Source organism: Litchfieldia alkalitelluris (assembly GCF_002153425.1).
Classification (GTDB): Bacteria; Bacillota; Bacilli; order Bacillales; family Salisediminibacteriaceae; genus Evansella; species Evansella alkalicola.
On sequence record NZ_KZ119600.1, the window covers coordinates 4,812,335 to 4,870,005 of the forward strand.

The 57,671-nt window shown below is 38.0% G+C and carries 59 protein-coding genes, 1 rRNA gene and 2 other annotated features (2 of these 62 running past the window's edge); of the genes, 58 read left to right on the forward strand and 2 right to left on the reverse strand.

The genetic code is table 11. From position 1 onward, the window contains the following. Positions 1 to 380 (forward strand) — a sequence feature (23S ribosomal RNA rRNA prediction is too short); it begins 404 nt to the left of the window's first position. Between the two features lie 87 nt (positions 381 to 467). From rrf to rsmI, 12 genes are all read left to right on the forward strand, one after another. Continuing rightward, positions 468 to 582: ribosomal RNA gene (gene rrf / locus BW724_RS22695) — 5S ribosomal RNA — on the forward strand. A gap of 522 nt (positions 583 to 1,104) precedes the next feature. Further along, the gene (locus BW724_RS22705) at positions 1,105 to 2,070 is read left to right on the forward strand and encodes a phosphotransferase (RefSeq protein ID WP_088077447.1); all 966 of its coding nucleotides are present in this window, start codon (positions 1,105 to 1,107) and stop codon (positions 2,068 to 2,070) included. A 230-nt stretch (positions 2,071 to 2,300) separates the two neighbouring features. Next, entirely contained in the window at positions 2,301 to 2,528 is a 228-nt protein-coding gene (locus BW724_RS22710) for a sigma factor G inhibitor Gin (protein ID WP_176371538.1), read from the forward strand. A gap of 191 nt (positions 2,529 to 2,719) precedes the next feature. Then, positions 2,720 to 4,177: an aminotransferase class I/II-fold pyridoxal phosphate-dependent enzyme gene (locus BW724_RS22715; RefSeq protein WP_088077451.1), complete on the forward strand. Its 1,458-nt coding sequence runs from the start codon at positions 2,720 to 2,722 to the stop codon at positions 4,175 to 4,177. Between the two features lie 13 nt (positions 4,178 to 4,190). Next, positions 4,191 to 4,820, forward strand: coding sequence for a dTMP kinase (gene tmk / locus BW724_RS22720; protein ID WP_088077454.1), 630 nt, complete (start codon positions 4,191 to 4,193; stop codon positions 4,818 to 4,820). Between the two features lie 139 nt (positions 4,821 to 4,959). Further along, positions 4,960 to 5,289: a cyclic-di-AMP receptor gene (locus BW724_RS22725; RefSeq protein ID WP_088077455.1), complete on the forward strand. Its 330-nt coding sequence runs from the start codon at positions 4,960 to 4,962 to the stop codon at positions 5,287 to 5,289. Positions 5,290 to 5,299: 10 nt separating this feature from the next. Further along, positions 5,300 to 6,289: a DNA polymerase III subunit delta' gene (holB, locus tag BW724_RS22730; protein WP_328588736.1), complete on the forward strand. Its 990-nt coding sequence runs from the start codon at positions 5,300 to 5,302 to the stop codon at positions 6,287 to 6,289. Position 6,290: 1 nt separating this feature from the next. Beyond that, positions 6,291 to 7,118: a PSP1 domain-containing protein gene (locus BW724_RS22735; RefSeq protein ID WP_088077457.1), complete on the forward strand. Its 828-nt coding sequence runs from the start codon at positions 6,291 to 6,293 to the stop codon at positions 7,116 to 7,118. Positions 7,119 to 7,133: 15 nt separating this feature from the next. Continuing rightward, positions 7,134 to 7,481: a DNA replication initiation control protein YabA gene (yabA, locus tag BW724_RS22740; RefSeq protein WP_088077459.1), complete on the forward strand. Its 348-nt coding sequence runs from the start codon at positions 7,134 to 7,136 to the stop codon at positions 7,479 to 7,481. Positions 7,482 to 7,669: 188 nt separating this feature from the next. Next, positions 7,670 to 8,410 (forward strand): tRNA1(Val) (adenine(37)-N6)-methyltransferase, encoded by a 741-nt coding sequence (locus tag BW724_RS22745; protein WP_088077461.1) that lies wholly within the window; start codon positions 7,670 to 7,672, stop codon positions 8,408 to 8,410. Then, complete coding sequence (locus tag BW724_RS22750) at positions 8,397 to 8,666, forward strand: GIY-YIG nuclease family protein (protein WP_088077463.1); 270 nt, start codon at positions 8,397 to 8,399, stop codon at positions 8,664 to 8,666. Before BW724_RS22745 ends, BW724_RS22750 begins: the two co-directional genes overlap by 14 nt. Beyond that, positions 8,666 to 9,544 carry a 16S rRNA (cytidine(1402)-2'-O)-methyltransferase gene (gene rsmI / locus BW724_RS22755; protein WP_088077464.1) on the forward strand — a complete coding sequence of 293 codons (879 nt, stop codon included), beginning with the start codon at positions 8,666 to 8,668 and terminating at the stop codon, positions 9,542 to 9,544. The genes BW724_RS22750 and rsmI overlap by 1 nt, the downstream gene beginning before the upstream one ends. 132 nt (positions 9,545 to 9,676) lie before the next feature. Here the strand turns inward: rsmI and BW724_RS22760 are convergent, their stop codons facing one another. Beyond that, on the reverse strand, positions 9,677 to 9,961 hold the full coding sequence (locus BW724_RS22760; RefSeq protein WP_088077466.1) for an AbrB/MazE/SpoVT family DNA-binding domain-containing protein: 285 nt from the start codon (positions 9,959 to 9,961) through the stop codon (positions 9,677 to 9,679). Between the two features lie 571 nt (positions 9,962 to 10,532). Further along, positions 10,533 to 10,788: a binding site (T-box leader), on the forward strand. Between the two features lie 121 nt (positions 10,789 to 10,909). Between BW724_RS22760 and metG the strand changes: the two genes are divergently transcribed. The 37 genes from metG (at position 10,910) to cysK (ending at position 50,063) form a co-directional block, all read left to right on the forward strand. After that, positions 10,910 to 12,895 (forward strand): methionine--tRNA ligase, encoded by a 1,986-nt coding sequence (metG, locus tag BW724_RS22765; protein WP_088077468.1) that lies wholly within the window; start codon positions 10,910 to 10,912, stop codon positions 12,893 to 12,895. A 75-nt stretch (positions 12,896 to 12,970) separates the two neighbouring features. Further along, entirely contained in the window at positions 12,971 to 13,735 is a 765-nt protein-coding gene (locus BW724_RS22770; RefSeq protein WP_088077470.1) for a TatD family hydrolase, read from the forward strand. Between the two features lie 257 nt (positions 13,736 to 13,992). Beyond that, positions 13,993 to 15,201, forward strand: coding sequence for a G5 and 3D domain-containing protein (locus tag BW724_RS22775; RefSeq protein ID WP_088077472.1), 1,209 nt, complete (start codon positions 13,993 to 13,995; stop codon positions 15,199 to 15,201). A gap of 341 nt (positions 15,202 to 15,542) precedes the next feature. Further along, complete coding sequence (gene rnmV / locus BW724_RS22780; protein WP_088077474.1) at positions 15,543 to 16,112, forward strand: ribonuclease M5; 570 nt, start codon at positions 15,543 to 15,545, stop codon at positions 16,110 to 16,112. Beyond that, on the forward strand, positions 16,105 to 16,980 hold the full coding sequence (gene rsmA / locus BW724_RS22785; protein ID WP_088077477.1) for a 16S rRNA (adenine(1518)-N(6)/adenine(1519)-N(6))-dimethyltransferase RsmA: 876 nt from the start codon (positions 16,105 to 16,107) through the stop codon (positions 16,978 to 16,980). Before rnmV ends, rsmA begins: the two co-directional genes overlap by 8 nt. Before the next feature lie 57 nt (positions 16,981 to 17,037). Beyond that, positions 17,038 to 17,904 (forward strand): sporulation peptidase YabG, encoded by an 867-nt coding sequence (yabG, locus tag BW724_RS22790; protein WP_088077479.1) that lies wholly within the window; start codon positions 17,038 to 17,040, stop codon positions 17,902 to 17,904. Between the two features lie 487 nt (positions 17,905 to 18,391). Continuing rightward, on the forward strand, positions 18,392 to 18,658 hold the full coding sequence (locus BW724_RS22795) for a Veg family protein (RefSeq protein WP_088077481.1): 267 nt from the start codon (positions 18,392 to 18,394) through the stop codon (positions 18,656 to 18,658). Between the two features lie 150 nt (positions 18,659 to 18,808). Then, positions 18,809 to 18,982 carry a small, acid-soluble spore protein, alpha/beta type gene (locus BW724_RS22800; RefSeq protein ID WP_088077483.1) on the forward strand — a complete coding sequence of 58 codons (174 nt, stop codon included), beginning with the start codon at positions 18,809 to 18,811 and terminating at the stop codon, positions 18,980 to 18,982. A 155-nt stretch (positions 18,983 to 19,137) separates the two neighbouring features. Beyond that, entirely contained in the window at positions 19,138 to 19,989 is an 852-nt protein-coding gene (gene ispE, locus BW724_RS22805) for a 4-(cytidine 5'-diphospho)-2-C-methyl-D-erythritol kinase (RefSeq protein WP_088077485.1), read from the forward strand. An 80-nt stretch (positions 19,990 to 20,069) separates the two neighbouring features. Then, complete coding sequence (purR, locus tag BW724_RS22810) at positions 20,070 to 20,900, forward strand: pur operon repressor (RefSeq protein WP_088077487.1); 831 nt, start codon at positions 20,070 to 20,072, stop codon at positions 20,898 to 20,900. Positions 20,901 to 21,056: 156 nt separating this feature from the next. Continuing rightward, complete coding sequence (spoVG, locus tag BW724_RS22815) at positions 21,057 to 21,344, forward strand: septation regulator SpoVG (RefSeq protein WP_088077489.1); 288 nt, start codon at positions 21,057 to 21,059, stop codon at positions 21,342 to 21,344. 189 nt (positions 21,345 to 21,533) lie between these two features. Further along, positions 21,534 to 22,889 (forward strand): bifunctional UDP-N-acetylglucosamine diphosphorylase/glucosamine-1-phosphate N-acetyltransferase GlmU, encoded by a 1,356-nt coding sequence (glmU, locus tag BW724_RS22820; protein ID WP_088077491.1) that lies wholly within the window; start codon positions 21,534 to 21,536, stop codon positions 22,887 to 22,889. 70 nt (positions 22,890 to 22,959) lie between these two features. After that, positions 22,960 to 23,910 carry a ribose-phosphate diphosphokinase gene (locus BW724_RS22825; RefSeq protein ID WP_088077494.1) on the forward strand — a complete coding sequence of 317 codons (951 nt, stop codon included), beginning with the start codon at positions 22,960 to 22,962 and terminating at the stop codon, positions 23,908 to 23,910. Positions 23,911 to 24,029: 119 nt separating this feature from the next. Further along, positions 24,030 to 24,668 carry a 50S ribosomal protein L25/general stress protein Ctc gene (locus tag BW724_RS22830; protein ID WP_088077496.1) on the forward strand — a complete coding sequence of 213 codons (639 nt, stop codon included), beginning with the start codon at positions 24,030 to 24,032 and terminating at the stop codon, positions 24,666 to 24,668. 138 nt (positions 24,669 to 24,806) lie between these two features. Further along, complete coding sequence (gene pth / locus BW724_RS22835; protein ID WP_088078178.1) at positions 24,807 to 25,364, forward strand: aminoacyl-tRNA hydrolase; 558 nt, start codon at positions 24,807 to 24,809, stop codon at positions 25,362 to 25,364. An 81-nt stretch (positions 25,365 to 25,445) separates the two neighbouring features. Continuing rightward, positions 25,446 to 25,676: an anti-sigma-F factor Fin gene (locus tag BW724_RS22840; RefSeq protein WP_088077498.1), complete on the forward strand. Its 231-nt coding sequence runs from the start codon at positions 25,446 to 25,448 to the stop codon at positions 25,674 to 25,676. 187 nt (positions 25,677 to 25,863) lie between these two features. After that, positions 25,864 to 29,415 (forward strand): transcription-repair coupling factor, encoded by a 3,552-nt coding sequence (gene mfd, locus BW724_RS22845; protein WP_088077500.1) that lies wholly within the window; start codon positions 25,864 to 25,866, stop codon positions 29,413 to 29,415. 212 nt (positions 29,416 to 29,627) lie between these two features. Continuing rightward, complete coding sequence (gene spoVT / locus BW724_RS22850) at positions 29,628 to 30,167, forward strand: stage V sporulation protein T (RefSeq protein ID WP_088077502.1); 540 nt, start codon at positions 29,628 to 29,630, stop codon at positions 30,165 to 30,167. A gap of 209 nt (positions 30,168 to 30,376) precedes the next feature. After that, positions 30,377 to 31,213 (forward strand): hypothetical protein, encoded by an 837-nt coding sequence (locus BW724_RS22855; RefSeq protein ID WP_140355066.1) that lies wholly within the window; start codon positions 30,377 to 30,379, stop codon positions 31,211 to 31,213. After that, positions 31,203 to 32,813 (forward strand): putative polysaccharide biosynthesis protein, encoded by a 1,611-nt coding sequence (locus BW724_RS22860; RefSeq protein ID WP_088077506.1) that lies wholly within the window; start codon positions 31,203 to 31,205, stop codon positions 32,811 to 32,813. The genes BW724_RS22855 and BW724_RS22860 overlap by 11 nt, the downstream gene beginning before the upstream one ends. A 49-nt stretch (positions 32,814 to 32,862) precedes the next feature. Further along, entirely contained in the window at positions 32,863 to 34,332 is a 1,470-nt protein-coding gene (gene mazG, locus BW724_RS22865; RefSeq protein ID WP_088077508.1) for a bifunctional methyltransferase/pyrophosphohydrolase YabN, read from the forward strand. Between the two features lie 17 nt (positions 34,333 to 34,349). Further along, positions 34,350 to 34,619: an RNA-binding S4 domain-containing protein gene (locus BW724_RS22870; protein WP_088077510.1), complete on the forward strand. Its 270-nt coding sequence runs from the start codon at positions 34,350 to 34,352 to the stop codon at positions 34,617 to 34,619. Between the two features lie 146 nt (positions 34,620 to 34,765). After that, entirely contained in the window at positions 34,766 to 35,074 is a 309-nt protein-coding gene (yabP, locus tag BW724_RS22875) for a sporulation protein YabP (protein WP_088077513.1), read from the forward strand. Then, entirely contained in the window at positions 35,071 to 35,664 is a 594-nt protein-coding gene (yabQ, locus tag BW724_RS22880; protein ID WP_088077515.1) for a spore cortex biosynthesis protein YabQ, read from the forward strand. The genes yabP and yabQ overlap by 4 nt, the downstream gene beginning before the upstream one ends. A 12-nt stretch (positions 35,665 to 35,676) precedes the next feature. Then, a complete protein-coding gene (locus BW724_RS22885; RefSeq protein WP_088077517.1) occupies positions 35,677 to 36,063 on the forward strand; it encodes an FtsB family cell division protein in 387 nt (128 codons plus the stop codon). Positions 36,064 to 36,138: 75 nt separating this feature from the next. After that, positions 36,139 to 36,555: a S1 domain-containing RNA-binding protein gene (locus BW724_RS22890; protein WP_088077519.1), complete on the forward strand. Its 417-nt coding sequence runs from the start codon at positions 36,139 to 36,141 to the stop codon at positions 36,553 to 36,555. A 622-nt stretch (positions 36,556 to 37,177) separates the two neighbouring features. Further along, positions 37,178 to 39,649, forward strand: a complete 2,472-nt coding sequence (gene spoIIE, locus BW724_RS22895; RefSeq protein ID WP_088077521.1) for a stage II sporulation protein E — start codon at positions 37,178 to 37,180, stop codon at positions 39,647 to 39,649. Positions 39,650 to 40,096: 447 nt separating this feature from the next. After that, on the forward strand, positions 40,097 to 40,828 hold the full coding sequence (locus tag BW724_RS22900) for a vWA domain-containing protein (RefSeq protein WP_088077523.1): 732 nt from the start codon (positions 40,097 to 40,099) through the stop codon (positions 40,826 to 40,828). Continuing rightward, positions 40,800 to 41,804 carry a serine/threonine protein kinase gene (locus tag BW724_RS22905; protein ID WP_328588737.1) on the forward strand — a complete coding sequence of 335 codons (1,005 nt, stop codon included), beginning with the start codon at positions 40,800 to 40,802 and terminating at the stop codon, positions 41,802 to 41,804. Before BW724_RS22900 ends, BW724_RS22905 begins: the two co-directional genes overlap by 29 nt. A gap of 31 nt (positions 41,805 to 41,835) precedes the next feature. Then, positions 41,836 to 42,594 (forward strand): threonine/serine exporter family protein, encoded by a 759-nt coding sequence (locus BW724_RS22910; RefSeq protein ID WP_088077527.1) that lies wholly within the window; start codon positions 41,836 to 41,838, stop codon positions 42,592 to 42,594. 14 nt (positions 42,595 to 42,608) lie between these two features. After that, on the forward strand, positions 42,609 to 43,058 hold the full coding sequence (locus BW724_RS22915) for a threonine/serine exporter family protein (RefSeq protein WP_088077529.1): 450 nt from the start codon (positions 42,609 to 42,611) through the stop codon (positions 43,056 to 43,058). Further along, positions 43,042 to 44,445: a tRNA lysidine(34) synthetase TilS gene (tilS, locus tag BW724_RS22920; protein WP_088077531.1), complete on the forward strand. Its 1,404-nt coding sequence runs from the start codon at positions 43,042 to 43,044 to the stop codon at positions 44,443 to 44,445. Before BW724_RS22915 ends, tilS begins: the two co-directional genes overlap by 17 nt. Positions 44,446 to 44,538: 93 nt before the next feature. Further along, entirely contained in the window at positions 44,539 to 45,078 is a 540-nt protein-coding gene (gene hpt, locus BW724_RS22925; protein WP_088077533.1) for a hypoxanthine phosphoribosyltransferase, read from the forward strand. Between the two features lie 152 nt (positions 45,079 to 45,230). After that, positions 45,231 to 47,261 carry an ATP-dependent zinc metalloprotease FtsH gene (gene ftsH, locus BW724_RS22930; protein ID WP_088077534.1) on the forward strand — a complete coding sequence of 677 codons (2,031 nt, stop codon included), beginning with the start codon at positions 45,231 to 45,233 and terminating at the stop codon, positions 47,259 to 47,261. Positions 47,262 to 47,340: 79 nt separating this feature from the next. Next, positions 47,341 to 48,108, forward strand: coding sequence for a type III pantothenate kinase (locus BW724_RS22935; RefSeq protein ID WP_088077536.1), 768 nt, complete (start codon positions 47,341 to 47,343; stop codon positions 48,106 to 48,108). 14 nt (positions 48,109 to 48,122) lie between these two features. Further along, complete coding sequence (hslO, locus tag BW724_RS22940; RefSeq protein WP_088077538.1) at positions 48,123 to 49,016, forward strand: Hsp33 family molecular chaperone HslO; 894 nt, start codon at positions 48,123 to 48,125, stop codon at positions 49,014 to 49,016. A 117-nt stretch (positions 49,017 to 49,133) separates the two neighbouring features. Beyond that, positions 49,134 to 50,063 carry a cysteine synthase A gene (gene cysK / locus BW724_RS22945; protein WP_176371539.1) on the forward strand — a complete coding sequence of 310 codons (930 nt, stop codon included), beginning with the start codon at positions 49,134 to 49,136 and terminating at the stop codon, positions 50,061 to 50,063. 20 nt (positions 50,064 to 50,083) lie between these two features. On the opposite strand, the gene BW724_RS22950 is transcribed toward cysK, so the two are convergent. Continuing rightward, the gene (locus tag BW724_RS22950; RefSeq protein WP_140355070.1) at positions 50,084 to 50,728 is read right to left on the reverse strand and encodes a hypothetical protein; all 645 of its coding nucleotides are present in this window, start codon (positions 50,726 to 50,728) and stop codon (positions 50,084 to 50,086) included. A gap of 154 nt (positions 50,729 to 50,882) precedes the next feature. On the opposite strand from BW724_RS22950, the gene BW724_RS22955 reads away from it, so the two are divergent. From BW724_RS22955 to lysS, 9 genes are all read left to right on the forward strand, one after another. Beyond that, positions 50,883 to 52,325 carry an anthranilate synthase component I family protein gene (locus BW724_RS22955; protein ID WP_088077544.1) on the forward strand — a complete coding sequence of 481 codons (1,443 nt, stop codon included), beginning with the start codon at positions 50,883 to 50,885 and terminating at the stop codon, positions 52,323 to 52,325. 2 nt (positions 52,326 to 52,327) lie between these two features. Beyond that, the gene (gene pabA, locus BW724_RS22960; RefSeq protein WP_088077546.1) at positions 52,328 to 52,924 is read left to right on the forward strand and encodes an aminodeoxychorismate/anthranilate synthase component II; all 597 of its coding nucleotides are present in this window, start codon (positions 52,328 to 52,330) and stop codon (positions 52,922 to 52,924) included. Then, positions 52,909 to 53,772: an aminodeoxychorismate lyase gene (gene pabC / locus BW724_RS22965; RefSeq protein ID WP_088077547.1), complete on the forward strand. Its 864-nt coding sequence runs from the start codon at positions 52,909 to 52,911 to the stop codon at positions 53,770 to 53,772. Before pabA ends, pabC begins: the two co-directional genes overlap by 16 nt. A 5-nt stretch (positions 53,773 to 53,777) precedes the next feature. Continuing rightward, on the forward strand, positions 53,778 to 54,620 hold the full coding sequence (gene folP / locus BW724_RS22970; protein WP_088078180.1) for a dihydropteroate synthase: 843 nt from the start codon (positions 53,778 to 53,780) through the stop codon (positions 54,618 to 54,620). 18 nt (positions 54,621 to 54,638) lie between these two features. Continuing rightward, positions 54,639 to 55,004, forward strand: coding sequence for a dihydroneopterin aldolase (gene folB / locus BW724_RS22975; RefSeq protein ID WP_088077549.1), 366 nt, complete (start codon positions 54,639 to 54,641; stop codon positions 55,002 to 55,004). Continuing rightward, on the forward strand, positions 55,001 to 55,528 hold the full coding sequence (gene folK / locus BW724_RS22980) for a 2-amino-4-hydroxy-6-hydroxymethyldihydropteridine diphosphokinase (protein ID WP_088077551.1): 528 nt from the start codon (positions 55,001 to 55,003) through the stop codon (positions 55,526 to 55,528). Before folB ends, folK begins: the two co-directional genes overlap by 4 nt. Next, positions 55,480 to 55,686: a helix-turn-helix domain-containing protein gene (locus tag BW724_RS22985; RefSeq protein WP_088077553.1), complete on the forward strand. Its 207-nt coding sequence runs from the start codon at positions 55,480 to 55,482 to the stop codon at positions 55,684 to 55,686. The genes folK and BW724_RS22985 overlap by 49 nt, the downstream gene beginning before the upstream one ends. Before the next feature lie 19 nt (positions 55,687 to 55,705). Beyond that, the gene (gene dusB, locus BW724_RS22990) at positions 55,706 to 56,725 is read left to right on the forward strand and encodes a tRNA dihydrouridine synthase DusB (RefSeq protein WP_088077555.1); all 1,020 of its coding nucleotides are present in this window, start codon (positions 55,706 to 55,708) and stop codon (positions 56,723 to 56,725) included. Positions 56,726 to 57,143: 418 nt separating this feature from the next. Beyond that, positions 57,144 to 57,671, forward strand: partial view of a lysine--tRNA ligase gene (gene lysS / locus BW724_RS22995; protein WP_088077557.1) — the 5' portion only. Its footprint extends 975 nt past the window's final position; 528 of the gene's 1,503 nt are visible here — the first part of the coding sequence; it begins with the start codon at positions 57,144 to 57,146; the stop codon falls past the right edge of the window.

Here is a 57,671-nt window from a genome sequence, read left to right on the forward strand (position 1 = left end):
CCTGGGGCTGAAGTAGGTCCCAAGGGTTGGGCTGTTCGCCCATTAAAGCGGCACGCGAGCTGGGTTCAGAACGTCGTGAGACAGTTCGGTCCCTATCCGTCGCAGGCGTAGGAAATTTGAGAGGAGCTGTCCTTAGTACGAGAGGACCGGGATGGACACACCGCTGGTGTACCAGTTGTTCCGCCAGGAGCATCGCTGGGTAGCTACGTGTGGAAGGGATAAGTGCTGAAAGCATCTAAGCATGAAGCCCCCCTCAAGATGAGATTTCCCATCACGTAAGTGAGTAAGATCCCTCAGAGATGATGAGGTTGATAGGTCTCGTGTGTAAGCATGGCGACATGTGTAGCTGAGAGATACTAATCGATCGAGGGCTTAACCAAACTATTTTTAAAACTTCTGTAAGTCTTATCAATCCAATATGTTATCTAGTTTTGAGAGGACAATTTATTTTGTTTTATCTCAACAAGTCCAGTGACGATAGCGGAGAGGTCACACCCGTTCCCATGCCGAACACGGTAGTTAAGCTCTCCAGCGCCGATGATAGTTGGGGTTTACCCCTGTGAAAGTAGGACGTTGCTGGGCAGATAAAGACATTCTCAATAGAGGGTGTCTTTTTTTGTGTTTTATATTGGTATGATTTTTGCTTTGGCTATTGCTTTTCCCGCAGGAACGAGCGTTTCTTCGTTGACTATGCAGCAAGTTATCTCGACGGATTCATTACAAGGTTTTACTCGTAGAGGAAGAGACACCGTATCTTACGCAAAAATTACTACTCTAAGTAAAATTACAAATAGTCTTTAATAGAGCTAATTAAATGAAGACTGAAACTCATGAAAAATCAAATTTGAGTCTTCATTTTCCCAGAATGAAGACTGAAACTCATGAGAAACCAGAATTGGGTCTTCATTTTCCCAGAATGAAGACTGAACTCCAGAAAAAACTAGATTTGAGTCTTCATTTCCTCAGAACGAAGCCTGCCTCACGCAAGAATAAAGACCTATCATCGTTTTTAATGATCAGCTAATTAATTGTGTAACTGTGTTACTATTAAATGTAGAATAACAAAAGATATTTCACATCATCACTAGGAAGAAGGTGTGTAGTATGGAAAGCTCTCCGAGATTACTAAAGCGTTTTTCTAAGGATTTAAATCATTTTTATGGTATCACTCCTGTTGGTATTTATGAGGCACCAAGGGGTTTCGCAGCAGAAACATTTTTTGTAGATACGGAAGATCATTCATATTTTTTGAAGATCATGCATAACCCAAGACGACAAAATATATTTAAAAATGGTTTAAGGGTAGTAGATGCTTTAGTTAAAAGTGGCATTGATTATATTACTAGGGTCGTTACATTAAGCACAGGTGAATTATTTTTTGAAAAAGATGGTTCCGTCATCGCATTATTTAAACGAATAGATGCAAAGCAAAGCTATGAGTATAATAGGGAAGCCGTATTTAGAAAACTTGCTCATATATATCGTACTTCAATGAATATTCCGGAAAGGGATAGCTTTATGAAGGAAGAGTTTAGTGACCATTTCATTAAGGGGTACGAAGAGAACGTCCAATTTATTCTAAGTCATGAGGTAAAAGGGGAGGAAGCTCAGGAAGTAAAAGACATGTTAATTCCTCATAAAGAGTTTCTAAAATCCTGTCCTGAAACTATTAAAGAGACGATCGCTAAATGCCAGAATGAGCATGCAGATTACTATATTACTCACAGCGATATCATACCCAATATAATGATTGCGGAAAATGGAGATCATTTTATTATAGATTTTGATGAAACTATTTTTGCCCCATTAGAAAGGGATGGTTTTTTGACCATTGCAGCAAAAAATGAAGACAGTAAACTTTGGTTATCTATCATGAGAGAATTTTTCCCAGGGTACGAAGTAAACGAAACCTTTATAAAGTACTATTTGTACGAACGGTTTATGATCGACTTAACTAGCTTTATCCAAGATCTTTTACATAATCCAGATAGAGAATATCGGGTGAAGGTAGTAAATTCAACGAGAGATTATTTGTTAGGATGGCTATTACCTATGATGGTGAAATATTAATTGTTTTTGCATAAAGTGGAGTGTATTGATTAGCAATTATAGAGACATTACTCAGATGGAGGGTGTCTTTTTTTGCTTTGATTAGAAAAATATAATGAAGGTGTAACAATTTTTGAATCATGTGCATAAATTGAATCTACATCAACAATTAAATCTACTTTATTTTTTCAAAGAATCAAAGAATAGAAAAGCACCTTCTCGGCCATACTATGAATGGAGGTGGAGAAACTATGGGTAGCTTAATTTCTTCAAAGAAACAGGATAGTTTACAAGAATGCTTGATTTGTGAACAGGAAAGGGATAATGGGATTCATTTATTAAACTATTTTATTTGTAAAAACTGTGAGAGTGACATTGTTCAATCAGAGACAAAAGATCAAGGGTATAATCTCTATGTTCACAGGTTAAGAAAAGTGAAAAATGCACTTATGCCTACGGGTCAGAATAAAGCTAATTAAATCTAATAGTGAATATTTGTCTTATATAATACATAGGGGACCTACGATTTGTTTCATAAACGTAGGTTTCCTATTTTTTTGCGTAAAATAAAGTGATTCATTAAAACTAATATGTATTTGACCTATTCATTCCCATTAAAGATAAAGACTTGTATAATAAAAGTAGTATTGATGGAAAGAGGTTAATTTATATGGATCAGAGTAAGACACCTCTATACGATAAGGTGATGGAACATCAGAAAAAGTCACCTATATCTTTTCATGTACCTGGTCATAAAAATGGATCTGTATTCAATAAAATGGGCAAAGACATCTTTGAACAGATCTTAAGGATCGATGTAACGGAAATTGAGGGAATGGATGACTTGCATCAACCTGATGGTGTCATACAAGAGGCGCAAGATTTGGCAGCGAATTTGTATGGAGTTAAGGATACATTTTTCTTAGTGGGTGGATCTACTGTTGGTAATTTAGCAGCTATTATGAGTTCGCTAAAAACTGGAGATAAAGTAATTGTCCAAAGGAATTCACATCAATCAGTCTTCCATGGTATTGAGCTTGCTGGAGCAACTCCAGTTTTTATCCATCCTGATGTTGATGTTGAAACAGGGTTGTCTTTAGGTGTTTCAAAGTATGCATTAAAAGAGACTATTGAACGTTTTCCAATGGCAAAAGCAATTATTCTTACAAATCCTACATATGAAGGCTATGGGCAGCCACTAGACGATCATGTGGAGTTGGCTCATCATGCAGGAATGATCGTCATTATTGATGAGGCCCATGGTGCTCATCTTGTTTTGAAAGATAGTCATTGGCCTGTATCTTCCATTCATGCTGGTGCAGATATCATCATCCAGTCTGCACATAAAATGCTTCCTGCAATGACGATGACGGCATTTTTACACATAAACAGTAGTCGAATAAACAAGGGTAGGGTAAAGAACTATCTTCGTATGCTGCAGTCAAGCAGTCCATCCTATCCTCTCATGGTATCATTAGATTTAGGAAGAGCATATTTGGCGAAGATACTAGAGAGCGATTGGAGCAGAATGACAGATCATCTATTGCAGTTTAAAGAGGGATTAAATCGTGGAGATGGCTGGGTTCGATCACCTAATAGGATAAATCAATATGTTCAAGACCCTTTAAAGTTAGTGTTTGTTGCTGATGAATACATAAGTACGGACACTTGGAAGGAAAAGATGGAGTCATTGAACGTTTTTCCAGAGCTGGTTACCCCAAACCATATACTACTAACGCTTCCGTTGACTGTAGATGGACTCGCAACGGCTGATTGGACAAGTTTGATGAAACGTAGCCTTTTGGGTGAAAAAAATGGTTACGTCATAAAAAGGGATAACATAAAAAAATTCACTGTAAACGAAAATGAATCTATTTTTTCCGAAGCGGTGGTTCCACTTTCTCAGTTATTAGAGATGGAAGTTTTTAAAGTTCCATGGACAGAAAGTATAGGATTAGTGGCTGCAGAAACGATTACACCTTATCCACCTGGAATTCCGTTGATCATGAAGGGTGAATATATTAGTGAATATCATATTGTACAATTACATCGTCATATAGAGAATAAAACTAGATTTCAAACTGGAGATTCTTGGTTCAAGGATGGAATCTCTGTAGTAATGAAATGAAGGAGAATGTATTGTGGAAGGTATTTTTATAACGTTTGAAGGTGGAGAAGGTGCAGGTAAAACGACTGTTCTTCAAACCGTAAAGAATAGATTAGAGAAGGAAGGAAAAAAGGTTTTTACCACTCGTGAGCCTGGAGGAAGTGTTATTGCTGAGAAAATAAGGGAAGTAATATTAGACCCATCCCATACAGAGATGGATCCTCGTACGGAAGCATTGCTCTATGCGGCTGCAAGGAGGCAACACCTAGTAGAAAAGGTTATACCATATCTAGAGCAAGGATATATTATTTTGTGTGATCGATTTATCGACAGTAGTTTAGTATATCAAGGTGATGCGAGGGGAATTGGGATTGAGGAAGTACTGGCAATTAATTTATTTGCGACAGAAGGCCTCCTACCACAACTAACCTTATACTTTGATATTGATCCAGAAGAAGGATTAAAGAGAATCCAGGCTAATAGTGATAGAGAGGTTAATCGTTTGGATCAAGAGAAACTTGATTTTCACGTGAATGTAAGGAAAGCATATCAAAGTTTAGCAAAAAAAGAAGCCAATAGAATTAAAACGGTGGATGCTTCCCCTACTATAGAAGACGTAGTAGAGAATGTTTGGGCTCAATTAAAGGAAACCATAGAAAAATAGTAGGCCGGAATTATACAATAACTCTGAAAAATCGTTATAATTTTTTTTACAGTATCCTGCAACGTTTGTTTCTTGTTATAATACACTATATAATAAAGAAACTCCTAGCTACATCCGGGAGATAGAGGAGGGAATCAATATGAAACTAATTATGGCGGTTGTACAAGATAAAGATAGTAATCGATTGTCTGACGCATTAGTTGAAAATGAGTTCCGTGCAACAAAATTAGCAAGTACTGGTGGATTCCTAAAAGCTGGGAATACAACGTTTATGATAGGTACTGAGGATGCAAATGTACAAAAAGTACTTGAAATAATAAAAGAAAACTGTAAATCAAGGGAACAATTGGTTGCACCTATTTCACCTATGGGTGGAAACGCAGACTCATACGTTCCTTATCCTGTCGAAGTACAGGTTGGAGGAGCTACGGTCTTTGTCCTTCCTGTAGAAGAATTCGAAAAGTACTAGGCGGAGATATATGATGAATTGGGAAACCCTTTCGTTAACCCAACCAACTGTAGTTAAAATGCTTACAAATAGTTTAAGAAAAGATCGCCTAGCTCATGCCTATTTATTTGAAGGTGGAAGAGGCAGTGGGAAATTAGAAGTGGCAAAGGTATTAACAAAGTCCTTTTTTTGCGAAAATAAAATGGATGAAGAGCCTTGTCTTTCATGTGGCGATTGTAAACGTATAGATTCTGGGAACCACCCAGATGTTCATATTATTAATACCGATAGTCAATCCATTAAGGTAGATCAAATTAGGCACTTGAAAAAGGAATTTAGCTTCCGTGGAGTGGAATCTAAGAAGAAAGTATACTTAGTGGAAGAAGCAGAGAAAATGACTATTGGTGCTGCAAATAGTATCTTAAAGTTTTTAGAGGAGCCTGAGGGGGAAGCTTTGGCTGTTTTAATGACAACACAGTTTCACCGTATTATTAAAACAATTGTTTCGAGATCCCAAGTTATATCCTTTGCCCCCTTAGCACCTGAACAGCTTGTGGACAAGCTTATTGGTGAAGGGGTTTCAGAAACAGATGCAAAAGCAGTTTCGCAGATTACTTATGATTTGGAAGAAGCTATCCAACTCTGCCAAGATAATTGGATTGCGCAAGCTAGAAATAAAGTGATACAATTAGTAGATGAGATTTCAATGCGTCCAAAGCATGCATTTATTACGGTTCAAGAGGCATGGATGCCTTTTTTCAAAGAAAAACAGGACATGCAATTAGGACTGGATTTATTAATGATATGGTATCGTGATATTCTTAGACTTCAAATTAATGACGATAGTCAAATTGTTTATATAGATCAAATCAATAAACTACAAGAATATTCGTTAAAGCTATCTCAGAAAAAGCTGGGATCCAACCTCCAGGCGGTAATGAATGCAAAACGCAGATTGGATGCCAACACCGCTCCCCAGCTATTAATGGAGCAATTGCTTCTTAGGTTACAGGAGGGATAACGTGCATCGAGTAGTAGGTGTTCGATTTAAAAAAGCCGGGAAAATTTATTATTTTTCACCAGGCGATTTAACTATAAATGTTGATGACTATGTCATCGTAGAAACAGCCCGTGGTATTGAATTCGGGAAAGCTGTTATCGGTATTAAAGAGGTAGGAGAGAACGACGTCGTTCTTCCACTGAAAAATGTTTTAAGGCTAGCCACCGATAAAGATAAGCTTATCGTGCAGGAAAATCGGGAGGAAGCTCAAAAAGCGTTCGAAGTCTGCCAAAGTAAAATTGAAAGCCATGAGCTCGATATGAAACTAGTGGATGTGGAATACACATTTGATAGGAATAAAATTTTATTTTATTTCACAGCAGATGGGAGAATTGACTTTAGGGAGCTAGTTAAGGATTTAGCGTCCATTTTTCGAACGAGAATTGAGCTACGCCAGATAGGTGTACGTGATGAAGCGAAAATGCTAGGGGGCATAGGCCCATGTGGTCGAATGCTTTGCTGTTCTACTTTCTTAGGTGATTTTGAGCCAGTTTCTATTAAAATGGCAAAAGATCAAAATTTATCACTTAATCCCACTAAGATTTCTGGATTATGCGGTCGTCTTATGTGCTGTTTAAAATATGAGAATGATTTGTATGAGTCTGCTAAAAAAGAGCTCCCAGATCTTCATGATGAGCTAAAAACAAGTTATGGCAGAGGAAAAGTAGTAGGATTGAATATGTTAGAAAGACTAATTCAAGTAGAAGTATTTGAATCTAGTCGTGTCATCGAATTCACATTGGATGAGCTCATTGAAGAAGGAGCTATTACCAGCGAAGCCACGAAATAATGAGGTGTGGGTATCGTGAATAAAAATGAGATCTTTACCCGAGTTAGTCAATTGGAGGAACGAATTGGCGGGCTACATCATGAACTTGGGGAGTTAAAAGAGCAACTAGCTCTATTACTTGAAGAAAATCATCATTTGCAAATTGAAAATGCTAATTTGCGCCAAAGAATGGAATCAGAACAGAAATCTAAACCAAATGAGCAGGAGGAAACAGGGGATCGTCTAAAGCCTGATTTTGGTGAAGGATACGATAACTTAGCCCGACTTTATCAAGAAGGCTTTCATATTTGCAATATGCATTATGGTAGCATTCGTAAAGAGGGTGACTGTCTGTTTTGCTTATCCTTTTTAAATAAAAAGTGATGCAACAAAGTCTTTCCGATATTGATCGGAGAGACTTTTTCTCATGATAATTTATAAGACTCTTGGAATTCATGTATGTCTAGCTTTGGCGACTACTTGCGCAAGTTCATCAACAACTGTATTTTCAGTTATAATTAAGAAATAAATTAGGCGTACTAATAGCCATATAAAAAGGAACGAGTTTAAAAATGACAGAGAAAAAGGGAATCGAATATATTCACTACATGCCAGGGAAAAAAAGATATATTTATCAAAGAAACGATATATTTTCATTTTCAATTGATGCAGTTTTATTAGCTAAATTCGCAAAAGCACCAAAAGCAACTGGTAAAATCATTGATCTGTGTACGGGAACTGGGGCAATCCCATTATTACTTTCTACAAGAACTAGTGCACCAATTGATGCAGTTGAGATTCAAAGCTTATTATGCGAGCTGGCTGAAAAAAGCATAAAATACAATGACTTAGAAGGACAAATAAGCCTCATTCATAAAAACATATTAGACTTAGACAAGGAAGTTTCTTGGGGCAGTTATGATCTTGTGACATGTAATCCTCCTTACTTCACTGTTACGTCCGATCAAGGGAAAAATAGAAACGAAAAGATATCTTATGCACGTCATGAAATTGCCTGTACACTAGATGACGTCATTCGTATATGTGCAAGACTTGTTAATCAGACTGGTAAAATTGCAATGGTGCACCGCCCAGAAAGACTAGCAGATATCATTATAACAATGAGAAAATACAAGGTAGAACCAAAAGTTATTCAATATGTACACCCTAGAAAAGATAGGGAAGCTAATATGATATTAATTGAGGCTGTTCGTGGGGGAAAACCTGGTCTAAAAACGTATCCTCCGTTTTTTGTTTATGGAGATGGGCAAGAATATACAAAGGAGTTCAAAGAGTATTATGAAACATGGTAATGGAGAACATTTTGTTTATATAATAAGATGCAACGATGAAACATATTATACAGGCTACACGACAGATATAGAAAAACGCATAAACCAACATGAGGCAGGAAAAGGAGCAAAATATACGCGAGGGAGAAGCCCCCTCTCACTAGTTTATGAAGAGTCTTTCCAAACAAAAGGAGAAGCTCTTAAACGGGAGTATGAAATAAAACAGCTCTCTAGACAGGAAAAAGAGGCTATTATTAGTGAAGGTGGAGAGAAGTAATGTACATACAACAGAGCTACCGGGACGAAATTGAAGGCTGTTTGTACTTAGTACCAACACCAATAGGTAATCTACAGGACATGACTTTTCGTGCAGTAGACGTACTTAAAGAAGCAGATGTTATTGCAGCTGAAGATACGAGACATACAAAAAAATTGTGTCACGTATTTTCAATTAATACTCCCCTAATTAGCTATCATGAGCACAATAAACGGGATAGGGAAGATGAGCTGGTTGAACGTGTAAAAAAGGGAGAAAAAGTTGCTTTAGTTAGTGATGCTGGTATGCCGGCCATATCAGACCCTGGAGCGGACTTAGTAGCAAGGTTTTATAAAGAGGAGTTACCAGTTATCCCGCTTCCAGGTGCTAATGCAGCCTTAACAGCCTTAATATCTTCAGCTTTACCCACAGATAAGTTTACCTTTATAGGTTTTCTAGACAGGAAAAAGAAAGATAGAAATGCAGCCCTAAATGAAATAAAGAATGAAGATAGCACTTTAATTTTTTACGAATCTCCACACAGGTTAAAAGAAACATTGAATGCTATTAGTTCTGAGTTAGGAAATCGACAGATGGCTCTATGTCGTGAACTAACGAAGCAGTTTGAAACGATTATTCGTGGTAGTGTAGAAGAAATTCTCTCTTTTATAGAAGCTGAGGGTGTTAAAGGGGAATGTGTCATTATTGTTGAAGGCATAACGGAAAAGGAAAAAGTAGCTTTAGAAACGGACATGTCATGGTGGAACTCCCTTTCTGTTGTAGAACATGTGAATGTATACATTAATGATGGAAAATCATCGAAGGAAGCTATTGCACAAACGGCTAAAGATAGAGGCTTAAAAAAGCGGGATGTTTACCAAGCGTACCATATTAACTAAATTTGCATAAAAAAAGAAGATGGGCAGTCAATTGACTATACATCTTCTTTTTAATTAAAAGCTAAGATATTATATGTTTTCAAAACCAGCATTTTGGCCGATGTCCAAGGAGCTTGGACTTTTCCAATAATATTAGTCTTGCTTAGATAAGTAGTCTTCTAGCTCTTTAATGATTTCTTTTGCACCCATTGGGCTTAAAATAATCTTACCGCTAGCAATAGATAAGTTATCGTCAGAAACTTCTCCTGTAACCTGACAAGTCATATTAGGCTTATATTTCTTAAGTACAATACGGTCGTCGTCCACATAAATCTCAAGAGCGTCCTTTTCAGCAATATCAAGTGTACGTCGTAGTTCAATTGGAATTACTACCCGTCCTAATTCATCAACCTTCCGAACAATACCAGTAGATTTCATTATAATTTCTCCTCCCATGATTATAAGTACATTCTTCTCTATAATAATTATTCGACAAAATTCTTTCAAACTTAGAATACCAACTTTTCCAAAAGAAGTCAATTAATTTGTATTTAATTTTAATAATTTCATAGAATTTTTGTATCTGTAAAAAAATAGATTTCCCATAATTTTTTTAAATTGTTGATATTACAACATTTTGCGACATAACCACTATTAACTTTGGTAAAACATGTATGAACTGGAATAATAGGTTTCTTAAGAGTTTTTCCATATTATAAGTAACTAATTCGACATTAAATGACATGATTATTGGAGGAGAATAAATATTTTTTACTGATGGTCCGTATTGTTTTACGATATCTTTTCTATCACCTCACACTTTAATGATGTATAGACTATACCCAGGTTACAAAAAATGTAATCTTTATTTTGGAATTTGTTTGAATATATTTACACACATTAGAAGATAATAATAATATCTGACATTTATTTGATACACGTAAAAATCTAGGTGATAATGCCTTGACATGAATCTAGCCATTAGGTATATTCTGAATACAGATGGATATCTTTTCCGATGACGGGATAAGTAAAAAGGAAAGTTCATGACAGAGAGCCAGGGTAGCTGAAAACTGGTATGAATGGCACTTTTGAAAATGGTCCTTTGAGGAGTTACTCTTCGAGCTGTAAAGTAAGGGGAGGACGTATTCCCAGCGTTATATGGGAGAGCCGTTAAGTATTTGATTTAACGAGCTTCTAGAGGCTGCATATGTATTGAGCAGTGAATCTGGGTGGTACCACGTGAGTATACTCTCGTCCCAATTATGGGCGGGAGTTTTTTATTTTTTTAGGCTCTGATAAACGTTTTTTTGCGATGATGGTATTGAGAGTAGACTGTGAAAAACAACACACTACTTGAACATTAATGATAGGAGGAATAAAAAGATGACGAAAGAGAATAAGACATTCTATATCACAACGCCAATCTATTACCCAAGCGACAAGCTTCATATAGGTCATGCGTACACTACTGTTGCAGGTGATGCAATGGCTCGTTACAAGCGATTACGCGGTTACGATGTGATGTATTTAACAGGAACAGATGAGCACGGTCAGAAAATTGAAAGAAAAGCAGAGGAAAAGGGAGTATCCCCTCAGGAGTTCGTTGACAATATCGTTAAGGACATTAGAAAGCTATGGGATAAACTAGATATCTCCTATGATGACTTTATTCGAACAACGGAAGATAGACACAAACAAGTAGTACAGGATATTTTCGAAAAGCTTGTAGAACAAGGTGATATTTACCTTGATAAATATGAAGGGCTATATTGTACACCTTGTGAGTCCTTCTATACGGAGTTACAAGCGAAGGATGGAAATTGTCCTGACTGTTCAAGGCCTGTGGAAAAGGTTCAGGAAGAGTCATACTTTTTTAGAATGAGCAAATATGCAGATCGCCTTCTTGCTTTTTATGAAGAAAATCCTGAGTTTATACAACCTGATTCTAGAAAAAATGAAATGATTAATAATTTCATTAAGCCTGGACTCGAAGATCTTGCTGTATCTAGAACATCGTTTGAGTGGGGAGTAAAAGTAAAAAATGATCCAAAACATGTTGTTTATGTTTGGATAGATGCCTTATCAAACTATATTACGGCACTAGGTTACGGTAGTAACGATGAAGACAAATACAATAAGTATTGGCCAGCAGACGTTCATTTAGTTGGAAAGGAAATTGTAAGATTCCATACGATTTATTGGCCAATCATGTTAATGGCTCTTGATCTGCCATTGCCAAAGAAAGTATTTGGTCATGGTTGGTTGCTCATGAAGGATGGGAAGATGTCTAAATCGAAGGGAAATGTTGTAGATCCAGTGCCTCTTATAGATCGATATGGTTTAGATGCATTAAGATACTACCTTTTAAGAGAAGTACCATTTGGTTCAGATGGTGTATTTACTCCAGAAAGCTTTGTGGAGAGAGTAAACTATGATCTAGCAAACGACCTTGGAAACTTATTAAATCGTACAGTAGCGATGATCAATAAATACTTCGACGGAGAGATTCCTCCTTATGTGAAGGATGCTACTCCATATGATGATTCACTACTGGAATTAGTAGATGCCACTGTTACAAAAGTAGAACGTTCAATGGAGCAGATGGAATTTTCCGTAGCCTTAACGGCCATATGGCAGCTTGTCAGTAGAACGAATAAGTATATCGATGAAACACAACCATGGATTCTAGCAAAAGACGATAGTGCACAGGAACAGTTAGGGTCAGTGATGTATCACTTAGCTGAAGCCCTTCGTCATATAGCAGTATTAATAAAACCTTTCTTAACTGAAACACCTTCAAAAATATTTGAACAGTTAGGAGTCGAAGGGGATGTTATCACATCTTGGGAGTCTCTCCATGCATTTGGAAAGTTGGCTTCAGGGACAAAAGTCGTGAAAAAGGGAGAACCTTTATTCCCGAGATTAGAAGTCGAAGAAGAAGTAAAGCATATTGTTGAGCAAATGGGTGGAACACTTGTCACTCAAAATGATGAAAAGAAAGACGGAGATAAAACTAAACAGGAAGCTGTTGAAGCTCCTGAAGTAGATGAAATTACAATTGATGATTTTTCAAAAGTGGAACTAAGGGTTGCCCAAGTAATAGAAGCTGAAAAAGTTAAGAAGGCAGATAAACTCTTGAAGATCCAGTTAGACTTAGGTTTTGAAAAGCGTCAGGTGATTTCAGGGATTGCAAAGCACTATCAACCTGAAGAATTAGTTGGTAAAAAAGTGATTTGTGTAACTAATTTAAAGCCTGTGAAACTAAGAGGAGAACTATCTCAAGGGATGATATTAGCTGCATCCAATGGCGATGATTTAACTTTAGCCACAATTGGAGAAGCACTTCCAAACGGTTCGAAGGTTAAATAATGATTTAAGTTGCCTTATAAGGAGGGATCCTTGTAAGGCAGCCTTGTTTTTCAGAGATATGGAAGGAGGAGTTACATGTTATTCGATACGCATGTGCATTTAAATGCTGACCAATATGAAGATGATGTAGACGAGGTGATTCAGCGGGCTATTGATACAGGAGTAACGAATATGGTTGTCGTAGGATTTGATAGTAAAACAATCCCCAAAGCAATCGAGTTAGCAGAAAAGTATGAGTTTATTTATGCTGCTGTAGGCTGGCACCCCGTTGATGCAATCGACTTTAAAGAGGAGCATCTATTGTGGCTTAAGGAGTTAACGGAACACCCTAAGGTAGTCGCATTAGGGGAAATGGGTTTAGATTATCACTGGGACAAATCACCAAAGGACGTACAGAAGGAAGTATTCAGAAAGCAGATTCAATTAGCAAAGGAACTAAAGATGCCGATCATTATCCATAACAGAAATGCAGATGAAGATATTGTGGATATTTTAGAAGAAGAAAACGCTAGAGAAGTTGGAGGCATTATGCATTGTTTTGGTGGGGATCTGGAAATAGGGAAGCGGTGCCTTGAAATGAATTTTCATATATCCTTTGGAGGTCCTCTGACTTTTAAAAATGCAAAGCTTCCAAAAGATGTGGCGAAGGAGATTCCACTTGAACGGTTGTTAATTGAAACGGATGCACCTTACCTTGCACCACACCCATATCGTGGAAAAAGAAACGAGCCTGCATATGTAAAATTGGTTGCTGAAAAGCTTGCTGAATTAAAAGGTGTTTCTTATGAGGAAATTTCATACATTACTAATAAAAATGCAAAAGAACTTTTCGGGATTTAGTGACAAAAAATGTGTCTAAATACTGACAAATAGCTGACATTTTTCCCTTAACGAATCAAAAAAGATCTTGTCCAATCAAAGCGCCGAATTCGTTGGTTCTACAATAACTTGTCAATGCATATGATGTTCATGTCGAGGAGGGAGGTTTGCCTTTTTGACATGATCTGATTAAATCCTACTAGGTAAGATTCCTTACGTAAAGTTGACAAGGGGGGGGAATGGGCGTATATTTCGGTTTCTGAGGGAGGGGTTCAGCCATGAATCAATGGATGAAGCAACAAATCTCTAATTTTTCTTGGAGAAAGTTTGCAGTATCCAGCGTCGGCCTTCTAACTTTGATGGGTATTTTGTCTTTTGCAATCTATGAAGTTACGAAAGTATCAGTGACCGTAGAAGTGGAAGACGAGCTTGACACTATTTATACGCATGCATCAACTGTTGGAGAGCTTCTGGAAGAACGTGGTATTGATGTTAGCATTCACGATTACATCGAACCATCCGAGGACACAGCACTCACTGAAGCTATGAATATAGTATATATACCTGCACAACAAGTAATGGTAAATATTGATGATGATGAAAAGCCAATATGGACTATTGCTGGAACTGTACAGGAGCTCATGGAAGAACTAGATATTGTAGTTAATGAGCATGATGTAATCGAACCACCATTAGATACAGCAGTAACAGCAGACATGACAATTAACTATGAAACTGCTTTTCCTGTTACAGTTTTTAGTGATGGAGAAGAAGAGGAAATATGGACGACTTCGACAACGGTCGCTGACTTTTTAGAGAGAGAAAACGTCTCCATTGGTGATCTAGATAAAGTGGAACCAGAATTGGATGATGTGCTTGAACAGGAGACAGAAATTACTGTCGTTCGGGTTGAAAAGGTCACCGATGTTGTGGAAGAATCAGTAGATTATGCTACTGTCACAAGAAATGACTCATCATTAGAGCGTGGCTCTGAGAAAGTGATACAAAGTGGAAGCGAAGGCCGAATTAAAAAGCATTATGAAGTGATTTTTGAAGATGGCGAAGAAGTTTCACGAGAGTTAGTGAAAGAAGAAGTTGTATCTGATAGTGAAGATCGCATTGTTGCTGTTGGAACAAAAGATCCAGCACCAACCGTATCCCGTGGGAGTAGTTCAAGCTCGGGTACTGTCTCAAAGGGAGAATGGATGAACTTCACTGCAACTGCATACACAGCTTATTGTAATGGATGTTCAGGAGTAACATATACAGGAATTGACCTTAGGTCTAATCCTGATGCGAAAGTTATTGCAGTTGATCCTAATGTCATTCCTTTAGGTTCCCGTGTTGAAGTTGAGGGTAGGGGTACCTATTTAGCTGCCGATATTGGTGGCGCTATTCAAGGAAGAAAGATTGATATCTTTATTCCAGACAGGAATCAAGTTAATCGATTTGGCCGTCAGTCAGTAAGAATAAGAATTGTGGAATAAACACAGGGGTAAATCCTCTGTGTTTTCTTTTATTTACATTATGTTTAATGTTGTTAAAATGTGAATATCTAGATAAAAATATATATAATACATATTTAAGTAGTTGGGAATAACGGTTTCATTTTATTAGACGTATGAAAAAATAAAATGTTTCACATTTATTACAAAAAAATTAAATTTTTTATTATATCTACCCAATTGGACCAAAGATGATGAAAATATTACTAACTTGGTAATTGAATGAGCGGAAAGCAAGTAGCCTGCAGGGAATCCAATTACATTTAGTCTATTTTCACGGCAAAATGAATGTATAAAGCTTATGCTTGAAGGGATAGAAAAACATGCGAAAGCACTTAAAAGAAGTAATAGTAGTAGAAGGAAAAAGCGATACAAATGTGTTACAAGGGATTCTTTCTTGCGACACGATTGAAACGAATGGGTCAGCAGTTTCAAAGGAGACGCTAAACAAGATTGAACTCGCCCAATCCCGTCGTGGGGTCATTATATTTACTGACCCTGACTTTCCGGGGGAAAAGATACGAAAAACGATAGATCAAGCTATTCCAGGGTGTAAGCATGCATTCTTAGCGAAATCTGCGGCGATTGACCATCGTAAAAAGAAGGTAGGAGTAGAGCATGCTTCTAGAGAAGACATTCTTGAAGCACTAGAAAATGTTAAGGCTTCTTATGGGATAGTTAGTCAAACTGAGATTACGAGGGAAGATCTCCTAACAGCAGGTCTAATAGCTGGTAATAGGGCAAAGATGAGAAGAGAAAAATTAGGTGAAATATTGAGTATAGGCTATACAAATGGAAAACAATTATTGAAAAGGCTACAACAATTTCAAATATCAAAAGAAGAATTTATTGAAGCACTAAACCAGGTGATTGAGGAGAATGATTATGAGTGAAAAGGATATTGCAACTCCCATTAGAACGAAACAAATTTTAGAGCGTTACGGTTTTTCATTTAAAAAGAGCTTAGGTCAAAACTTTTTAATTGATACTAACATTCTACGACGAATTGTTGATGCAGCAGATATATCAGAAGAAACAGGTGTTATAGAGATTGGACCTGGTATTGGTGCATTAACGGAGCAAATTGCTAAGAAGGCAGGGAAAGTCCTTGCATTTGAAATAGATCAGCGCCTACTTCCTATTTTAAAAGAGACTTTAGCTCCATATGACCATGTTAAAGTAATTCATCAAGATATACTTAAGGCCGACGTGATTAATGAAATCGAAGAATATTTTTCTGAAGGACAAGATTTAGCTGTCATAGCGAACCTTCCATATTATGTAACAACGCCAATCCTAATGAAGTTGTTAGAGGAAAAGCTCCCTTTAAGGACAATTGTTGTCATGATTCAAAAAGAAGTAGCAGACCGAATTGCTGCAAAGCCTAATTCAAAGGATTATGGGTCTTTATCCATTGCTGCTCAATTTTATGCCCATGCTGAGACAGCGTTTACCGTACCAAAAACAGTTTTTGTACCTCAGCCTAATGTTGACTCAGCTATTTTGAAATTAACCCTCAGAGAGAAACCTCCAGTGGATACAGATGATGAGGAATTCTTTTTTGAAATAGTGAGGGCATCATTTACACAAAGAAGAAAAACGATTTTAAATAACTTGTCAAAGTATTTTTCTGAAACGATGTCAAAGGCTGATATGGAAACCTGCTTAACAGAGACTGGGATCGATCCTAGGCGCCGAGGAGAAAGCCTGTCCATGGAGGAGTTTGCTGACTTAAGTAATGCGTTGTATAAGTTAATCTAATAAAAGTAGCAACTAAAACACTTCTTGCATATTTTATCGTGTGAGGAGGCGTGTATCATGACAGGTATAAAAGTGGGTCAGATTGTGGGGAGATCTTCTTACAATTGTGATATCTTATTTCGAGTGAAAAATATAGATGGTAATAATGCTGAACTCTGTGGAGAAGATATGCGGCTTGTAGCAGATGCTCCAGTTGATGATTTAATTATAATTAAAGAGCAGGACAGAAAGAGAATGGAGAAAATCCAGAGGCAAAAAGAAGAGAGCTGTTACCATTTATTTCGTCAAGATCGGAAATTAATCCGTGAAAGGAACGAATACCAAGTAACATCAGGTTACACAAAAAAAAACAGCTATTTTGAAGTTCCTGGTAAGGTACTTCATCTAGATGGGGATTCTCTATATTTGAAAAAATGTACGCAAGTATATGACCGCTTAGGAGTTCCTGTATACGGTGTTCATATGCAAGAGAAAGAAATGCCTCTACAAGTAGCGTCGCTCATTGAAATGGTTAGACCAGATATTATAGTCATCACGGGCCATGACTCATATTCTCGCTCAAAAGGGGAAGAGAGCGACATGAAAGCATACCGAAATTCTGGATACTTCGTCGATACTGTAAAAGAGGCTAGGAAAGTAGTACCTTATATGGATCATCTCGTTATATTTGCAGGTGCATGCCAGTCTAATTTTCAATCGTTATTAAAGGCGGGAGCCAATTTTGCTAGTTCTCCTGAAAGGGTTAATATTCATGCACTAGATCCAGTTTACGTAGTATCAAAGGTGAGCCTAACTCCTTTTATGGAAAGAGTAGGAGCTTGGGATATATTAAAAACTTCGTTAACTGGAAAACAGGGGATTGGTGGAGTAGAGACGAATGGTTCTCTTCGAAGAGGAATGCCACAATATATGAATGAAGAATAAATATAGATGAACCAAAAACAAGAGTATCCAACACTGAACTGGATACTTTTGTTTTTTTATGTGTACAAAAGTAGGTGTTCTAGGCATTTGTTCCTCCACTGCCCTACGCTCGTGTACATAGGCGGTTACGCTTTTAGGTTTAAGTTATATAAGAAAGTGAGTTCTTCGAATTCATGTCTAGCTCCACCGCCTACTCACTACGGGGCACTTCGAAATGACACTAGAAGTCTAAAATGCGTGACTTCTAGTGTCATTCCTCCACTGCCCTACGCTCGTGTACATAGGCGGTTACGCTTTTCGTTTTATTCTGAAAAGTAATTCGAATGAAAACAATCTACATATTTTTATGAAAAATGTACAACCTAAAGAATGTTAAAAAAAATGAGAGAAACTAATTGACACAGAGGGTAGAGAGTTGTTATAATTTTAGTTTTATTTGACTATTTTGCCCGTTTGTGCTACAATTAGGACAAGTGAGGTGTGGTGGATGGCTAAAACATTAATTGAGATTAAACGATCTCTAGACGAGAATGTAGGTAAAAGGATCACCATTCAAGCAAATGGTGGTAGACGTAAGATGATTAGACGTTCTGGTTTATTAGAGGGTACTTATCCTTCCGTTTTTACGATCAAATTGGATCAAGATGAGTATGCAGTGGAAAGAATCTCATACAGCTATACAGATATTTTAACGGAAACAGTTAAGTTAACATTAGACGAAGACGCAATGGTTCAAACTGCAGAAAACGTTTGAAATTAGGACGATTACTCAAAAAAGTATCTATCACATGGCTAGTTGTGGTTTAGATTTTTTTGGGTAATCGTTTCTTTTTTTTACTATCTGTATTCTTTATCCTAAGGGACATACTAATACTGTCGCATGTAATGGAAGGAGATGTTGCTAATGGCAAGGAGACGAGGGATAATGTCAGATCATTTTAAAGAAGAGCTGGCAAGAGAACTTGGCTTCTATGATACTGTTCAAAAAGAAGGTTGGGGCGGTATCCGATCACGGGATGCTGGTAACATGGTAAAACGAGCCATTGAACTGGCAGAGCAGCAAATGTCCAATAAATAATCATGCGGCAGGAAGTACTAGGGTTTAACTAGCCTAGTACTTCCTATTTTTGTATAATTTCATACATATTCACAAAGAAGCCTAGAATCCCAATATAACAAATGGTAAAATAACTGAAGTAGATTTGAACGGCTAAAGAAGCAGGTGGGAAAATAATGCAGAAAATAGTAAAAGCTCCAGCGAAAATCAACTTAACACTGGATGTATTAAAAAAAAGAGAAGATGGCTATCATGAAGTTGAAATGATCATGACAACGATCGATTTAGCAGATCGTATTCAGCTAACAACGTTAGAAGAAAATAAAATTGTCATCGAAGTAAATAAAGGTTTTGTACCTTCCAATGATAAAAACTTAGCTTATCAGGCTGCTAAGCTACTGAAGGACCATATGAACATTAAAAAAGGTGTTTCTATTTTTATCGATAAACAAATTCCTGTATCAGCAGGATTGGCTGGTGGAAGTACAGATGCTGCTGCTGTTTTGCGTGGGTTAAATGACATGTGGAACTTACAATTAAGTATAGATCAACTGGCTGAAATTGGACTTCAAATAGGATCAGATGTTCCATTTTGTGTACATGGTGGTACTGCCATTGCTACAGGTAGAGGTGAAAAGTTAGAGTTTATTCCATCCCCTCCGCCATTCTGGGTTGTGTTAGTAAAGCCACCTAAAGGTGTTTCAACGAAAGACGTCTATGGGAGGTTAAACTTAAATAATCTTGATCACCCTGATACTGACGGAATGGTTCAGGCAATAAAAAATAAAGATTTTCACGGAATTTCAAGTAGGCTTCAGAATGTCATGGAGGACGTTACTTTTAATCTTTACCCAGAAGTAAGTAAGGTTAAGGAGAGAATGTTACAATTTGGAGCTGACGGTGCTGTCATGAGCGGAAGTGGGCCAACTGTTTTTGCTATTACTCAAAATGAATCAAGAGCAGACCGTTTATATAATGGCTTGAAAGGTTTTATGGAGCAAGTCTATGTTGTCCGACTGCTAGGGTAACCTAAATGAACCTTGTTAAATCCGTATATAAATGGTATATTACTTTTAAAATATTCGGATTTAGTCTAGGGAGGGTTAATATGAAATACCGTAGAAGTGGTCGTTTAGTGGATATGACGAATTATTTCCTTTCACATCCACATCAGCAGATTCCATTGACGCATTTTTCAGAAGTGTATAATTCTGCAAAATCATCTATTAGTGAAGACCTTGCTATTATAAAAGAAGTTTTTGAAGACAGAAGTGTAGGAACGATTGAGACGGCTGCAGGGGCATCTGGTGGGGTTACCTTTATCCCTACTGTGGATCAAGAGAACACTGGAAAACTAATAGACAAATTAAGTGAGCGATTAGAAGACCCAGACCGTCTACTCCCAGGCGGATATATTTATATGATGGATGTGATAGGTGATCCGTTGCTTATCCAAGATCTGGGTAGGGTTTTTGCATCAAGGTTTCGATTTGCTGGTGTAGATGCAGTGATGACAATGGCAACGAAAGGTATTCCATTAGCTTATGCCGTAGCAGGTCACTTAAATGTACCTGTTAGCATCGTAAGGCATGAGCATAGAATTACAGAAGGTTCGATTGTTAGTATTAATTATGTGTCAGGGTCGAAAAAACGAATTCAAACCATGTCCCTAGCAAGAAGAAGTCTCAAGCCCAAATCTAATGTATTGATCATTGATGATTTTATGAAAGCAGGGGGAACGATTCGCGGCATGATGGATCTTGTAGCTGAGTTTCAATCTACTGTTGCAGGAGTAGGGGTTTTAACAGAGGCTGTTCATGAAGAAGAAAAGTTAGTAGATAAATATGTTTCGTTAACTAAGTTATCACAAATGAACGAGAAATCCCGAACATTAAAAGTAGAACGGGGAACCTATTTTGAAGCGGAAAACCTAATCTAGAGAATTTGTGGCGATTGTCACATAATGATAAATGTATGACATAATTAAATTATACAGAATTTTTTTGCTTTTTTTCTGGAGAAAAGAAGGATTACCCAAATATTTGTAGAATTGTTGTAATAGTTTTTATTTCATTGAATAAAGGTGGTGGCAGATATGGAAGTAACAGATGTGAGACTTCGCCGTGTTAATACGGAAGGTCGTATGCTTGCAATCGCATCTATTACCATCGATGATGAATTTGTCGTACATGACATTCGGGTAATCGACGGCAACAATGGCATGTTCGTAGCAATGCCTAGCAAGCGTACTCCAGACGGAGAATTCAGGGATATCGCACATCCTATTTCTTCAAAAACCCGGGAAAAAATTCAGACAGCTGTCTTAGCAGAGTACGAGCGTGCAGGCGATGAAGTGGAATTTGAAGAAGCAGGCGCTTCATAATTTTTTAAATCTGACCTAGCCTTTTTAATCTATGGGCTAGGTTTATTTTTGCGTTTAACACTAGGTTGTTAACCTATTATACCCGCATTTTTTCCTTCACCAGTCATATGATATCTATTCCCCATCTTGAAAAGAGCTTCAATATAAGATATATTCGTAATGGAAAATGAGCCGTGGAGGTTATTATATATGAAAAAGCGTTTTGCAATAATTTTAGCCGCAGGTAAGGGAACACGTATGAAATCAGACTTATATAAAGTGTTACATCCAGTGTGCGGTAAACCAATGGTTCAGCATGTTGTGGATCAGTTAAAAGGGTCTGACGTAGAGAAAACAATCACAGTTGTCGGTCATGGGGCTGAAATGGTTAAGGAACAGTTAGGTAAGGGTGTTTCTTACGTTCTACAAGAGGAACAACTAGGTACAGGTCATGCTGTCATGCAGGCTGAAGATCAGTTGCGAGACCTTGAAGGAACAACTGTTGTTTTATGTGGAGATACGCCATTAATTACAGATGCAACGATAAATGCACTCATAAAAGAACATGAAACAATGGAAGCGAAAGTAACAGTTTTAACTGCCGTAGCAGATGACCCTACCGGATATGGCAGAATTATACGTAATAGCCAGGGAGCAGTAGAGAAAATTGTTGAGCATAAAGATGCTTCAGAAGAAGAATTGAAAGTGAACGAAATCAATACTGGGACATATTGCTTTGATAATAAAATGCTTTTTGATGCATTAAAGCAGGTTGGAAATGATAATGTTCAAGGAGAATATTACTTGCCTGATGTCTTAGAAATCTTAAAGCAAAAAGGGGAATTAATTGCTGCTTATCAGACACCTGAGTTTTCAGAAACAATAGGGGTAAATGATAGAGTGGCATTAAGCAAAGCGGAATCATTAATGAAATTAAGGATAAATGAGCAACTTATGAGGGACGGGGTTACATTAATTGACCCTGCTAATACGTATGTTTCTGCAGATACCAAAATTGGTAAAGACACGGTTGTCTATCCAGGTAGTATCATCAATCAGTCCACTATAGGAGAGCGCTGTACAATTGGCCCTAACTCAGAAATAGTTAATAGTAAAGTTGGAGATGAGGTCAATATAAAACAGTCAGTTGTTCATGATAGTGAAGTTGGAAGTAGGGCTGCTATCGGACCTTTCTCTCATATTAGACCTCAAACAGTCTTAGGGACTGATGTTAGGGTCGGCAATTTCGTAGAATTAAAGAAAATGACAATGGGTGTCGGAAGTAAAGCTTCACATTTGAGCTATTTAGGCGATGCAGAAATTGGAGATAATGTGAATGTAGGCTGTGGATCCATTACAGTTAATTATGACGGAAAAAATAAGTTTCTAACAAAAATAGAGGATGGGGCATTTATTGGTTGTAATTCTAATTTAATTGCACCAGTGACTATTGGCAAGGGAGCTTTTGTGGCAGCAGGTTCCACCATCACGGACGATGTTCCAGGTGAGTCACTTGCAATAGCTAGAGAAAGGCAAACAAACAAAGAAGGCTACATGAAAAAATAATTGATAATGGACTGATAAAAAGGGCGTCGCCGCTTTTTTTACTGTGAAATGATGGAGGGGTTTATATACCATGGCTCGATATAAAGATGATAATTTGAAAGTATTTACCTTAAATTCTAATAAGGATTTAGCGCATGAAATAACAGACCATATCGGACTTGAGATGGGAAAAACATCAGTTGACCGTTTTAGTGACGGAGAGGTTCAAATAAATATTGAAGAGAGTATCCGTGGTTGTGACATCTATATCATTCAATCTACTTGCCAGCCGGCTAATGAACATATTATGGAATTACTCATTATGATTGATGCACTAAAAAGAGCATCAGCAAATGCAATAAATGTTGTTATCCCTTATTATGGTTATGCTCGACAAGATCGTAAAGCTCGCTCTAGGGAACCAATTACTGCTAAATTGGTTGCAAACCTACTTGAAACGGCTGGGGCAACGAGAGTTATTACTCTTGACCTACATGCAACTCAAATACAAGGTTTCTTTGATATCCCTGTAGACCAGTTGGTTGGTGTACCGATTTTATCTGATTACTTCAGGGATAAAAATTTAGATGATATCGTCATTGTTTCCCCAGACCATGGTGGCGTAGTACGAGCTAGAAAAATGGCTGACCGTCTTAAAGCTCCAATTGCTATTATTGATAAGCGTCGTCCGAAGCCGAATGTATCTGAGGTAATGAATATTGTCGGAAATATTGAAGGGAAAACAGCTATAATAATTGATGATATTATCGATACAGCAGGAACTGTTACGCTTGCGGCTAATGCAATGATCGAGAATGGTGCAAAAGAGGTTTACGCATGTTGTACACATCCAGTGCTTTCTGGACCTGCTATTGAAAGAATTAAAAACTCGAAAATTAAAGAGTTAGTTGTTACAAATTCAATTCCATTACCAGAAGAAAAGCGTATTGATAAAATTACACAGCTTTCAGTAGGTCCATTATTAGGTAAAGCCATTATTCATGTTCATGAGCAGCGCTCTGTTAGTGAGTTATTTAATTAAATCTTTTAAATCGGCGTTCATGTCATTATAAAATACAGCTTGTTTATAAAGAACATGTTTCAAATTCTTAAAAATTGGGAAAACCATTATAAGAACTAAAAATGATGAGGTGTATAAACATGGCTGCAGTTTTAGAAGCAAGAATACGAGAAGATTTAAGAGGATCAAGACTTAATAAAATCCGTAATGAAGGACGAGTTCCAGGAGTTGTTTACGGAAAGACATTCGGTAATAAACCTGTTTCAGTAGAAGAAGTGGAACTCATAAAAACTTTAAGGAATCATGGTAAAACAGGTGTTTTTAAATTAGCTCTAGATGGACAACAGACAAATGTTATGATTTATGAGATGCAACAGCACCCGTTAAAAAACGAAATAGTGCATGTTGATTTCTGTGCAATCGATATGAAGAGTGAATTAGATGCTGATGTACCTATACAGATTGTTGGTGAAGCTGTTGGAGTTAAAAATGGCGGCGTACTACAGCAAATTGCCCATGAGGTTTCTGTAAAAGCATTACCAGGTAATATTCCTGAGTCATTTGAAGTGGATGTCTCAGATTTGGACGTAAATGATAATCTCCAAATCAAAGATTTAAATACAGGATCGGACTTTACAATTAATAACGACCCTGAAGAGACTATTGTTTCCATTTTACCACCAACAGAACAGGAGAATGAGCCTGAAGTTGGAGACGAGCCTGAAGGAAAAGAACCTGAGGCAGTTGCAGAAGAAAGTGCTGGAGATGAAGAAGAATAATAAGCTTCTATCAGGACAAGAGGTATAGCCGTCCAGGTTATACCTCTTTTATACGTGATACTAGCTGGGGAGATGAGGAAGATTTTTCTTGATAAATTATTTAAGAGAAAAAGCACGTTTGAAAGTGAGGGTCTACCGTTGAAGTTAGTTGTTGGTTTGGGGAATCCAGGGCCTAAATATGATGGTACACGTCATAATATTGGCTTTGAAGTTATTGATAGGTTGGAAGAAAGTTTAAATATACCGCTAGATCAATCTAAATTTAAAGGTGTCTACGGCTTTAAACGGGTAGGGGATGAGAAATTATTTCTATTAAAGCCCCTTACATATATGAATTTATCTGGAGAATCTCTTGTTCCCCTTATGAATTTTTATAAAATAGATAAAGAAGATATATTAGTAATTTATGATGATTTAGATCTACCACCGGGCAAAATACGGCTACGGGAAAAGGGAAGTCATGGAGGCCATAATGGAATAAGGTCTATTATTGCTCAATTAGGAACAGAGGAGTTTAAACGTATTCGTGTAGGTATTGGAAGGCCAGTAAAAGGGCAGGCTGTACCAGATTATGTATTAGGCAAGTTTCATAATGATGAACGGGTAGAAGTTGATGGAGCTGTCGAGAAAGCAGTTGAAGCTGTAGAAACTTGGACGAAATCTTCTTTTAAAAATGTGATGAATCAATATAATTAATGTTACAATGATGCATAGGCCCTCCTGTAAAAGTCCATACTATCTAACGGATAGATTGCATAGTATGGAGGGGGAAGGTAAGTGGCTATACATTACTATTGTAAACATTGTCGTAATAGCGTCGGAAAAATAAGTGATTATGAAGCAGACGATCATCAACTGGGGTTTAATCAACTATCTGAGGAAGAGCGTCAGGAAATGATTGAGTATGACTCCCAGGGTCATCTGCAAGTAAAAGTAATATGTGAGGAATGTGAAAATACACTAAGGGATAACCCAGATTATCATGTTTATGAATCATTCCTTCATTAAGACGTATTTCGACAAGCTTTGGTGCACCGTACCAAAGCATTTTTCTGTTGCTTAGGCAATATAACATATAGTATTAAGAATAATAAATTGTGAAATAAATGAAATAGAATATAGATTAGCTCATTGTGTGCTAAAGGAATACTTATATAAATGATTTATAGATTTTTATATTAGAGGGGAGAACGCCGTGAAAGGATTTATGGATTCCATCATTAAAGGAGATGATGTGACAAGCATCGTCGAAGGTATAGAAGCTAATTTATCTGAACAAATGATATCAGGCTTAGCGGGCTCGGCTAGGTCCCTTTTACTTGCATCTATTTTTGAAAGAACGCAGAGATCCCAGTTAATTGTTACCCATAATTTATTTCAAGCTCAAAAGCTTTATGATGATCTAGCATCATTAATTGGAGAAGATAGCGTTTATTTGTATCCAGTCAATGAGCTAATAGCTTCAGAAATTGCCGTAGCTAGTCCTGAAATGAGGGGACAACGAATTGAAGCAATAAATAAATTAGTTACAGGGGAAAAAGGTATTATCATATCTCCAATGGCTGGTATTAGAAGAATACTTCCACCAGTTAATCTATGGGAAGAAAGTCAACTAGATTTTGAATTAGGCAAGGACATAGACCTTGATAAATGTTTAGGACAATTTGTTACAATGGGCTTCCAACGGGTGGATATGGTGGCTACACCTGGACAATTTAGTCTTCGTGGAGGAATTATTGACATTTACCCCCTAACTGAGGAAATGCCGATTAGGATAGAACTCTTTGATACGGAAGTAGATTCTATCCGTTATTTTGACGTGGAAACACAACGGTCTAAATCTCAAATAAAAAGCATACGCATTGGGCCAGCAAGAGAAGTGCTTTTATTAGGAGAACATTTCGAGCGCGGAGCAGATCAGTTAGAACAAGCTCTTGCAAAAAGCTTAAAGAATATAAAAGATTCCTCCATAAAAGAGAAAATGGCAGAACAAGTTGGTCAAGAAATCACCTGGCTTAGGGAGAAGTCTGCCTTTGATTCCATTTATAAATATATGTCCCTGTTCTATGAAAAACGTAGTACGTTAATAGACTATATGCCAAATGATAGTGTGATTTTTATAGATGAAGTTAGCAGGGTTCAAGAAATGGCCAATAGTTTAGAAAAGGAAGAAGCAGAGTGGCATACATCTATGCTATCTCAAGGGGCTACCGTCTCAAAGCTTGAATTATCAAAGTCCCTAGAGGATCTTTTACAAGAAATGAGTCAACCAAAGCTCTATTTAAGTTTATTTTTAAGGCATGTCCCATTCACCAATCCGAAGAACATTATCAATATACAAAGTAAAACAATGCAAAACTTTCATGGTCAGTTAAACTTACTTAAAAATGAAGTGGATCGTTGGAAGGACGCCCAATATTCCATTACATTTGTCTGTGCAGATCATGACCGAGCAGAAAGAATGAAACAAGTTTTAGCAGATTATGACATTGAAGCGGCTATTGTTAATGAGTCTCAAACACCTGCTAAGGGACAAGCGCAAATTGTAACAGGCCAAATCATGTCAGGCTTTGAATTACCCATGCAACGAATGATTATTATTACAGAAGAAGAAGTTTTTACAAAAAAGTCAAAAAAGCCTAAGCGTCGTCAAAAGCTCTCTAACGCTGAGCGGATAAAGAATTACTCCGAGTTAAAGGTTGGAGACTGGGTTGTACACGTGAATCACGGAATTGGAAAATACTTAGGGATCCAAACGTTAGAGGTTGCTGGCAACCATAAAGACTATATGCATATCACATATGCAGGAAATGATAAGCTCTATGTTCCAGTAGAGCAGATTGACCAAGTTCAAAAGTATGTTGGGTCTGAAGAAAAAGAGCCAAAGCTGTATGCACTAGGTGGGAATGAATGGAAGAAGGTTACGAAAAAGGTGCGTTCATCTGTTCAAGATATTGCAGATGACTTAATTAAATTATACGCAGAACGGGAAGCAAGTGTAGGGCACAGCTTTTCTAAGGATGGTCATGAGCAGCGAGAGTTTGAGTCGTCCTTCCCATATCAGGAGACAGAAGACCAAATACGTGCTATTGAGGAAATTAAGAAAGACATGGAACGAGAGCGGCCAATGGACCGTTTATTATGTGGTGATGTTGGTTATGGAAAAACAGAAGTGGCTCTTCGTGCAGCTTTTAAAGCTGTCATGGATGGGAAGCAAGTTGCTTTCCTTGTACCTACGACAATTCTAGCGCAGCAGCATTATGAAACGATTAGGGAGAGATTTCAAGATTTCGCTGTGAATTCAGGACTTTTAAGTCGTTTCAAAACTAGAAAAGAGCAGAATGCAACTATCGATGGATTAAACAGGGGAACAGTAGATATCGTTGTGGGTACCCATAGACTTTTATCCAAGGATATTAAGTTTAAAGATTTAGGTTTACTTATTGTTGATGAAGAGCAACGTTTTGGTGTAACACATAAAGAGAAAATTAAGAAGCTAAAGGCAAATGTGGACGTTTTAACCTTAACAGCAACACCAATACCGAGAACGTTGCATATGTCCATGTTAGGTGTCAGGGATTTATCCGTAATTGAAACACCACCAGAAAACCGTTTTCCTGTCCAAACCTATGTGGTTGAATATAACGAGGCTTTAGTAAGAGAGGCAATTGAACGTGAGATGGCACGAGGAGGCCAAGTTTTCTTCCTTTACAATCGTGTGGAGGATATTGAGACGATGGCAGATAAAATATCCATGCTAGTGCCAGACGCAAGTGTAAACTTTGCCCACGGGAAGATGACGGAAAATGAGCTAGAAACTGTTATGCTAGACTTTTTGGAAGGTAATACGGACGTACTAGTTACAACGACAATTATAGAAACTGGTGTGGATATCCCGAATGTAAATACATTAATTATTAATAATGCAGATAAAATGGGGTTATCTCAACTCTATCAGCTCAGGGGAAGAGTAGGACGCTCGAATCGCGTTGCCTATGCTTATTTTACGCATCAGCGGGATAAGGTGTTAACGGAGGTAGCTGAGAAACGTCTCCAGTCCATCAAAGAGTTCACAGAACTAGGGTCTGGCTTCAAAATTGCAATGAGGGATCTATCTATACGTGGAGCTGGTAATTTATTAGGGGCAGAGCAGCACGGTTTCATTGCATCAGTCGGGTTTGATCTATACTCTCAAATGCTTAAGGAAGCTATTGACGAAAGAAAAGAAAGAAGTAATAACCCAGAAGAACCAAAGAAGGCTCCAATTCCAGAGGTGGAGTTAGATCTTCAGGTGGATGCCTATATCCCAGAGTCATTTATCCCTGATTCTAAGCAAAAAATTGATATGTATAAACGCTTCAAGGGTATAGAGTCACAAAGAGACATTTTGGATTTGCAAAATGAAATGATTGATCGATTTGGGGACTATCCTGAACAGGTAGATTACTTATTTTCTGTATCAAAAATTAAACACTATGCGCAACAAGAAGGTATTAAGTCTATCTCAGAAAAAAATAATATTTGTAAAATTGTGTTGAGTGAGGAAACAACAAAAGCGATTGATGGTTCTAAATTATTTAGTCTCATTAATAAGTTATCAAATAAACTTAATCTGTCTGCAACAGGTAATCAAATCACCATTCATTTGAAGAGAAAGACATTGGACGACAAAAAATATTTAAATATTTTAGAAGAGGTACTCTCAAAGTTTGACGAAGTTCAAAATGAGGAAATTACGTCTAAATAATTCCATTTTAGGTTCATCTAGCTAGCCACACTTCAAGCCTTTTGGAGATAGAAACATGAAATTTTTCACAGAGACATACAATTTCTTCATCAAATGGTGAATAGTTATCAGCTTTCGTTGGATAATAAAGACAAGATTCAGCTAAATAATACTTGCAAAAAAGCATCAAAGCATCAACGTGACTACAACAAGGAAAGTGAGGCAGCGTAAGTATGAAAGCAACTGGAATTGTTAGACGTATTGATGATTTAGGTCGTGTGGTAATTCCAAAGGAAATTCGCCGCACGTTAAGGATCCGAGAAGGGGATCCACTTGAAATTTTTGTGGACAGAGATGGAGAAGTAATTTTAAAGAAGTACTCACCTATCTCAGAGTTAGGTGATTTTGCAAAAGAGTACGCAGAAGCACTTTATGACAGCTTAAATCACGCTGTCTTAATTGCGGACCGCGATACATATATTGCGGTTTCTGGAGGATCTAAAAAAGAATATCACAATAAAGGTATTGGAGAGCTTGTTGAAACAGCGATGAATGAACGGAAGACAATGATCGAAGGACAAGCAGGTGAATACCAATTAGTTGGCGATGCGAAAGAGCAAGTAAATGGCTATTGTATTGCACCGATTATTGCAAATGGAGACCCAATAGGGGCTGTAACATTAATTGCAAAGGACTCTAATGGCATGGGAGATGTTGAAAAGAAGTTGGCAGAAACTGCAGCAGGCTTCCTAGCACGCCAGATGGAGCAATAGGGCAAGGCAATACTTTCTGGATCTATTAGTTCCGTTAGATGATACTACTGAGAGGCACTGTTAAAAGGTGCCTCTCCTTTTTTGTTGTTAGTTGGTGTTGTTGGTGGTGGGTGCCTCACTGCTAATGATAAAGAGATAGAGATCTTAATGATGGTGGATGTCTATTTGGGGACGGATTGGTAATAGGCTCAAAAAAGTGGGAAATGAAAATGAAGAAATTTGAGCCTAATCAAGGGCTGATCAGGTATGAAAAGGAGAAAAATGAAAATCTCATACCAGATCGAAGGCTGATCAGGTATGAAAAGGAGAAAAATGAAAATCTCATACCAGATCGAAGGCTGATCAGGCATGAAAAGGAGAAAAATGAAAATCTCATACCAGATCGAAGGCTGATCAGGCATGAAAAGGAGAAAAATGAAAATCTCATACCAGATCGAAGGCTGATCAGGCATGAAAAGGAGAAAAATGAAAATCTCATACCAGATCGAAGGCTGATCAGGCATGAAAAGGAGAAAAATGAAAATCTCATACCAGATCGAAGGCTGATCAGGCATGAAAAGGAGAAAAATGAAAATCTCATACCAGATCGAAGGCTGATCAGGCATGAAAAGGAGAAAAATGAAAATCTCATACCAGATCGAAGGCTGATCAGGCATGAAAAGGAGAAAAATGAAAATCTCATACCAGATCGAAGGCTGATCAGGCATGAAAAGGAGAAAAATGAAAATCTCATACCAGATCGAAGGCTGATCAGGCATGAAAAGGAGAAAAATGAAAATCTCATACCAGATCGAAGGCTGATCAGGTATGAAAAGGAGAAAAATGAAAATCTCATACCAGATCGAAGGCTGATCAGGTATGAAAACGGAAAAAACCCAAATCTCATACCAGATCAAGGGCAAGTATCAGTCTCAAAAAATGCAGAATCAAAAGAAGCCTACTCCCGATTGATCGCCAATCAATCACCAATCGTCAATCGCCCTAGAACTTTTGTATGCTATAATATCAAGAATTGGAATATAACGGGAGAGTGTCATGGTGGTTAAAAATAACGAAACTGGCTCATGGTTAAAAGGTGCTTTCTATTTATCCTTTGCCGCACTAATTGTAAAAGTATTAAGTGCTTTATATAAAGTCCCTTATCAAAACATGACAGGGGATCTAGGTTATTATGTATATCAACAAGTTTATCCATTGTATGGCATTGCTTTAGTATTAAGTACATACGGCTATCCTTTAGTGATTGCGAAGATGACGGCAGATTGGCGGAATAGCAAGGATAACATTAACTTAGGAGACAGATTGTCTGTATTATTTATATGGTTATTTATTATTCATGCTGCAGCTGGAGCTGGAATTATCATTTTTTCTGAAACGATTTCCATATGGATGGGGGACGCCAATTTAACTACACCTCTTAGATGGATGGGACTACCTTTCTTTATGATCCCTTTTTTAGCTGTTGGTAGAGGCTATTATCAAGGGTTAGAAAACATGATACCTACAGCTTTTTCGCAAGTTGTTGAACAAGTTGTTCGTGTGATTGCCATTCTTGCAGTAGCTTGGGTGTTGATAAAATATGATCCATACTTAGCAGGAATATCTGCAGGAGCAGGGGCACTACTTGGGGGTATTGCAGGATTCATCACTTTAGTCGCTATAATGAAGAAGGATGTAACACTTACTAAGCTCTTAAAAGAGAGAGTACAGGGAATTTTCCATTTTCATCAGACTTGGAAAAAAGATGTGAAAGAGTTATTCACAGCGGGATTTTTTGTATCTGTAAGTGCCATGTCTTTAATTATTTTTCAATTAATTGATGCTTTTACAATATACCGTACCCTTGAGTTAAATGGCATGAATCAAATGGTCGCTGCTGAACTAAAAGGAGTTTACGACCGAGCATGGCCAATTGTACAAATGGGTGCAGTTGTGACGACTGTATTTTCTTACGCAGTAATTCCATATGTTTCGAAGGCAGTTGCACTAAACCGAAGAGAGCACCTTCAAGCACTAGTTAAGCAGGCTATTAAAATCTGTTTAGTTTTTGGTTCAGCTGCCACGATCGGACTCATTGCAATTATGCCCCATTTAAACCCCATGCTATTTGGAAATGCTGAAGGTACTACTTCTCTACAGATTTTATCAGGAACCGTACTATTTGCGGCTTTATTTATGACAATGGCAGCACTATTACATGCTGTTGGAAATGCAGGTTACGCAGCAGGGATCTTACTTATTGGAATTGCTTTGAAGGTCATTTTAAATATATTATTGATCCCCATTTATAGTATTGAAGGAGCGGCAATAGCTTCGACAACTGCATTTGTTTGTATGTCTTTGGTATTATTTATAATATTAATTAGGAAAAAGCTAATGTTGAAATGGAACCACTCGTTTTTTATAAAAACAATTGTTTCTTTAGCTGTCATGATGATTGTGGTTGTGATGTATCAATGGGGCATGACACAATTGATTGTGAGGGAATGGGGAGAATTAAACCGCTTATTACATACCCTCCTTTCCCTATCGTCTGCAGTACTTGGGGCTTGTTTATTTATCATTACCATTTGGCTTTTCAGATTATTTACAAAAAAGGAGTGGGAGGAACTGCCGAAGGTCTCCAAAATACTCCCATATAGATAAGTGGTTATTTTCACGGCAGGTAAATACAAAAAGAATAGGAAGGGATAAAATGAGACATCCAATTTCTATAGTTGGACTAGGTGCTGGTGATATTAATCAGTTGCCACTAGGATTATATAAAGAGTTAAAAAACGCAAATAAAGTTTTAGTAAGAACAATGGATCACCCAGTCATTCAACAGTTAACAGACGAAGGATTAACTTTTGAAAGTTTTGACCACGTATACGAGTCCCATGATCAGTTTGATGAAGTTTACGAAGAGATTGTACAAACTTTATTGATGGCTGCGGAGGAAGGGCCAGTATTGTATGCTGTTCCTGGTCATCCACTTGTGGCGGAATCGACTGTTCAAAAATTGATACAGGTGGAGAAAAAAGGTGAAGTTGAGTTGAAAATGATAGGTGGACAAAGCTTTCTGGATCCTATGTTTTCGGCTTTGAAGATTGATCCAATAGAAGGATTTCAATTAATGGACGGCACTAGCTTTAAGCGTGATGAGATTCAAATGAGACAACACCTTATTATTGCCCAAGTATACGATAGTTTTATTGCCTCTGAAGTAAAGTTGACACTGATGGAAAAGTATCCTGATGATTATGAAGTAGTCATTGTCACAGCTGCAGGAAGCAATGACGAATCTTTAGTACATGTACCTTTATATGAACTAGATCGAGCTGCCGAATTGAGTAATTTAACGGCAGTGTATGTTCCGCCAGTGAGTGAGGAGTCCCTATTATACAGAGACTTTGATAAGTTGCGTGAAGTAATTATGATACTAAGGGGTCCAAATGGTTGCCCATGGGATAAAGAACAAACACATGAATCGTTAAAAAAGTATTTGTTAGAAGAAACTTATGAAGTTTTGGATGCAATAGATGAAGGAGACGAAGATCATTTAGCTGAAGAACTGGGAGATGTACTCTTACAGGTAATGCTTCATGCTCAAATTGGAGAAGACGAGGGTCTCTTCCAGATAGAAGATATTATAGCTCACATTACGGAAAAAATGATTCGTCGCCATCCTCATGTATTCGGGAATGCAGAAGCGGAAGATGCAGATAAGGTAATCTCTCAGTGGGAAGAGATCAAGCGCAAAGAAAAGAATGGTGAGGTGAAGGAAAGTGAATATTCTATTTTATCCGATATCCCCAATGCCATGCCTAGCTTATTAAGGGCGTTAAAAATACAAAAAAAGGCTGCGAAGGTTGGGTTCGATTGGGATGATGAGGCACCAATGTGGATGAAGCTACAGGAAGAAATTTCAGAGTGGCTTCATGAAATGAAAGAAGGAAATGAAAAGTCTGCGGAGAAAGAATTAGGAGACGTCCTTTTTGTTTTAGTGAACTTAGCTCGATTTCATGGGGTGGACCCAGAAGAAGCATTAAGGCAGACAAACGATAAATTTATCCGCCGTTTTCAATACATTGAAAAAAAGATAGGGGATCAAGGGTTAAGATTAGAAGATCAATCATTACAGACCCTCGATCAACTTTGGGACGAGGCAAAGGAAAATGAGTAATTGGAGGAGAATGAGAGATGCGTATTGATAAATTTCTAAAAGTATCAAGGATAATTAAGCGTAGAACAATGGCAAAGGAAGTTGCAGAACAAGGTAGGGTTCAGATCAATGGGCAAACTGCAAAGGCTGGAGCAAACGTAAAAATTGGAGATGAAATAGCGATTCAATTCGGTCAGAAGCACATCGTTGTTAGAGTGGATAGGTTGGAAGAATCAGCAAGAAAAGAAGATGCAGCAACATTCTATACAGTTATAAAAGAAGAGAGAATACCAGAAGAGAGATTTTAAATAAAAACGATCGTTTTTAAATGATTGTTTAGTTTCAGCGCCCTCCTATTGTAACCATAGGTGCTTTTCCTTTTCTAAATAGCTTGTTCTATTTTTTGTTTTCCCCTCATAGATATTTAGCAAAGCGTTTTGAGGAGGGGAAGCATATGGAACATTCCTATGACTATACAATGGGTGGACAAGGGAGAAAGGCACAGGAACATCATGTTACAATGCGTGGGCGTAAGACACTGGACATTACTGGTGTGAAGCAAGTGGAAAGCTTTGATAATGAAGAGTTTTTACTAGAAACAGTATTGGGATTTTTGTCTATTCGTGGCCATAACCTGCAAATGAAAAACTTGGATGTAGATCAAGGTAATGTATCAATTCAAGGGAGAATTGATGACCTTGTTTACCTAGACCAGCATCACAATGAAAAGTCTAAAGGCTTGTTTGGGAAGTTATTCAAGTGACGTTAGATGTTCAATTTTTATCCATACTAGCCAGTACGGGAATGGGGATTGTACTAGGGGCTGCCTTTGATACATATAGAAGGTTTGTAAAAAGCCCCAAGCGTCTCCGATGGTCATTAATTATCAATGATATCTTGTTTTGGATATTGCAGGCACTGCTATTTTTCTACGTGCTTCTTCAAGTGAATAATGGAGAAGTGCGGTTTTATTTGTTGCTAGCCATATTACTAGGATATTCTATCTATCGGGCTTTATTAGAGAGAATATATCGCCGTGTATTAGAAGTTATGATCCAATTTGTTAGTAACATGATAAATATTTTGATCAGAACGATAAAAGTCCTAGTTTATGAACCTTTAAAATGGTTATTGAAACTAATCGTATCCTTAAGTATGATAGTATTAACCACTATTTGGGGCATTTTACACTTTTTAATTCGAATAATACTATCACCGTTTCGCTGGATCGGTCAAAAATACGTTAAGTCCTATGGAATCCCGTTCCAATCCACAATAAATAAAGTTAAATCATTTGTGGGGAAAGTGAATACAAAATTTAAGAAATTATTTCATTGGTTTAGGCGAAAATAGGAGGGTTTGCAAATGGAGAAAGGGCATAAGAAAAATATTCGCAGGATTACATCAGAATACATGGACCGTCAAGTTCTTCTTCATGAGCAAAAGTTACGACGTAGAAAAGGTTTAATGCGACGGCTAACGGTGTTTGGTTTACTAGTCATTATTCTAGTTGCCTTTACTGGTATTACAATGTATAATCAGCATTCTCTGTTGGAAGATTTAAATGAAGAAAAAGCGAGATTGGAGAGCAAGTTGGAAGTTTTACAGGAAGAAGAAAAGGACTTGTCAGAAGAAATCCAATTATTACATGATCCAGATTACATTGCGGAAATTGCCCGCCGTGACTTCTTTTTGACCAAGCCTGGGGAGACTTTATTTCAACTTCCCCGTTCCACCACGACTTCTGATTGACACAAGTTCTTTAGTCTCGGTATAATATATGTATATATGAACTTTTTAGATTTATTAAGGAGGAGCATTTTTTACATGTCCATTGAAGTAGGCAGCAAGTTACAGGGAAAGGTTACTGGGATTACAAATTTTGGAGCGTTCGTTGAACTACCTGGTGGTTCCACTGGATTAGTTCATATCAGTGAAGTAGCTGATAACTACGTAAAAGATATTAACGAATTTTTAAAAGTTGGCGATGAAGTTGAAGTTAAAGTATTAAATGTTGAAAGTGATGGGAAAATAGGCTTATCGATAAGAAAAGCGAAAGATAACCCACCACCAGAACGCCGTCCACAGAAAAAAGGACCACGTGGCGGTAATAACAGACCTCAACGAGCCGTTTCTTTTGAGGATAAAATGAACCGTTTCCTCAAAGATAGTGAAGAGCGTTTAGCATCATTAAAGCGCAATACTGAATCTAAGCGCGGAGGTAAAAGCTCCAAAAGAGGATAATTCTTGCTGCTGTAAATGAATCTAATATGATATTTAAATCAACACTTGCTTACATTAGCAAGTGTTTTATTTTTTTGGTCGATGATCAAGGCGTCTCCGCTTTTCTTTGTCTAGCTCCACCGCCTATCGGCCCAAGAAACTTCCTTCACCTCGTCTACGATAAGTCAACATCAACTCACTCCGTTCGATGTGTTTCCTTTATCTCACTCGGATCAGTGCAGTTTTTTGGCCGATGATCAAGGCGTCTCCGCTTTTCTAACTATATGCTTTTAGGTTTGTACACTATTATCAAACTATACCAAAAATCTTCCGTGGTTCTTCGTCAATTTACCCCGTTTACGTCTATCTGTCACTTTTTAGAATTTCCACTATGAAATAAGGGGTAATTCCCATCATAGCAAGTTTCTAAGGCTAAAAATTATTCTTTGTTTTAAAGAAAGGTATGTATTTCTATGAATCTATTTTAAGAGGGTTCTGTAATATACCCAACTTTTTGGTGATTTAAGGAAGATTCCCGTCGAAGAGTTTTTTTATATAAGATGCCTCTTTTGACAAAATTTGAATCAAATACATGTTTATAATGTTACCACGAGACAAGAAGAGTGAATAGGTGGTGCAAATAATGTTTCAAAAATTAACCTTAAAGGCAATTGATGGACAAGCTGGTACGATTGTGAACGAATCACCCCCATTAAACAAAACTGAAAAACATGACACCCCACACTCCATGTCAATGACTGGAGAGTCATTTAAAAAGACACTAGTAATACTTGGGCTAGGTTTTCTGTTAGGACGAGCAGTAATTTTACTGCATTTACTGCCATTTGTTATTCCATTTCTAGCAGTAATATTTCATGTGAAAAGGAGCCATACATTGATAGCTGCTCTTGCTTTGATTGCAGGATCTGCTACAGTTTCCATTGGATTTGCAGGGCATACAACCGTTGCGATATTACTGTACTTTCTATTTCAAGGGCTTGCTGATCATTTAAAACAGGAACAAAAATTCATTCCAATAATAGTCTTTTTAGCTACAGGCACAGCACGGTATGTAGGCTTCTTAATAACAGATGGTCATTCTTGGTATAACGTTCTTACAACACTGGTGGAAGCAAGTTTAGCGATGGTAGTTACACTTATCTTTTTACAGAGCCTTCCATTAGTGTTTGAAAGACGAAAAAAGATGACACTAAAGCATGAGGAGATAGTTTGTTTAGTTATTCTATTGGCGTCACTTATGACAGGTACTGTTGGTTGGTTAGTATTTCAACTGTCAGTGGAACAAATTGTAGCTCGTTATATCGTGTTGATATTCGCATTTATTGGCGGAGCTGCAATAGGGTCAACAGTAGGGGTTGTAACAGGCTTAATTCTAAGCCTGGCAAACGTAGCCAATTTATTTTATATGAGTTTACTAGCTTTTTCAGGATTACTCGGGGGTCTTTTAAAGGAAGGTAAAAAAATATCTGTTGGAATTGGTTTAATCATTGGGACTCTACTGATGGGTATGTATGGAGATAACCAGGTTTCTATGCAGTATTCCATGTATGAAACACTTATTGCAGTCTCTTTGTTTATGTTAACTCCAAAAAAGTGGACTGAATATATGTCAAAATACATTCCCGGAACGGTGGAACACTCCCAGGAGCAACAGCAATATATTCGGAAAGTTCGTGATGTTACGGCAGGAAAAGTAGAACAGTTCTCTAATCTATTTTTAAGTCTATCAAAAAGCTTTACATTACTAGAAGCTACAGGGGAAAGATCAAACCGAGAAAGGGAAGTAGACTTATTTTTAAGCAAAGTAACGGAAAAAACATGTCAAACTTGTATGAAAAAACATCAATGTTGGACAAAAAAGTTCCAGGAAACATATGGGTTAATGGAGCAGTTGATGAGGGAGTGCGAACAAGATGGTGGTGTTTCAAATCGTCAGTTACAAGTGGAGTGGCGGCAACATTGCATCATAGATGAACGTGTGATCGACGCGATGAAAAGTGAGTTGAATCAGCATCACGCAAGTCAGCAGCTTAAACAACAGTTAATTGAAAGCCGACGTTTAGTTGCAGATCAATTAAAAGGTGTATCTAAAGTAATGGAGGATTTTGCAAAGGATATTCAACGGGAAAAGCAAGAACATGAAAAACAAGAATCTGAAATAACGGAAGCTATTCAGCGTGCAGGGTTAGATGTGGAGATGGTAGATGTCTATAACTTGGAAGCTGGAAATATTGATATAGAGATAACATTGTCTAGCAATACGTATAATGAAGGGGAAAAAATCGTTGCGCCGCTACTATCTGACATACTTCAAGAAACGGTTATTGTTAAGCATACAGAACCTGCTACTTTAACGGGTAATGAGCAACGGGTTACATTCGGATCTACGAAAAAGTTTGAAGTAAATGAAGGGGTAGCCCATGCAGCAAAAGGTGGGAAACTTGTGTCAGGTGATAGTTATTCCACAATGGAACTAGGGGCTGGTAAATATGCCATTGCCATTAGTGATGGAATGGGTAATGGCACGAGAGCACATATTGAGAGTCAAGAAACGATCGGATTATTGAAAAATATATTGAGGTCTGGAATTGAAGAAACGGTAGCTATCAAATCTATTAACTCTATCTTATCTCTACGCTCACAGGAAGAAGTTTTCTCAACACTTGATTTAGCCATGATTGATTTACAGGAAGGATTCGTTAAGTTCTTAAAAGTTGGATCCATTCCAAGCTATATAAAGCGAGGTACAAATGTGAAGTCCGTGGAGGCAGGGAATCTTCCGATTGGTATTATTCATGATATGGATGTTGATGTAGTCACGGAACAGCTTAAATCTGGTGACTTACTCATTATGATGAGTGATGGTATTTATGAAGCTCCAAAAACGGTAGAAAATCATGATGTGTGGATGAAGCGAATCATTAAAGAATTAGAAACAGATGATCCTCAAGAAGTGGCAGACTTATTAATGGAGCGGGTTATCAGGGAAACGGGTAATGAAATAAATGATGATATGACAGTTGTAGTAGCAAGATTAGATCATCATTTACCAAAATGGGCTTCCATATCATTACCAAAACAGAAAGACGCATAACATTATTTAAGCGAAAAACTGTAACGACCACCAACACAAAGTTATTATTTCAAGGTAGCCATTCATGTATGCATATAAGTATTTTACTTTGCACCATGGTGGACGAAAATTGTAATACTAGTTGGTGTGAGTGTAAGTCCATGAGTAAACTGTCTCTTCCTCTACAAGCATTTGCTCTGTAGCGTATCCGTCGAGACAACTCGTAGCTTATTCGTGATGTAAACGCTCGTTCCTGTGGGATCATAGGCAGGGGTGAGACCCCGCAGTGCGCATGCACGAGGAGGCTCACCAGCCGCCCACGGAAAGCGAATGGACTGTAACGATCACCAACACAAATTTGTTATTTTCAAGGTGGCCATGTAAGCCAAATAAATATTTATAGTTGAGGTATAAACTCTCCTAATCTTGTAAATGATGATATTAATTACAAGAGTGGAGGGGAAACTCATGAAAAAGGGTACTTTAAGGCAAATATTACTTTTAACAGACGGATGTTCTAATACAGGAGAGGATCCAATAGCAATTGCATCCCTTGCAAAGGAAGAAGGGATCAGTGTAAATGTTATTGGGATTGTTGACAGACAGGAAATGAGCGAAAGAGGAGTCTCTGAAATCGAGTCGATTGCTGAGGCTGGAGGCGGTATCAGTCAAGTTGTGTATGCGAAGCAACTTTCTCAAACTGTTCAAATGGTAACAAAGAAGGCAATGACACAAACGATTTATGGTGTTGTAAATAAAGAAGTTTCTCAAATATTAGGAGAAGAAAAAGAATTAGAAGATTTAGAGCCTGAAAAACGAGGGCAGTTAATGGAAGTGGTAGACGAACTAGGGGAAACGATGGATTTAGATGTACTTATTCTAGTGGATACAAGTGCAAGTATGAGAAATAAACTTCCAATGGTACAAGAGGCATTAATAGATTTATCCGTAAGTTTAAGAGCAAGGACAGGAAGTAATCATTTTGCATTGTTTTCATTTCCCGGAAAAAGAAAAGATGTTGATAAGTTAATTAACTGGTCGCCTAATTTTGATTCTATATCTGGCGCGTTTAAGAAGATGGCTACATCTGGTGTTACTCCTACAGGCCCTGCATTACAAGAAGGTATTCGTATTATGGCAAAAAGGATGAAGAAGAAAGGAACAATGGATGATGAGCTCGCTCTCGAAGAAGAAGCTTGATATAAAGCTACATCCAGGTCAAGTTATTATAGGAAAGTGGCACCGAAAGTCATATCAGATCGTACGAGAATTAGGGTTTGGGGCGACAGGGACTGTTTACTTAGCAGACTCTAAACAAGGTTTAGTTGCTTTGAAGATTGCAAGTGATTCCATGTCAATTACATCTGAAGTGAATGTTTTGCGACACTTTTCCAAGGTCCAGGGGCCTAGCCTTGGGCCTTCTTTTTATGATGTAGACGACTATGTGGCCAACCAGGGTGTTTACCCATTTTATGTGATGGAATACATTAATGGTGAGCCATTTTTGCCATTCTTAAAAGATAAGGGAGGAGAATGGCTCGGAATTATGGTAGTACAACTATTAGGAGACTTGCACAGACTCCATCAAGAAGGGTGGATTTTCGGAGATTTAAAGCCAGAGAACTTATTAGTTACCCGTAATCCTAATAGAGTGAGGTGGCTTGATGTTGGAGGAATGACGAGGGTAGGTAGAGCTATTAAGGAATATACAGAGTTTTTTGACCGAGGATATTGGGGTTATGGTGGCAGAAAAGCTGAGCCTAGCTATGATCTGTTTTCTGTAGCAATGCTCATGATTAATAGAGCTTATCCATCTCGTTTTGAAAAAAACACCAGCAAAGGGCCAACCTCACTCATATCAAAAATCAAAGCGAAAAATACCCTTGAACCTTATGAAACAGTAATACGTAGAGGCCTTGAAGGCAAGTATGAAAGTGCCATGGCGATGCGACAGGAATTAATGTCTGTTGTCCAAAATACTTCATTCACTTCTCGTCCTAAGTCAGAGGGGAATACTATTACTGGAAAAGGGAAGAGTGTTTCTAGGCAAGCTAGAAAGAAGAGAAACAATGTCAAAGAACAGAAAAAACCTTTAGTTGGCTTGTTTGAGTCAATGCTATTTGCCTCTTTCCTTCTTATACTATATATTTTATACTTATTTGGACAAGCAGTGTGATTAGTAACGGATAAGAGGACGGTGTTTTGCAATGGGAAAAGCAGATGATGTCATGGACATCTGCATGCTTGCAGGGGAAATTATGCTCACATACGGGGCAGAGACATATCGGGTAGAAGAAACCCTTGAGAGGATTGCGAAGTCAGCATCATTTAAAAACGTTCATTGCTTTGCAACAGCGACCGGAATATTTTTATCTTTTGAAGAAAATAAAGAAAAAGATGACCTGATGCAAATGGTTCGGATTGATGATCGTATGCAAGACTTAAATAAAGTAACGGAAGTAAATCAAGTGTCTAGGGAATTCGTTTCAGGTGAGCTTTCTATTCCCGATGCCCATGAAAAATTGCTAGCGATCTCAAAAGCTCCGATGCAGTACCCACTTTGGGTGATCCATCTGGCAGCGGGATTTGCAGGTAGCGGTTTTTCTTATTTATTTGGTGGCGGATGGTTTGACTTGATTCCTGCATTTATAGCAGCAGTCATTTCAAGTCTTATTGTTGTGGAGTTGGAAAGGCATTTGAAAGTTCGGTTTGCAGCTGAGTTTACTGCTGCTTTCTCTGGAGGATCGGTTGCTATTCTACTTGTATTTATAGGCCTTGGTAATAATTTAGATCAGATCATTATCGGATCATTAATGCCGTTAGTTCCTGGTGTCCCATTAACCAATGCTGTTCGAGATCTAATGTCAGGTGACTTGTTAGCTGGAATGGCAAGAGGTGCAGAAGCCCTAGTAACTTCCCTAGCAATAGCTAGTGGAATAGCATTAACAATTTCAATCTTTCTATAAAGGAGGGTCTTTTAATGGGACTAATCATAGAACTTATTATTACATTCATTGCGACTGTTGCATTCGGTGTTATCTTTAGTGTTCCTAAAAGGGCGCTTCTTATAGGTGGAGCGATTGGAATGATAACTTGGGGTATATTGCAGACAGTACAAATGGCAGGAGCAAATCCAGTCGTATCTACAGCTGTGGCGTCCTTGACGGCAGCAACTTTCTCCCATTTGCTAGCGAAACGAATTCGAATACCAGTTACGGCACTTGTTATTCCAGGGATTTTACCCCTTGTACCAGGTAGTAGGGCATATTTTACGATGCTATCCTTTGTTGAAGGTGACTACTTAAATGGATTAGAGGTAGGTGTTCAGACGATGTTACAAGCAGGGGCCATTGCCTCTGGTCTTGTTTTGGCTCTAGCAATATTCTCATTTGGGAAAGGGATTGGTCATCGATATGAACCAAACCGTTGAACAATTTATTAAAAAGCATAATTTAATAGAAGAAGATGATCACATTATCGTAGGAGTTTCAGGCGGAGTAGATAGCATGGCATTACTACACTATTTATCCTCAAGTTTTCCCAATCAGATTACTGTCGCTCATGTGGAACATGGACTAAGGGGAAAGGCGTCAGTGGAAGATATGGAGTTTGTAAAAATATATTGTGGTAAAAAAGGTATTCCGTTTTTTTACCATCAGCCAGATGTAGTTAAATTGATGAAGGAAAAAGGATATTCAACACAAGAAGCTGCTCGGGAATGTAGGTACTCTTGGTTTCATTCTTTAATGAAGCAATTTAAAGCCAATAAGCTTGCAGTCGCTCATCATGGGGATGATCAGATCGAAACGGTACTCATGAGACAAGTGAGAGGAAGTTTAACAGGTCTACAAGGTATACCTGTAAAACGTAAAATTAGTGATGGCTTCATTATTCGTCCATTTCTATGCGTGAGTAAAAAGGATATCATTGATTATTGTTCCGATAATGGTGTTACATACAGAGAAGATGAATCAAATTACAAAGATACGTACCAAAGAAATAGGTTCAGAAAAGTGCTCCCTTTTTTAAAAGAAGAGAATCCAAAAGTACATCAGTCCTTTCAGCGTCAAAGTGAATGGATTCAAGAAGATAACCGCTTGCTAGAGTTAATGGCAAAGAAAGAAATAGAAACAGTCATTATTAAGAAAAATCAGAATAATATACAACTATCGATTGATGGTTTCCTCTCTATACCAACGCCTTTACAAAGACGTGGTCTTCATCTAATATTAAACTATCTATCGCCTGATGCGGAACACTTTTTGAATGGGATACATGTCGATGATATGATTACACTGATGGAGAAACAATTCCCATCAGGAATGATACATTTACCTAAGGGGATAGTTGTTGAGAAAAGCTATAACCGATGTTTAATTACAAAGGAGTCTGGAAAAAAGGAAGCAGACTGTGAGGACAAAAAAGTACTGATTCCGATTCCAGGGTTAGTCCATTGGAAAACGGGAAAAATAACTTCAACCATACATAAGAATGAAGAGACTGGTTCAAATGGTGACGCTATATTTTTCGCAGATGCTAAGGCAATTGACTTTCCACTCTATGTGAGGTCAAGGAGACATGGAGATCGAATCTCTCCTTTAGGATTAAAGGGATCATCTAAGAAAATCAAATCAATATTTATTGACGCGAAAATTCCAAAGGCTGAACGGGAGACATGGCCTATTGTTACAGATGCAAATGGACAGGTTATATGGATTCCCTTTTTGAAACGGTCTGAAATCGGAAAAGTTACTGCTCAGACGGAAGAGGTGATTACTCTCGTTTTTAATAAAGATGATGAAAATATCAAAAGATAGTATATAAGCTGTTTATATAAGTAGTCATTGTTTAAACAGCTTTATAATACATAGGACATTTAATGCATTTATTTAGGAGGGTCTACTACACACATGAGAGAAGACATTAAAGAGGTACTAATATCAGAAGAACAAATCCAAGAAAAAGTGAAAGAATTAGGTAAGGCTTTGACCGAGGAGTACGACGATAAGTTTCCACTAGTGATCGGTGTATTGAAGGGGTCATTACCTTTTATGGCAGATTTAATAAAAAACATTGATACACATATTGAACTGGATTTAATGGATGTATCTAGCTATGGAAATGATATGGTTTCTTCTGGCGAAGTTAAAATCGTCAAAGATTTGAATACATCAGTTGAAGGAAGAGATGTACTTATTTTAGAAGACATTATTGATAGCGGTCTTACCTTAAGTTATTTAGTGAACTTATTACAATATAGGAAAGCAAAGTCTGTAAAAGTAGTCACTCTTCTAGATAAGCCTGAGGGTCGTAAAGTGGATTTAGTACCTGACTTAGCTGGTTTTGTTGTTCCTGATGAATTTGTCGTAGGATATGGGCTAGATTATGCAGAGAAGTATAGGAACCTCCCATATGTAGGTATTCTTAAGCCTGAAGTATATCAAGGTTAATTTTTAAAAAATATTTTACAAAAACGATTAAATTATTGTCGTTTCGCAAAAGTTAACATTTAGGTAAGTGATAAGGGCTTCTTTATTGTAGTATCGAATAAATATATGGTAGTATTATCTAAGCATATTTTGACCGTGGGAGGAGGTAAAGAATGAATCGAATTTTCCGTAATACTATATTTTACCTATTCATTTTCTTAGTCATCGTTGGGATCGTAAGCTTGTTCCAAGATGATAGGGTAGAGACTAAGGAATTTGATCTGAATACATTCCAACAGGAATTAGAAGAAGGTAATATTAAATCGATCAGCCTGAAGCCACATAATGACGTGTATGTTGCTACAGGTGAGCTAAGAAGAGAAATAGATGGAACGAACAACTTTACCGTTAATATCATCAACCTTGAACCATATTTGGTTGATATTTTAGCACAGATAGGCGATTCTGAAGCAGATGGAATAGAATCAATCTTTACTGAACAAGCCGATGAGCCAAGCGGCTGGGCCAATTTCTTTATTACGATGATTCCATTTGTAATCATATTATTACTTTTCTTCTTCTTACTAAGCCAATCTCAGGGTGGCGGCAGCCGTGTCATGAATTTTGGTAAGAGTAAGGCGAAATTAGTAAGTGAAGATAAGAAAAAGGCACGTTTTAAAGATGTTGCCGGTGCAGATGAAGAAAAGCAAGAGCTAGTAGAAGTGGTTGACTTCTTAAAAGATCCACGTAAGTTTTCCCAAATTGGTGCACGTATCCCTAAAGGGGTTCTTTTAGTGGGACCTCCAGGTACTGGTAAAACGCTTCTTGCTCGTGCTGTAGCAGGGGAAGCTGGAGTTCCGTTCTTCTCCATTAGTGGTTCGGACTTTGTAGAAATGTTCGTCGGTGTCGGGGCTTCTCGTGTTCGAGACTTATTTGAAAACGCGAAGAAGAATGCACCATGTATTATCTTTATTGATGAAATTGATGCAGTTGGTCGTCGTCGTGGTGCCGGTCTTGGTGGTGGACACGATGAGAGGGAACAAACTCTAAACCAATTGCTTGTTGAAATGGACGGTTTTGGTGTAAATGAAGGTATTATTTTAATTGCTGCTACAAACCGTGCAGATATTCTTGACCCAGCATTATTACGTCCAGGACGTTTTGACAGACAAATAACTGTTGGCCGTCCAGATGTTAATGGCCGTGAAGAAGTACTTAAAGTACATGCTAAAAATAAGCCGTTAGCTGACGATGTAGATTTGAAAACAATCGCACAAAGAACACCAGGTTTTTCAGGTGCTGATTTAGAGAACTTGTTAAACGAGGCAGCTTTAGTTTCTGCTCGTGGAAACAAGGAGAAAATTGATATGGAAGCGGTCGAGGAAGCTATTGACCGTACTATCGCAGGACCGTCTAAGAAGAGTCGTGTTATCTCTGAAAAAGAGAAGAATATCGTTGCCCATCATGAAGCTGGACATACGGTAGTAGGTGTTAAACTTGAAAGTGCAGATCTTGTCCATAAAGTAACGATTGTACCACGTGGTCAAGCTGGTGGGTATGCAATGATGCTACCTAAAGAAGACCGTTACTTCATGACAAAGCCTGAACTCCTTGATAAAATTGTAGGACTTTTAGGTGGTCGTGTTGCAGAGGAAGTTATCTTTAACGAAGTAAGTACTGGAGCGCATAATGATTTCCAACGTGCTACTGGTATTGCCCGGAAAATGGTAATGGAATTCGGTATGAGTGATAAGCTCGGACCAATCCAATTTGGTAACACGCAAGGTGAAGTATTCCTAGGTAGAGACATTAATAATGAGCAAAACTACAGTGAAGCAATTGCACACGAAATTGACCTTGAAGTACAACGTATCTTAAAGGAATGTTATGAGCGTTGTAGACAAATCTTGGTTGAAAATAGAGACAGCCTTGAATTAGTTGCTGAAACGTTGCTTGTACATGAAACGTTAGATGCAGAGCAAATTAATTCCTTGATCAATGAAGGTAAACTTCCTGAAAATCACCATATGTCTAAAAAGATAAATGGGGATACAGACGACAATAAGGACAGTGATGTTATAGTTAACATTCAAGGTAAAGATGAATCAACAGTAGCTGATTCCGAAACAGATACGGGTGTAGAAACATCATCTGAATCATCATCTGAATCTGAATCTGATGAAAATCAGGATCGGGAAAAATAAAAAATCATTAGAGAAAAGGGTGTCTGTTCTAGACATCCTTTTTCTTACTAAATTTTTATGGTCAATAGAGGTGAACAAGATGGTTTTAACAATGGATATTGGGAATTCCAACATTAGCATGGGGTTGTATGAAAAAAGTGATTTGAAATATCATTGGCGAATTAAAACGGATCCAGATAAAACAGCAGATGAATATGCCATGATACTAAAAAACTTATTTGATTTTGGCAATATAAGTATCGAGGATATAGATGGCATCATCATATCATCTGTCGTTCCACCAATTATGTACACCATTCAGGAGATGTGTAAGAAGTACTTTCAGATAACTCCGATGGTCATTGGCCCAGGTATAAAAACTGGTTTGAACATCAAATATGATAATCCAAAAGAAGTGGGAGCTGACCGTATTGTGAATGCTGTTGCAGGCATAAAACTTTATGGCGCTCCACTCATTGTAGTAGACTTTGGAACAGCAACTACATACTGTTATATTAATGAGAATAAGGAGTATGTAGGTGGTGCTATTGCCCCTGGCATTGGAATTTCCACAGAAGCATTGTATACCCGTGCCTCTAAATTACCGAGAATAGAAATTACAAAGGCTCAACATGTTATTGGAAAAAATACCGTTCATGCAATGCAATCTGGCGTTTTTTATGGATACGTGGGACAAGTTGAGGGAATTGTAAAACGTATGAAAAAACTATCTAAAGAAAGGCCTACTGTGATTGCTACTGGAGCTCTAGCAGAATTAATAACAGAAGAATCAACTGAGATTGATATGATGGACTCATTTTTAACATTAAAGGGCCTTCAAATTATATATGAGAAAAACAAAGGGTAAGGAGTGGAAGTGATTTGTCAGATTACTTAATAAAAGCTTTAGGATATGATGGAACCGTTAGGGCATATGCGATTCGGTCAACAATGATGGTGCAAGAGGCTGCAAGTAAACATGATACTTGGAGAACGGTTACGGCTGCTCTAGGTCGTGCATTATCAGCAGGTACGATGATGGGTGCCATGCTTAAAGGCGAAGAAAAACTAACGATTAAAATAGAGGGCAGTGGTCCAGCAAGCCCCATTATTATTGATGCAAATAGCCGCGGGGAAGCGAGGGGATACGTATCGAATCCCCATGTAGATCCAGAACGAAAAAGTAATGGCAAGTTAAATGTCTCTGCAGCTGTTGGAGAACAAGGATATCTCTCCGTAGTAAAGGATCTTGGAATGAGAGAGAACTTTACTGGGAGCGTCCCCATTGTATCTGGAGAGTTAGCAGAAGATTTCACTTATTATTTTGCTACATCTGAGCAAACGCCATCTTCCGTAGCATTAGGAGTCATCGTTGGTGAAGGGGATAAAGTGGAAGCTGCAGGTGGATTTATATTACAGATGATGCCTGGTGTTACAGATGAAACAATTGATGAAATTGAAAATAGACTGAGCGGTGTTCCTCCTATTTCTACTCTTATTCAAGAAGGTTTAACTCCGGAAGAGATACTAAATCAGTTGTTGGGCGAAGATAACGTTCAAATTCTAGATACGATGGGAGTTCAATTCCAATGCCAATGTTCAAAAGAGCGTATTGGTAGGGCGATTATTGGTCTGGAAGAAAAAGATATTCGAGACATGATAGAAGTAGACGAAGGAGCAGAAACCCATTGTCATTTCTGCAATGAACAATACTTATTCTCTAAAGGTGAATTAGAGGAGATTTTGAAGGAAAAACAAAATTTAAGTGGAAATTAGTTAGTAAGATTAATTTATTAAATTGATTCAATTGCAAATATTTGCTAAAATAATTTCATAAAACATATGAAATTACTCGGGTTTTACGGACCGTCCATAAAAAGGAGGAGATTTCCGTTGGTTAAAGTAGTTGATTCCATTACAGAGCTTATTGGGGAAACACCATTAGTTAAGCTAAACCGTTTAGTAACGGAAGAACACGCAGATATATATTTGAAATTAGAATTTATGAATCCAGGTAGTAGCGTAAAAGATCGTATTGCTTTAGCTATGATTGAAGATGCCGAGGAAAAAGGTCTCCTAAAAGAAGGAGACACAATTGTAGAGCCGACTAGTGGAAACACAGGTATCGGTTTAGCAATGGTTGCAGCTGCAAAGGGTTATCGGACCTTATTAGTAATGCCAGAAACAATGAGTCTAGAAAGAAGGAATCTTCTCCGGGCATATGGTGCTGAATTAGTCCTCACACCAGGACCAGATGGTATGGGAGGAGCAATCCGCAAGGCCAAGGAACTTCAAAATCAAAAGGGGTACTTCATGCCTCAGCAGTTTGAGAATGAAGCAAACCCTCAAATTCATAGGGAAACAACAGGAAAAGAACTATTAGAACAAGTAGGAGATCAACTAGATGCCTTTATTTCAGGAATTGGTACTGGTGGGACTATTACAGGTGCAGGGAAACTATTAAAAGAAAAGTTTCCGAATGTCCATATTGTAGCAGTTGAGCCTAAAGACTCTTCGATTCTATCAGGTGGAACTCCTGGCCCTCATAAGATTCAAGGGATAGGTGCAGGCTTTGTACCAGAAATACTAGATACGGAAGTTTACGATGAAGTAATTGCAGTTTCTAATGAACAGGCTTTTGAGTACGCCCGTCGTGCTGCAAAAGAAGAAGGTATACTTGGTGGGATTTCCTCGGGAGCAGCTATCTATAGTGCATTAGAGGTAGCCAAGAAGCTAGGTAAAGGAAAAAAAGTTGTAGCTGTTATCCCAAGTAACGGTGAAAGATATTTAAGTACGCCATTATATCAATTTGATGAAGAATAATTAGCTTTATTTAAAAGTGTCTAGGTGATTTTGTTTGAATCATCATAGGCGCTTTTTTGTTTGGGGGAATTGGAATTAGGTTGAGAATCGATTTGAGTCCACATTTTTCTAGAATGCGGACTGAAAGGAGGGTGTGAACCGATTTGAGTCCACATTTTTACGAAATGCGGACTGAAAGGAGGAAGGGAAGCAATTTGAGTCCGCATTTTTCTAGAATGTGGACTGAAAAGAGGAAGGGAAGCAATTTGAGTCCGCATTTTTCTAGAATGTGGACTGAAAAGAGGAAGGGAAGCAATTTGAGTCCGCATTTTTCTAGAATGCGGACTGAAGAGAGGAAGGGAAGCAATTTGAGTCCACATTTTTCTAGAATGCGGACTGAAAAGAGGTTGAGAATCGAATTGAGTCCACATTTTCACGAAATGCGGACTGAAGAGAGGTAGTGAAGTGATTTGAGTCCACATTTTCACGAAATGAGGACTGAAAAGAAGTTGAGAATCGAATTGAGTCCACATTTTCACGAAATGCGGACTGAAAAGAGGTAGTGAAGCGATTTGAGTCCACATTTTCACGAAATGCGGACTGAAAAGAGGTAGTGAAGCGATTTGAGTCCACATTCTCAATTGCCCTACAACCACCCCAACCCCACATCCCAAATCTAGATTCACCACCCCTTCCCCCGCCCCCAACTCACCCCATCCTACCTCCTTTAAGTAAGAAACACCAAAGCCACCGCGGCCCCTTGTGCTTTTCTAATTGCACCAATCTTTTTCGGAAAGTATAATGGGGTGAAGGTAAAAGGACAACCTGAGGTGATCAATAATGACTAAAGTAGCAATTGGCTATCAAAAGCCATTGAAAGATATAACAACTAACTGGTTTAAGACATATACACATTTAGCCAAAGATGAAAGCCACCATGTTTTATTAGAGAGCGGACGGGGTGGGAAGTATTCCATTATTGGAATGTCACCTTGGGCAGTATTAGAGGGGAAAAATTTAGAACTGACTATTCGTACAAAAGTAGGAACAGAAGTAAAAAATGGCCCCCTACTCCAATCTTTACGTGAATGGTTACAAGAAAATAGCGTAGAAAAGAATGATAAGCTTCCAGATTTTCAGGGTGGGATTATTGGACAATTTAGCTATGACATAGTAAGGGAAATAGAAGAAATTCCTCATATGGCTGAAGATGACTTAGAAACTGCAGACTTACAGTTTTTCGCGTTTGATGAAGTAGTAGTGATTGAACACGAAAGTGATATGATTTGGTTTATTTCTGTAGTGGAAAAAGGAAATGAGGCCCTAGGGATAGAAAATCTACATGTATTAGAGAAAAAATGGTCTGAAGTTGATCTTCAAGGTGAAGGTTGGCATCACACATATGAAGAGAAAACGGAAAGTGTCCACCGATCTTTCGATGAAGATCATTTCATGGCTGCAGTAAAAAAGACACAAGAATATATTGCTGCAGGTGATGTTTTTCAAGTGAATCTATCAGTTAGGGAAGAAAGAGAACTTAAGACTCACCCCCTTCATATCTATGAATGTTTAAGAAGAATAAACCCTTCTCCATATATGGGGTACTTTCATACACCTGAATTACAGTATGTTGGAGGATCGCCTGAACTTCTAGTTAAGGTAAATGGTGATGAGGTTAGTACACGGCCAATCGCTGGAACAAGGTCGAGGGGGAAAACGGAAGAGGAAGATCAACAACTAGCAAATACTTTAATCGAGAACGAAAAAGAGCGTGCTGAGCATGTTATGTTGGTTGATTTAGAAAGAAATGATTTAGGTAGGGTTTGTGAATACGGCACGGTCCATGTAGATGAGTTGATGGTCATTGAGAAATACTCCCATGTCATGCACATTGTTTCAAATGTCATTGGAAAAAAAGCTAAGAATGCAGATACAACCGATGTGATCAAGGCTACGTTTCCAGGTGGAACAATTACAGGAGCTCCAAAAATACGTACGATGGAGATCATTGAAGAATTAGAGCCTGTTCGACGAGGCATCTATACTGGTTCTCTCGGTTGGATCGGTTATAATGGTGATATGGAGTTGAACATCACGATAAGGACAATGATTGTGAAAGACGGTCAAGTTTTTGTCCAAGCGGGAGCAGGTATCGTGATTGATTCTAACCCGAAGGCAGAGTACAAAGAATCGTTGAAAAAGGCAGCTGCCTTGTGGAAAGCAAAAGAGTTGAGTGAAGAAGAAATGAAAGAGACTAGTTTAGTTAGAGCTGAGGAGGAGTAAAAATGATATTAATGATTGATAACTATGATTCATTTACTTACAATCTTGTCCAATACCTAGGGGAAATGGGACAGGAGTTAGTAGTAAAGCGTAATGACAAGATTACCGTTGATGAAATTAGGGAGATGAATCCAAAGTATATTATGATATCTCCTGGACCGTGCACACCTAATGAAGCAGGAATTAGCTTGGATGTGATTGAACAATTTGCTGGGAAGATTCCTATATTAGGTGTTTGCCTTGGACACCAGTCTATCGCTCAAGTTTTTGGCGGAGATGTAGTAAGGGCAGAAAGACTTATGCATGGGAAAACATCAGACATAACGCATGACAACAAGACAATCTTTAAAGGGGTAGATCATCCTTTTACTGCGACGAGGTATCATTCGTTAATTGTAAAACGTGAGACACTCCCGAACTGCTTTGAGATATCTGCAGAGACAGAAGAAGGGGAGATCATGGCAATTCGACATAAAGCGTTAGCTGTTGAAGGTGTTCAATTTCACCCTGAGTCAATCATGACTGGTGCAGGAAAACAACTATTGCGTAATTTCTTAGAGGAATATAAGGAGATGGATCAAACATGTACCTCTACATGAATGGCAGAATTGCCCATGAAGATGATATAAGGGTATCTCCTTTTGATCACGGTTTTTTATATGGACTTGGTTTATTTGAGACGTTTCGCACATACAATGGTCATCCGTTTTTATTGGATGACCATTTTCATCGATTGAGGGAAAGTGCTGGGATGGTAAATATACAGTTTCCTTCATTTGAACGCGAAGAAATATTAGACACAATAAAACAACTACTAAACGTAAATAATTTAGTTGATGGTTATTTTCGCTGGAATATTTCCGCAGGTGATAAAGGTGTCGGATTATATACAGACTTATATACAGAACCTAATACGATCGTTTATGTGAAGGCACTTCCGCCAAACGTGGATGAGAAAAAAGGTGTCATTCTTGAACAGAGAAGAAACACTCCTGAAGGGCAGAAACGTTTAAAGTCACACCATTACTTAAATAATGTTTTAGGAAAAAGGGAAGTTGGATCGAATCCTAATGTTGAGGGGATATTCCTTACTGAGGAAGGTCATGTTTCAGAAGGAGTAGTATCCAATATTTTTTGGTGGAAAAATAAAACGCTTTTTACACCAAGTAATGAAGCAGGTGGCCTAGACGGAATAACGAAACAATTCCTTATTACTTTGGCTCAGAAACAGCAGCTGGGCGTAGAAGAGGGTCTTTATCCAGTGGACGAGTTGTTACAAGCAGATGAGGTTTTCGCTACAAACTCTATTCAGGAAATAGTGCCCCTTTCAAGCATAGAACATCGTGTTTTTCCAGGGAAAAAAGGGGTTATTACGAAGCTATTGAGAGAGGAATACGCAAAACGAACTTCCATGCTTTGGAGTGCGAAAGAGCTGAAGGGAGAGTAATGACAATGAATAAGAATCAAAAGGTTGCTTGGGATAAATACATACTAGATTTTTCTAAAAAAACATACGTCATGGGCATATTAAATGTGACGCCAGATTCGTTTTCAGATGGTGGCCAATATAATGGTTCTGAAACAGCCGTCGAGCATGCATTAAAAATGGTGGAGGAAGGTGCCACTATTATAGATATTGGAGGGGAATCTACTCGCCCGGGCTCAGAAAAGGTTGCTGAGGATGAGGAATTAAATCGAGTGTTGGAGCCTATAAAAGCAGTACGTTCAGCCGTTGATGTACCCATTTCCATCGACACTTATAAATCAAGTGTGGCTGAAAAGGCTATTCAAGCTGGAGCAAACATCATCAATGATGTCTGGGGGGCAAAGGCCGACCCGGAAATTGCATCTGTAGCTGCTCGATACGATGTTCCCATTATCTTAACCCACAATAGGGAAAACACGGATTACACAAATCTAATGGACGATATTGTAAAGGATTTGGAAGAGAGCATTCAAATATGTCTTCGTGCAGGTGTTGCAGAAGAAAAAATCATATTAGACCCAGGCATTGGGTTTGCTAAAACGTACGAACAAAATGTTCTAGTCATGAGATATTTAGAGAGAATATCAGAAATGGGCTACCCTGTTTTATTAGGGACATCTAGGAAGTCGATCATTGCTAAAACACTAAATTTACCTGTTGACCAACGAATGGAAGGTACGGGTGCTACAGTATGCTTAGGCATACAAAAGGGCTGCGGGATTGTACGTGTTCATGATGTACTGGAGATTAGCAGGATGGTAAAAATGATGGATGTCATGCTAGGAAAAGAAGAAATTCCTAAGGTTTAAAAAGGGGGAGTGTAGGAAATGGATCGAATTTTTTTAAATGGAATGGCGTTTTATGGCTACCACGGGGTGTTTAGTGAAGAGAATAAGTTGGGTCAGCGCTTTTTCGTAGATGTGATATTAGAGATGGATACTCGCCCGGCTGGTATGACAGATGATCTTTCTAAAACAGTTAACTATGCTGAGGTATATGGCCTAGTGAAGGATGTTATGGAAGGGGAACCGGTCAATTTGGTAGAGACATTAACGGAAAAAATTGCAGATGCTACCCTAACCCAGTTTTCCATCATAAGTGCAGTGACTGTAAAAGTTATTAAGCCTAATCCCCCAATTCCTGGTCACTATGACTCTGTTGCGGTGGAAATTAGAAGGGAAAGAATAGTGTGAGGGAAAATATAGCCTATATATCACTAGGGTCTAATATAGAGGATCGCTATGAACATTTAGTGGGGGCTGTTAGGAGACTAGGTGATATGAAACAGGTGGAAATTGTTAGCCAATCATCTATATACGAAACAGACCCTGTAGGTTATACTGAGCAGGCACCTTTCTTAAACATGGTAATTAAAATAACGACTAGTTTTTCTCCAGAAGAGTTATTAAATGTGACACAAGAAATAGAACAAACTGGTGGCCGGACCAAAACATTCCGGTGGGGGCCAAGGGCTATTGACCTTGACATTTTACTGTTTAACAACGAAAATATTAAATTGGAACATTTACAGATTCCACACCCACGTATGTTAGAGCGTGGCTTTGTGTTAATTCCATTAAAAGAATTAGAACCAAATTATATTTTTAACAATGGTAAAACCATTGCGTCATATATTGACCAATTAGATGATAAAGAGGGTGTACACAGATGGAAGAGCTCTTATGGGGAAGAAGGATCCGAGCTTTTCGAAAACTAAAAGGATACACGCAAGAGGAATTTGCGAGGCTCCTCGGTATATCAGTTTCTGTTTTAGGTGAAATTGAGCGAGGGAACCGAAAACCATCCGATGAGTTTTTGAACAATGTTACTTCCGTTTTAGGTGTTACGTTTGAGGAGTTAACGTCGATTAAATAAAAAAGTTGAGGTGAGCAACATGTTGAAAATAGGAGATATACACATGAAAAATCAAGTTGTTCTTGCTCCTATGGCAGGCGTATGTAATCCTGCATTTCGCCTAATTGCCAAAGAGTTTGGTGCTGGCCTCGTATGTGCAGAGATGGTTAGTGATAAAGCGATCGTTCATAAAAACGAGCAATCATTAAAGATGCTTTATGTAGATGAGCGGGAAAAACCATTAAGCTTACAAATATTTGGTGGTAATAAGGACACGTTAGTTGAAGCTGCAAAGGTAGTTGATAAACAAACGAATGCAGACATTATTGATATAAATATGGGATGTCCGGTACCAAAAATTACGAAATGTGATGCTGGTGCAAGATGGCTATTAGAACCTAATAAAATATACGAAATGGTTTCCTATGTTGTGGAAGCTGTAGATAAACCAGTCACTGTAAAGATGAGAATTGGTTGGGATGAAGATCATATTTTTGCTGTAGAAAATGCAAAAGCAGTGGAACGGGCAGGAGGGAAAGCTGTTGCCGTTCATGGCCGTACACGTGTTCAAATGTACGAAGGAACAGCGAACTGGGACATTATTAAAGATGTTAAAGATGCTGTAAGTATTCCTGTCATAGGAAATGGAGACGTGAAAACTCCGGAAGATGCAAAGAGGATGATCGATACAACAGGAGTAGATGGCGTGATGATTGGTAGGGCGGCCCTTGGAAACCCATGGATGCTTTACCGAACGATCCGTTATCTTGAGACGGGAGAAAATATTCCTGAGCCTTCTTATAAAGAGAAAATGGAGGTTTGTATCCTTCATATGGATCGACTTGTTGCATTAAAAGGGGAAAGTGTAGCTATTCGTGAGATGAGAAAGCACGCAGCATGGTATATTAAAGGCATGCAAGGAGCAGCAAGAGTTCGTGACATTATTAATTCAACTACAACTAGGGACGCATTAGCTGAAGCACTGTATTCTTTCGCTGAAGAACAAGATGACGATAATTTTGTAAAAAGCTATACGAAAAGCACAGCAGTGGCCCAATGAATTTGACATAAGGTAGTAACTTTCCTATAATACCTCTGAGAATAAGATAAAACTGCCAGTGTAATACTGGCAGTTTTCTTCTTCATTATTAGGCAGACCTATTTGCAGGATAGACAACCATGATATTTAACATTCGCACCATAAGGAAACAATCACATCATGTCTATTTTCACGGTAGCCGAAATGGTCTTATCTTAAAATTATCGTTATATTTTCTATTAATGGTTTTAAGAAGAATAATAGAAGGGAATATTTTAAAGATAGAGTCTTTCTATTATATATACATAGATCACTGCAAAAACGAATTATAGTAATAGAAGATAGTTAGAGTTTTACAAGAACATTATTTCTTATATGTATCTACAATTTTTTATCAATGATGTATAATACATGAAAAATAAAACAGGAGATGGTTAGGGTGAGTCAGGAAATAGAATTAAATGACCAATTGCAGGTCAGAAGAGAAAAATTGAAAGATATGTTTGACCAAGGTATGGATCCCTTTGGCAAACGATTTGAAAGAACACACACAGCAAACGGTTTACAAGTTGAATTTGATGAAAAGTCAAAGGAAGAGCTCGAAGAACTTGAAGTCTCTACCATGATAGCTGGCCGAATTATGACAAAGCGCGGAAAAGGGAAAGCTGGATTTGCTCATATTCAAGATTTAACAGGGCAAGTACAACTTTATGTTCGTAAGGACCAAGTAGGGGATGACCAATACGATTTATTTAATAAGATTGATATTGGGGATTTAGTTGGAATTACTGGTGTTGTTTTTAAAACGAAGGTCGGAGAATTATCTATTAAAGTAAATGATTTTCAAATTTTAACGAAATCATTGCGTCCTTTACCTGATAAGTATCATGGACTAAAAGATGTGGAGCAAAGATATCGTCAACGTTACTTAGATTTAATCGTAAACCCTGAAGTACGTGATACTTTC

What these genes read in the sequence shown, in the direction of transcription:
- BW724_RS22705 (WP_088077447.1), top strand. Translation starts at nt 1,105, where the DNA reads ATGGAAAGCTCTCCGAGATTACTAAAGCGTTTTTCTAAGGATTTAAAT.
- BW724_RS22710 (WP_176371538.1), top strand. Translation starts at nt 2,301, where the DNA reads ATGGGTAGCTTAATTTCTTCAAAGAAACAGGATAGTTTACAAGAATGC.
- BW724_RS22715 (WP_088077451.1), top strand. Translation starts at nt 2,720, where the DNA reads ATGGATCAGAGTAAGACACCTCTATACGATAAGGTGATGGAACATCAG.
- BW724_RS22725 (WP_088077455.1), top strand. Translation starts at nt 4,960, where the DNA reads ATGAAACTAATTATGGCGGTTGTACAAGATAAAGATAGTAATCGATTG.
- holB (WP_328588736.1), top strand. Translation starts at nt 5,300, where the DNA reads ATGATGAATTGGGAAACCCTTTCGTTAACCCAACCAACTGTAGTTAAA.
- BW724_RS22745 (WP_088077461.1), top strand. Translation starts at nt 7,670, where the DNA reads ATGACAGAGAAAAAGGGAATCGAATATATTCACTACATGCCAGGGAAA.
- BW724_RS22750 (WP_088077463.1), top strand. Translation starts at nt 8,397, where the DNA reads ATGAAACATGGTAATGGAGAACATTTTGTTTATATAATAAGATGCAAC.
- rsmI (WP_088077464.1), top strand. Translation starts at nt 8,666, where the DNA reads ATGTACATACAACAGAGCTACCGGGACGAAATTGAAGGCTGTTTGTAC.
- BW724_RS22760 (WP_088077466.1), bottom strand. Translation starts at nt 9,961, where the DNA reads ATGAAATCTACTGGTATTGTTCGGAAGGTTGATGAATTAGGACGGGTA.
- metG (WP_088077468.1), top strand. Translation starts at nt 10,910, where the DNA reads ATGACGAAAGAGAATAAGACATTCTATATCACAACGCCAATCTATTAC.
- BW724_RS22770 (WP_088077470.1), top strand. Translation starts at nt 12,971, where the DNA reads ATGTTATTCGATACGCATGTGCATTTAAATGCTGACCAATATGAAGAT.
- BW724_RS22775 (WP_088077472.1), top strand. Translation starts at nt 13,993, where the DNA reads ATGAATCAATGGATGAAGCAACAAATCTCTAATTTTTCTTGGAGAAAG.
- rnmV (WP_088077474.1), top strand. Translation starts at nt 15,543, where the DNA reads ATGCGAAAGCACTTAAAAGAAGTAATAGTAGTAGAAGGAAAAAGCGAT.
- rsmA (WP_088077477.1), top strand. Translation starts at nt 16,105, where the DNA reads ATGAGTGAAAAGGATATTGCAACTCCCATTAGAACGAAACAAATTTTA.
- yabG (WP_088077479.1), top strand. Translation starts at nt 17,038, where the DNA reads ATGACAGGTATAAAAGTGGGTCAGATTGTGGGGAGATCTTCTTACAAT.
- BW724_RS22795 (WP_088077481.1), top strand. Translation starts at nt 18,392, where the DNA reads ATGGCTAAAACATTAATTGAGATTAAACGATCTCTAGACGAGAATGTA.
- BW724_RS22800 (WP_088077483.1), top strand. Translation starts at nt 18,809, where the DNA reads ATGGCAAGGAGACGAGGGATAATGTCAGATCATTTTAAAGAAGAGCTG.
- ispE (WP_088077485.1), top strand. Translation starts at nt 19,138, where the DNA reads ATGCAGAAAATAGTAAAAGCTCCAGCGAAAATCAACTTAACACTGGAT.
- purR (WP_088077487.1), top strand. Translation starts at nt 20,070, where the DNA reads ATGAAATACCGTAGAAGTGGTCGTTTAGTGGATATGACGAATTATTTC.
- spoVG (WP_088077489.1), top strand. Translation starts at nt 21,057, where the DNA reads ATGGAAGTAACAGATGTGAGACTTCGCCGTGTTAATACGGAAGGTCGT.
- glmU (WP_088077491.1), top strand. Translation starts at nt 21,534, where the DNA reads ATGAAAAAGCGTTTTGCAATAATTTTAGCCGCAGGTAAGGGAACACGT.
- BW724_RS22825 (WP_088077494.1), top strand. Translation starts at nt 22,960, where the DNA reads ATGGCTCGATATAAAGATGATAATTTGAAAGTATTTACCTTAAATTCT.
- BW724_RS22830 (WP_088077496.1), top strand. Translation starts at nt 24,030, where the DNA reads ATGGCTGCAGTTTTAGAAGCAAGAATACGAGAAGATTTAAGAGGATCA.
- spoVT (WP_088077502.1), top strand. Translation starts at nt 29,628, where the DNA reads ATGAAAGCAACTGGAATTGTTAGACGTATTGATGATTTAGGTCGTGTG.
- BW724_RS22855 (WP_140355066.1), top strand. Translation starts at nt 30,377, where the DNA reads ATGAAGAAATTTGAGCCTAATCAAGGGCTGATCAGGTATGAAAAGGAG.
- BW724_RS22860 (WP_088077506.1), top strand. Translation starts at nt 31,203, where the DNA reads ATGGTGGTTAAAAATAACGAAACTGGCTCATGGTTAAAAGGTGCTTTC.
- mazG (WP_088077508.1), top strand. Translation starts at nt 32,863, where the DNA reads ATGAGACATCCAATTTCTATAGTTGGACTAGGTGCTGGTGATATTAAT.
- BW724_RS22870 (WP_088077510.1), top strand. Translation starts at nt 34,350, where the DNA reads ATGCGTATTGATAAATTTCTAAAAGTATCAAGGATAATTAAGCGTAGA.
- yabP (WP_088077513.1), top strand. Translation starts at nt 34,766, where the DNA reads ATGGAACATTCCTATGACTATACAATGGGTGGACAAGGGAGAAAGGCA.
- BW724_RS22885 (WP_088077517.1), top strand. Translation starts at nt 35,677, where the DNA reads ATGGAGAAAGGGCATAAGAAAAATATTCGCAGGATTACATCAGAATAC.
- BW724_RS22890 (WP_088077519.1), top strand. Translation starts at nt 36,139, where the DNA reads ATGTCCATTGAAGTAGGCAGCAAGTTACAGGGAAAGGTTACTGGGATT.
- spoIIE (WP_088077521.1), top strand. Translation starts at nt 37,178, where the DNA reads ATGTTTCAAAAATTAACCTTAAAGGCAATTGATGGACAAGCTGGTACG.
- BW724_RS22900 (WP_088077523.1), top strand. Translation starts at nt 40,097, where the DNA reads ATGAAAAAGGGTACTTTAAGGCAAATATTACTTTTAACAGACGGATGT.
- BW724_RS22905 (WP_328588737.1), top strand. Translation starts at nt 40,800, where the DNA reads ATGAGCTCGCTCTCGAAGAAGAAGCTTGATATAAAGCTACATCCAGGT.
- BW724_RS22910 (WP_088077527.1), top strand. Translation starts at nt 41,836, where the DNA reads ATGGGAAAAGCAGATGATGTCATGGACATCTGCATGCTTGCAGGGGAA.
- BW724_RS22915 (WP_088077529.1), top strand. Translation starts at nt 42,609, where the DNA reads ATGGGACTAATCATAGAACTTATTATTACATTCATTGCGACTGTTGCA.
- tilS (WP_088077531.1), top strand. Translation starts at nt 43,042, where the DNA reads ATGAACCAAACCGTTGAACAATTTATTAAAAAGCATAATTTAATAGAA.
- hpt (WP_088077533.1), top strand. Translation starts at nt 44,539, where the DNA reads ATGAGAGAAGACATTAAAGAGGTACTAATATCAGAAGAACAAATCCAA.
- ftsH (WP_088077534.1), top strand. Translation starts at nt 45,231, where the DNA reads ATGAATCGAATTTTCCGTAATACTATATTTTACCTATTCATTTTCTTA.
- BW724_RS22935 (WP_088077536.1), top strand. Translation starts at nt 47,341, where the DNA reads ATGGTTTTAACAATGGATATTGGGAATTCCAACATTAGCATGGGGTTG.
- BW724_RS22955 (WP_088077544.1), top strand. Translation starts at nt 50,883, where the DNA reads ATGACTAAAGTAGCAATTGGCTATCAAAAGCCATTGAAAGATATAACA.
- pabA (WP_088077546.1), top strand. Translation starts at nt 52,328, where the DNA reads ATGATATTAATGATTGATAACTATGATTCATTTACTTACAATCTTGTC.
- pabC (WP_088077547.1), top strand. Translation starts at nt 52,909, where the DNA reads ATGTACCTCTACATGAATGGCAGAATTGCCCATGAAGATGATATAAGG.
- folP (WP_088078180.1), top strand. Translation starts at nt 53,778, where the DNA reads ATGAATAAGAATCAAAAGGTTGCTTGGGATAAATACATACTAGATTTT.
- folB (WP_088077549.1), top strand. Translation starts at nt 54,639, where the DNA reads ATGGATCGAATTTTTTTAAATGGAATGGCGTTTTATGGCTACCACGGG.
- BW724_RS22985 (WP_088077553.1), top strand. Translation starts at nt 55,480, where the DNA reads ATGGAAGAGCTCTTATGGGGAAGAAGGATCCGAGCTTTTCGAAAACTA.
- dusB (WP_088077555.1), top strand. Translation starts at nt 55,706, where the DNA reads ATGTTGAAAATAGGAGATATACACATGAAAAATCAAGTTGTTCTTGCT.